Here is a 56225-nt window from a genome sequence, read left to right on the forward strand (position 1 = left end):
TGCGACGGTGGAGACCAGCGACATCACGGCGCTGCTGCCCTGGCTGGACTGGGCCTTTGCGCAGGTGGCCGCTGACCACGACAAGGCGGCCGCGTGATGTCGGCGCCGAAGGTCCTGATCAGCGACAAGCTCTCGCCCGCCTCCATCGCCATCTTCAAGGCGCGGGGCATCGAGGTCTATTTCAAGCCCGGCCTGAAGCCCGCAGAACTGCGGGAGATCATCGGGCAGTACGATGGCTTAGCGGTGCGCAGCGCGACGAAGGTGACGCGGGAGGTGCTGGACGCCGCGCCGCGCCTCAAGGTCGTGGGCCGCGCGGGCATCGGCGTGGACAATGTCGATGTGTCGAGCGCGACCGCGCGCGGCGTCGTCGTGATGAACACGCCCTATGGCAACGCCATCACGACGGCGGAGCACGCGATCGCGATGATGTTCGCCCTCGCGCGGCAGATTCCCGAGGCGAGCACGAGCACCAAGGCCGGGAAGTGGGAGAAGAACCGCTTCATGGGCGTGGAGCTGACGGGCAAGACGCTCGGCCTGATCGGCGCCGGCAATATCGGCTCCATCGTCGCCAGCCGCGCCAACGGGCTGCAGATGAAGGTCATCGCCTTCGACCCCTTCCTCAGCGAGAAGCGCGCGCTGGAGATCGGGGTGGAGAAGGTGGACCTCGATGCGCTGGTCGCGCGCGCGGACATCGTCACCATCCACGCGCCCTATACCGAGCAGACGAAGAACATCCTGTCGCGGGAACGCATCTTCGCGCTGAAGAAGGGCGCGCGGATCATCAACTGCGCCCGCGGCGGGCTGCTGGACGAGGCGGCACTGTATGACGCGCTGAAGGAAGGGCACCTGGCGGGCGCCGCGCTCGATGTGTTCGAGACGGAGCCGGCGACCGATTCGCCCCTCTTCACGCTGGAGAATGTGGTCTGCACGCCGCATCTCGGCGCCGCGACGGCGGAGGCGCAGGAGAATGTGGCGCTGCAGGTGGCGGAGCAGATGAGCGACTTCCTGCTCTCCGGCGCCGTCTCCAACGCCATCAACATGCCGAGCGTCACGGCCGAGGAAGCGCCGCGGCTGCGGCCCTACATGGAACTCGCGCGGCAGCTCGGCGCGCTGGCCGGGCAGCTCACCGCCAATGTGGGCGATGAGGTGAAGGCCATCCGCGTGGAATACGAGGGCGCGGCGGCGGAGCTGAACCAGAAGCCGTTGACGGCGGCCGCGCTGGCGGGCGTGCTGGCGCCGATGATGGGCGCGGTGAACATGGTGAACGCGCCGGCGCTGGCGAAGGAGCGCGGGATCGAGGTGGCGGAGACGGTGCTGGAGCGCAGCGGCGACTACGCCACCCTGCTGCGCGTCACGCTGGTGACGGATGAGTGGACCCGCAGCGTCGCGGGCACGCTGGTCGGCACGGGCAAGCCGCGCCTGGTGGAGGTGAAGGGCATCGCGGTGGAGGCCGATTTCGCGCCGCACATGCTCTACGTCACGAACCAGGACCGCCCCGGCTTCATCGGCCGCTTCGGCACCACGCTGGCGGAGGCCGGGATCAACATCGCCACCTTCCACCTCGGCCGTGACCGGCCGGGGGGCGATGCGATCTGCCTGGTCGGGCTGGACGCGCCGCTGCCGGAGGCCGTGCTGGCCACCGTGCGCGGGCTGCCGCTGGTGGTGCGGGCGGTGCCGCTGGCCTTCTGAGGCTACCCCCGCCGGCCGAAGCCGTCCCGGCGCCGCACCTCCTGCCAGGCGGCGCCGGCGGCCTCGGCCACGCGGGGCAGGTAGGGCAGGCGGTTGAGGCGCGCGAGCGTCGCGGCCGCGCCGGCGGGATAGGCGGGGCTGGAAAGGGCGGCTTCCGCCCGCGCCGGGCTGCCGGCATCCAGCGCCGCCGCGGCGTCCCGCAGCGTGTCGATCACCAGCTCCGCCGGCGCATCGGGGGCGATGCCGATGGCGCGGCGGAATTCGTCGCGGCCCTGCGCCGTGGCGTGCTGCACGCTGATCGAGGCGTCGTGGCTGTAGAGCGGGTTGCGGCCGAAGCCCTGGGCCAGGATCTCCATCTGCACGGCGGCGCGGGCGGCGCGGGCGGGCTGGCCGGCCAGCAGCGCGGTATCGCCCAGCATGAAGGGCGCATGCAGCGCGGCGCCGCGGACCGAATCCCCGAAGCCGCCGAGATGCTCGGCCGCGGGGTCCGCGCAGGCGCCGAGGGCGAGCAGGGCGAGGATCGGCAGGCTTCGCAGGGTGGTGCGCGGCATGGCGGGGTCTCCGTCTGTCGCCCGGGAGATTGGCGGCTCGCGATGCCCGCGCCAAGGCCCAATCCGGACACGCTTCGTCACTGGTCTTCAATCCCTGGAGGGCCCTATGCGCCCGGCAACAACCGGGAACGATGCCGCCATGACTATCCTGCTCCGCCGCCGCCTGATCCTGGCCGGACCCGCCCTGCTGGCGGCGCCCGCCCTGGCGGGCCGGCCCGCCGCCGCCCAGGCGCCGCGCACGCCCGCCCAGATGGAGGGGCCCTACTACCCCCGCGCCATCCCCGACGATGCGGATGCGGACCTGCTGCGCGTGGCCGGCCAGCCGGCGCCGGCCCGCGGCGTGCCGCTGTTCCTGGAAGGCGTGGTGCGCGCGGCGGATGGATCGGCGCTGCCCGGGGCGCGGGTTGAGATCTGGCAGGCCGACGACCAGGGCATCTACCTGCATCCCGGCGATGCCCGCCTGGCGCAGCGCGACCCGGGCTTCCAGGGCTTCGGCCGGGCGGTGGCGGATGGGGCGGGGCGCTATGCCTTCCGCACCATCCGCCCCGGCCTCTACCCCGGCCGGACGCGGCACATCCACCTGCGGGCGCAGCCGGCGGCGGGGGGCGGCGCGCTGACCACGCAGGTCTATTTCCCGGACGAGCCGCGCAACGAGGGCGACATGCTGCTGCGCCGCCTGGCGCCGGACCAGCGCGCGGCCCTGACGGCGCGGGTCACGCCGGCGGATGGCGGGTTGCGGGCGGGGTTCGACATCGTCCTCGCGTAGCGGCGGGGGCAAACATGCGCGGGGCAGGGGTTGCGGCGGCGCGGCCCCCCTGCCACACACGCGCCGCCCGTCCACACCCCCCGAAGCATGACCGACGACCCGCCCAACCCCGCCCTTCTGCCCGCCGGCCTGTCCGACGTGCTGCCGCCCGAGGCGGAGCGCGAGGCGATGCTGGTCGAGGTGCTGGCGGAGGTCTTCGCGCGGCACGGCTATGAACGGGTGAAGCCGCCGCTGCTGGAATTCGAGGACAGTCTGCTGGCCGGCTCCGGCGCCGCGGTGGCGGACCAGACCTTCCGGCTGATGGACCCGGTGAGCCACCGCATGATGGGGCTGCGGGCGGACACCACGCCGCAGGTGGCGCGCATCGCGGCGACGCGCCTGGCCCGCGTGGCGCGGCCGCTGCGGCTTTCCTATGCCGGGCAGGTGCTGCGGGTGCATGGCACGCAGCTCGCCCCCGCGCGACAGCTTCCCCAATCCGGCATCGAGCTGATCGGCGCCGACAGCGCGGAGGCTGATGCGGAGGTGGCGGCGGTGGCGGCGGAGGCGCTGGCGGCGGTCGGCATCACCGGGGCCTCGCTGGACATCACCCTGCCGCGCCTCGCCCCCGCGCTGCTGGACGACGCGGGGGTGGAGGGCGAGGACCGGCGGCGCCTGGCCCGCGCGCTGGACCGCAAGGACATGGCCGCCGTGACGGCGCGGGCGGAGGCCGGCGGCGGGGCCGCGCTCCTGCTGCCGGCGCTGATGGCCGCGGCGGGGCCGGTGGATGGCGCGCTGGCGGCGCTGGCAGCGGCCGACCTGCCGCCGGCGGCGCGGGCGATCGCGGACAATGCGGCGGCGATCGTGGTGGCGCTGCGCGCCCGCGTGCCGGGGCTGCGCATCACGCTGGACCCGGTGGAGTTCCGGGGCCTTCGCTACCACAGCGGCGTCGCCTTCACGATCTTCGGCGAGGGCCTGACCGGGGAGCTGGCGCGGGGCGGCCGCTACCTCTCGGGCGAGGAGCCGGCGACGGGCATGACCCTCTACCCCGATGCCATGCTGCGCGCGGTGGCGCCGGCGGAGCCGCGCAGGCGCGTCTTCATCCCCGCGGGGGCCGATCGCGCGGCGGCGGCGGCGCTGCGGGCGCGGGGCTATGCCACGGTGGCGCAGCTCTCGGCCGAGGACTCGCCGGGCAGCCTGCGCTGCACCCATGTCCTGAACGAAGCGGGCGACGCGGTCCCCGCCTGACGGTTTCATCTCACGACGCAGCGGCCAGCGGGCCGCCCAGGGAGACAGCGCGATGGCGAATGTTGCCGTGATCGGCGCCCAGTGGGGCGACGAGGGCAAGGGCAAGGTGGTGGACTGGCTGGCGAGCCGGGCCGACATCGTCGTGCGGTTCCAGGGCGGCCACAATGCGGGCCATACGCTCGTCGTCGGCGGCAATGTCTACAAGCTGTCGCTGCTGCCCTCCGGCGTCGTGCGCGGCAAGCTCGGCATCATCGGTAATGGCGTGGTGCTGGACCCGGAGCACCTGCTGACGGAGGTGGCGAAGGTCAACGCGCAGGGGCTGAATGTCGGCCCGCACAACCTCCGCATCGCGGAGAACGTGCCCCTGATCCTGCCGCTGCACCCCGCCATCGACAAGGCGCGGGAAGTGGCGCGCGGGGCCAATGCCATCGGCACGACGGGGCGCGGCATCGGCCCGGCCTATGAGGACAAGGTGGCGCGGCGCGCCATCCGGCTGAGCGACCTGGCGGAGCCCGCCGTGCTGTCGCACAAGCTGGATGAGCTGCTGCTGCACCACAACACGCTGCTGCGCGGCCTGGGCGCCGCGACCTTCGAGAAGCAGGCGCTGCTCGACCGGCTGCTGGAACTGGCGCCGCTTCTGCTGCCCTATGCCGCGCCGGTCTGGTCGCTGCTGGAGGATGCCCACCACGAGGGCAAGCGCGTGCTGTTCGAGGGCGCGCAGGCCGTGATGCTGGATGTGGACCACGGCACCTATCCCTTCGTCACCTCCTCCAACACCGTCGCCGGCAATGCGGCGGCTGGGGCGGGGATCGGGCCGAAGCAGATCGGCTATGTGCTGGGCATCGCCAAGGCCTACACCACCCGCGTCGGCGCCGGGCCCTTCCCGACGGAGCTGCATGACGCGACCGGCAAGCTGCTGGGCGAGCGGGGGCGGGAATTCGGCACCGTGACGGGCCGGCCGCGCCGATGCGGCTGGTTCGATGCCTGCATGGTGCGCCAGGCCGTGAAGGTCGGCGGCGTGGAGGGGCTGGTGCTGACCAAGCTCGACGTGCTGGACGGGCTGCCGGAGCTGCGGATCTGCACGGGCTACAGGATCGATGGCGAGGTGGTGCGCCGCCTGCCGGCCTCCATCGCGGCGCAGGAGCGGGCGGAGCCGGTGTGGGAGGTGATGGCGGGCTGGTCGGGCAGCACCGCCGGCGCCCGCAGCTATGCCGAGCTGCCGGCCGAGGCGGTGAAGTATGTCCGCCGGATCGAGGAGCTGGTGGAGGCGCCGGTGGTGCTGCTGTCCACCAGCCCGGACCGCGACGACACCATCATGCTGCGCGATCCCTTCGCGGGGTGATCGCGCCGGCGGCCGGCCCCGGGCGGGGCCGGCCTGATGGCCTTGAATTCATCTAGACATCCGGTTGGCAGACCAATGCTTGTCTGACATCGTATGGTCATGATGACGATCCGCGATAGCCGGGATGCCGATGTGCCCGTCCTGGCCTCGATCTACGGCCACTGGGTCACGCATGGCCTGGCCAGTTTCGAACTGGATCCGCCGGATCCGGCGGAGATGGCGCGGCGGCGCCAGGCGGTGCTGGCGGGCGGCTATCCCTACCTGGTGGCGGAGGGCGCGGATGGCCGGGTGCTGGGCTATGCCTATGCCAGCGCCTACCGCACCCGCCCGGCCTATCGCTTCGCGGTGGAGAACAGCATCTATGTCGCGCCCGATGCCGGGCGGGGCGGCGTCGGATCGGCGCTGCTGGCGGCGCTGGTCGAGGCCTGCACGGCGCGCGGCTTCCGGCTGATGGTGGCGGTGATCGGGGATAGCGGGAACGCGGCCTCGATCGGGCTGCATGCCCGCGCCGGCTTCGCCCATGCCGGGATGCTGCCGGCGGTGGGCTGGAAGCATGGGCGCTGGGTGGACAGCGTGCTGATGACGCGGCCGCTGGGGGAGGGGGCGGGCACCGCGCCCGCGCCATGACGCGGGAGGAGGCCGACCGCGCATCCCGCGATGCGTCGCTGGTGCTGGCGATGACGCTGCCCGGCGACACGGTGCTGTACCTGCTGCTGCCGCTGCACGCGGCGGTCTTCGGCGTCTCCCTGGCGGAGGCCGGGCTGCTGCTGGCGGCGAACCGGCTGGTGCGCATCCTCGGCTATGGCTGGGTGGCGCGGGGGTATGAGGTGTTCGGGCCGCGCCGCGCCTGCCTGGTGGCGGTGCTGGCGGCGGCCTGCGCCACCACCGGCTATGCGCTGCTGCCCGGCGTCTGGTGGCTGCTGCCGGCGCGGCTGCTCTGGGGCCTGGCCTTCGCCGCCATGAACATCGCCACCCAGGCGCTGGCGACGGCGGAGCCGAGCGGGGCCTCCCGCCGGTCGGGCGCGTCCCGCGGCATCATCGCGGCGGGGCCGATGATCGGGCTGCTGGCCGGCGCGGCGCTGGCGGAGGTGGCGGGGCCGCGCATCGTGTTCCTGTGCCTCGGCGCGGTGTCGCTGGTCGGCCTGGTCTTCGCCTGGCGGCTGCCAAGGGGCGAAAACCAGGGGGAGGCGGTGAAGCTCCGCGCCGGCGGGCCGCGCTTCGCGCTGCCGCGGTCGCTGGATGTCTGGTCCTTCGTGCAGGGCTTCGCGCTGGATGGGCTCTTCGTGCTGGGCCTCGCCTTCCTGGCGGCGCAGGCCATGCCGGAAGGCGCGGCGCTGGCCGCCGGCGGCGCCCTGGCCGCGCGCTACCTGGCGGAGGTGCTGCTGGGCCCGCCCGCCGGGCGGCTGGCGGAGCGCTTCGGCGCGGCGCGGGTGCTGCTGGTGGTGACGCTCGCCTCCGCCGCCGGGCTGGCGGTGATCGGGGTGGGGTGGCTCTGGGTGGGAAGCCTGATGGTGGTGGGGTTGCGCGGGCTGCTGCAGCCGCTGCCCGCCCCGGTGGCGGCCAGCCGCGCGCCGCCGGAGGAACGCGTGGCGGCGCTGGCGCGGATGGCGACCTGGCGGGATATCGGCGCGGGGGTCGGGCCGCTGGCCGCCGGGGTGCTGCTGCCGCTGGTACCCGCGGTGGTGCTGTATCTCGGCGCGGCGGCGGTGCTGGTGGCGTCCTCGGTGCACGCGCTCAGGCGGTGAGGGACGGGGCCTCCGCCCGCGCCAGCCGGACGAGGAGGGAGAGCGCCGCGTCGTAATAGTACTGCGCGGCGGCGACGGGCTTCACCTTCGCCTTCGCCGGATCGCCCGCGACGGCGGCGGCGGCCAGGCTGGCGATGGCTTCGATGCCGATATTGCCGGGGTAGCGTTCCGGCGCATCGGGGAAGCCATGCAGGCTGGCGGCGCCCTGCTTCCGCCAGAAGGCCGCGGCGGCGGTGACGCCGGGCTGCGCGAGGAGCCCGCCCCAGACCAGGTTGAGCGGCACGCGCACCGCATCGAAGCGGAAGCCGGTGCGGTCCCCCGGGTTCAGCGCCAGCGGCACGGGCCGGGGGGCGGCCGGCGTCATCACCGCCCAGTCCGCCGGCAGGCCGTAGCGCCCGCCCACGGCGTCCTGCACCAGTTGCAGGCCGTGCATCAGCACGATGTCCCAGCCCGCCGCCGGCTGATGCGCATGCAGGGCGCGAAGGGCCGGGACGATCAGGTAGCTCGGGTTGATGACGATTCGGTCGGGTTGGTAGCCCCAGGGGCCGGGCAGCAGGGTGAGCCTGTCGCCGTTGCCGCAGACCAGGTGCTGGCGGATGTCGGCGGCGATGTCGGTCGCTTCCTGCCGCCAGGCGGCTTCCTTCCACCGCGCCGCGGCGCGGAGCAGCGCCCAGGCGATCATCAGGTCGCCATCCGTGGCGGGGTTCATGTCCTCCGGCGGCGTCGCCTGGCCCGGGCGCCAGCGCCAGGCGTGCAGATGGTCCTGGCGGATGCGGAGGTTGGCGCGCGTCCAGCCGAGGATGGCGACGAAGGCCGGCCGGTCCGCCATCGCCTCGGCCAGCAGCAGCCCGTAGCCCTGGCTTTCGCTGCTGGTCCAGCGGTTGAAGGTGTCCACCACCCGGCCTTCGGCGGTGACGAAGCGCTGGCGGAAGGCCGCCCATTCCTTCCTGTCCGCATCGGTCAGCATGGCGCGCCCCCACCCCGGCATCCGTTGCCGACGTGTAGCATTCCGCCTCGCCGCCGGAAGCGGCCCGGCGGTGGCGGTTCAGCCCGCTTCCGCCAGCAGCGCCCGCAGGTCCAGCCGCTTCGTCACCATGGCGAGCTTGCCCTGGGCGTCGAAGGGCCATTCCGCGCGGTCGCGGTCCCGGTACAGCTCCACGCCATTGCCATCGGGGTCGCGCAGGTAGATCGCCTCCGACACGCCGTGGTCGGAGGCGCCTTCCAGCGGCCAGCCGGCCTGCACCAGGGACTTCAGCGCGCGCGCCAGGGCGGGGCGGTCGGGGTAGAGCAGCGCCACGTGGTAGAGCCCCGTGGTGCCGAAGCCGGGCGGGCTGCCGCCGGCGCTTTCCCAGGTGTTCAGCGCGATGTGGTGGTGGTAGCCGCCGGCCGAGAGGAACACCGCATGGTCCCCCATGCGCTGCATCACCTGCAGGCCGATGATGTCCCGCCAGAAGGCGAGGCCGCGCTCCAGATCGGCGACCTTCAGATGGACATGGCCGATCTTCAGGCCGGGATCGGCGGCATAGGGGGCGACGGGCTTCTCCAGCGTGCTGGCGGACATGGGATCGTTCCTTCTCGACGGCACCGAGGATGGGCGCTGCCGGGCGCCGGGTCCAATCGGGGGGCGCGATACGGTCCATCCATCCCGGTGATGGCGGGCGGCGCCGCCATCCCGTCCCGCAATGATCAGCCGGCGGGGCCGCCCCCATCCAGGGCGCGGCGGATGCGGCGGGCCAGCTCCGCCCGGCGATAGGGCTTCTGCATCACCGGGAAGCCGTGCGGGCGGATGCCCTCGGCCGCCGCTTCCTCGCGCGGGTCGATGAAGCCGGTGGAGAGCAGCACCTTCAGGCCGGGGCTGCGGCGCCGCGCTTCCGTCGCCAGGGTGATGCCGTTCATGCCGCCGGGCATCACCACGTCGCTGAACAGCAGGTCGTAGCGGCTGCCGGGGGCATCCAGCGCCGCGAGGGCGGAGCGCGCATCCCCCGCCGTCGCCACCTGGTAGCCGAGGTCGGTCAGCACGCTTTCCGCCAGTTCCAGCACTTCCGCATTGTCGTCCACGATCAGGATGCTCTCTCCGCCGCCGCGGGGTTCCGCCTGGCGCGGCCGGTCGCCGGCGCGGCCGGGCTGGGCGGCCGCATCGGGCTGCAGGGCGGGGAAGCGCAGCCGCACGGTGGTGCCGCGGCCGGGCTGGCTTTCGATCCGCAGATGGCCGCCGGATTGCCGGGCGAAGCCATAGACCTGCGCGAGGCCGAGGCCGGAGCCCTGGCCGACATCCTTGGTGGTGAAGAAGGGCTCCGTCACCCGGTCCAGGATCTCCGGCGCGATGCCGGTGCCGGCATCCTGCACGGCGAGTTCGATGAAGCCGTGGGGGGCGCGCGTCTCCTCATCCGGCCCGGCATCGGCCAGGGCCTCGGCCTCGCCGATCCGCCGCGTGGCGATCACCACCTCGCCCCGCGCGGGCATGGCGTCCCGCGCGTTGAAGAGCAGGTTGAGCAGCGCGGCTTCGAGTTGCCCGGCATCGACATGCGCCTGCCCCACCTCCGCCGCCAGGTCGAGGCGGAGGGCGAGGCCGGGGCCGAGGGCGCGGCCCAGCAGGTCCGTCTGGCCCTGCAGCGTGGCGTTGATGTCGGTCGGGCGGCCTTCCAGGCGCTGGCGCCGGGCGAAGGCGAGCAGCTGGCGCGTCAGCGCCGCGCCGCGGCGGGCGGCTTCCAGCGCGCCTTCGTGGCGCCGGCGGAAGCGGGGGTTGTCGGAGGCCTCGACCAGCGGGCGCATCATCTCCAGCGACCCCACCACGACCTGCAGCAGGTTGTTGAAGTCATGCGCGACGCCGCCGGTGAGCTGGCCGAGCGCTTCCAGCCGCTGGGCGCGGCGGGCCGCGGCCTCGGCCTCCCGCCGCCGGGTCACGTCGAGCTGGCTGCCGAAGAAGTAGAGCAGCTTGCCGTCGGCGCCGAAGACCGGGCTGACGAAGAGGGCGTTCCAGAAGGGCCGGCCATCCTTGCGGTAGTTCAGCACCTCCATCGAGACGTCGGTGCGCCCGGCGATGGCGTCGCGGATGGCGGCGACGCTGTCGCGGTCCGTGCCCTCGCCCTGCATGAAGCGGCAGTTGCGGCCGATGACTTCATCCGCCGCATAGCCCGTCATCTGCTGGAAGGCCTGGTTGGCGAAGACGATGGGGTTGTCCGGCTGGTTGGGGTCCGTGACGATCATCGGCATGCGCGTCATCTCGACCGCGGCGAAGAAGATGTCGTCGCGGCCGGGGACGGTGGCGCCGGCGGGTGCGCGCGGCGGGTCGAACCGGCGCCCTTCATTGGCGGTGGCGGCGGGCGCGTCGGCGGGGTCGGGTGGGGAGGAGGGTTTCTGATCCACGGGACGGGCAAAAAGCATGACGCCCGGCGGGGGTTCCGCCGGGCGTCATACCTTTGTCGCGAGAGATGCGCGGCGGGAATGGCGGGGGCCCGAAAAACCCGACCCCCGGCGTCAACTGACCGCGAGGCGCCGCCTCAGCCGGCCGCGAGCCGCTGCCTCAGCCGGCCGCGAGCCGCTGCCTCAGCTGACCGCGAGCCTCTGCTCGACGATCTGCGTCTTCATGCTCTTCTGCAGCTTCTCGAAGGCGCGGACCTCGATCTGGCGGACGCGTTCGCGGCTGATGTTGTACTGCTGCGACAGCTCCTCCAGCGTCGTCGGCTCGTCCTTCAGGCGCCGCTCGATCAGGATGTGGCGTTCCCGGTCGTTCAGCGTCTTCAGCGCCTCGCCCAGCAGCTGGCGGCGGTTCGACATGTCCTGCCGGTCCGCGAGCTCCGTCTCCTGGCTCTCGCTGTCATCGACCAGCCAGTCCTGCCATTCGCCGTCCGAATCCGCGCGGACCGGGGCGTTGAGGCTGTTGTCCGGGGAGGCCAGGCGGCGGTTCATGGAGACCACGTCCTGCTCCGGCACCTGGAGCACGCGGGCGATCTTCTCGACCTGCTCGGGCTTCAGGTCGCCATCCTCCAGCGCCGCCATCTGGCCCTTCAGCCGGCGGAGGTTGAAGAACAGCTTCTTCTGCGCGGCCGTCGTCCCCATCTTCACCAGCGACCAGCTGTGGAGGATGTATTCCTGGATGGCGGCGCGGATCCACCACATGGCGTAGGTCGCCAGGCGGAAGCCGCGATCCGGGTCGAAGCGCTTGACGGCCTGCATCATGCCGACATTGCCTTCCGAGATCAGCTCACCCACCGGCAGGCCGTAGCCGCGGTAGCCCATGGCGATCTTGGCGACGAGGCGGAGATGCGAGGTGACGAGGCGATGGGCGGATTGTTCGTCGCCCTCGTCCTTCCAACGCTTGGAGAGGGCGTATTCCTCGTCCGGCGTCAGCATCGGGAACTTGCGGATCTCCTGCAGGTAGCGGGAGAGGTTGCCCTCTGGGGCGATGGGGATCGACAGGGAAGCCATGGGAGAACTGCCTCCTATGCCACCGCTGCCCCCCGTGACGGCGGGGCCCGCTGTGGCTGTGCTGTTCCGCCAACGCCGGTCGGGCCCTCCCTTTCCGCCGACCCCCCGGTCACGACGGGGAGAGGCGCGGTGGGGTGCTCCTGCCTTCCAGGACCCGTCCGCACCATCTGTCGGCACGACGATCCCTGGATTCCGGGGCAGGGCACGAAGCGGCACCCACCCGAAGCTGGCGGAGACTGTGTAGCCCCTTGCCGCGGGGCGGGCAAGAAAAACCGACCTGTAAGGTAGGTTTACGGATGGTAACGCGCCGGTAACAGGGTTCAGGGGGCGTTAACCCCTTGATCGGCCGCGCTAACCGTCGCCCAGCGCGTCCAGCAGCGCCTGCATGTCGGGCGGCACGGGCGCGGAGAATGTCAGGGACTCGCCCGTCACGGGGTGCCTGAAGCCGAGCGTCGCGGCGTGCAGCGCCTGGCGCGGGAAGGCCAGCAGCAGGTCCCGCGTGGCCGCGGGCAGGCCCCTGGCGCTGGCGGGCGTGCGCTTCAGATAGACCGGGTCGCCCACGATGGGGTGGCCGATATGCGCCAGGTGGACGCGGATCTGGTGCGTCCTTCCCGTGGCCAGGCGGCAGCGCAGCAGCGCGCAGCCGGTGCCGAAGCCGCGTTCCGTCCGGTAGCGCGTCAGCGCGTGCTTGCCCTGGCGCTCCACCACCGCCATCCGCTTGCGGTCGATCGGGTGGCGGCCGATGGGCGCATCGACCTCGCCGCTCGTCGGCGCGGGCAGGCCCCAGCAGAGCGCCAGGTATTCCCGGTCCAGGTCGCGCGTCGCGAAGGCTTCCGACAGCGCCGTGTGGGCGCGCTCCGACTTGGCGACGACCATGACGCCGGAGGTGTCCTTGTCCAGCCGATGGACGATGCCGGGCCGCTTCTCCCCCCCGATGCCGGTAAGGTCCTCCGCCGCATGGGCCAGGACGGCGTTGACCAGCGTGCCGTCCTGGTTGCCGGGGGCGGGGTGCACCACCAGCCCCGCGGGCTTGTCGATGACGATGAGGTGCCGGTCCTCGAACAGGATGGTGAGGGGGATGGGCTGGGGCTGCGGCGTCGCTGGTTCCGGCGGCGGCAGGCGGAGCGTGTAGGTGGCGCCGGCGCGGATCGCCTCCGACGGGTCGCGCATCACGGCGCCATCCCGCGTGACCTGCCCGGCTTCCATCAGCGCCTTGACCCGGGACCGCGAGAGACCGCCTATCGCGGCGCCAAGGGCATCCGTGATGAATCGGTCGGCACGGGTGCCGGCGGCCTCGGCGGGCGCGACGACGCGATGCGTCTCGCCGGTTTCGGGATCGGGCTTCAGGGGGGATTGGGTCGTGGCACTGCTCAAGGCGCTGGTGATCGGGATGGGGGTGCTCATCGTCGCGGGCACCGTGACGCTGGTTGCGCTGATCGTCCAGCGCGCCGGCGGCGATTCCGGCACGATGCCGCCGCGCGCGCTGGGCCAGCCGGCAGGGACGCGGATCGTCTCCGTCGCCGGGGCGGAGGGGCGCCTGGCCGTGCTGGTGGCGCGGCCGGACGGGTCGGAACGGGTGCTGCTGGTGGATGGCCGCAGCGGCCGCGTCGTCGGCGAATTGCGCGCGGCGGAGTGACCGGCGATGGCCCATCGCAAGCCCAGCCTGCCGGAGAAGACCTGCGCCGCCTGCGGCCGGCCCTTCGCCTGGCGGAAGAAATGGGCGCGGGACTGGGACCAGGTGCGCTTCTGCTCCGACGCCTGCCGGACGGGGCGCTACGAGGCCGCGAAACAGCGCGGCGGAAAAAGCCGGGGGGCGGCTTGATCGCCCCCGGCCGGGACGCTAGAGAGCGTTCACCGCGGCGCCACGGCGCCTGACGGTTTGTCTGGGTCCCCTTCGTCTAGAGGCCTAGGACACCGCCCTCTCACGGCGGTAACAGGGGTTCGAATCCCCTAGGGGACGCCACACGGCCGCACCGGCCGGCAGCACCGCTACCGCCTCGGGCACCCGGCCTTCGACCAGCCCGCCGCATCCATCGCCCGCCCCACATCATGCCCATGGGCCAGCACCGTCGCGACCACACGGTTGTGGCTGGCGTGATGCGACAGGATGACCAGCGCGGCGGATTCGGTCCTGCGGCGCAGTTCGAGCCGCGCGGCACTCCACCCGGCCTCGCCCCGCTCCACCGTATCCACGCCGCGCAGCCGCACGCGGACCAGCTCGGGCTGGCCGGCGCAATCGGCCGTCAGCGTGTCGCCATCCGCCCAACGGACGGCGCTGCAGGACCAGGCCAGGCCGGCGGGATAGGTGGCGGGCGGTTCCCGCCACCGGCAGGCATCGGCCAGCGCGGGCGGCGCGATGAGCAGGAAGAGGGCAAGGCTGCGGAGGCTGATCATGGGTGCAGCGTGACAACGCAGCGATGAAGCCTTCGTTAAGGCGGCGCGCGGGCGCCTGCGGAATCGATGCGCGCCGCGCACCGCCCGTTGCCGGAACCGCAACGCGCCGTCGCCGGAAGGTGGTGACTTCGAAACAGCGTTGTGCCGGGTTCACGCGGCCATCGCTGCCTGCTTTCGTTGCAGCGCATCCGGCATCGGCGCGATGCCGATCGTCGTTGATGCCAGCGGCCACCTTGCGAAGCGGCGTCCAGCGTCCCGCTGGCACGGGCCTTGCTGTTTCGCCTTCTGCGCGGGTGCCATCGCCCGCTGCAGGGGAAGGGTTCCGCATGGCGCCTCGCATGCACCTCGCGCTCGACCTGTCGATGACGCATCTCGACGGCCGATGGCGCAGCGCCGGGTCCTGGGTGAACAGCCTCTATCCCGATCCCGCGGTGTTCGAGGAGATCGCGCGTATTGCGGAGCGCGGCTGCATCGACATGCTGTTCTTCGGCGACGGCACCGGCATTCCCAGCACCTGGAAGGGGTCGGAGGAGGATGCGGTGCGCTGGGGCATCGGCTGGCCGCGCCAGGACATGTCCCCCTATATCGCGCTGATGGCCCGCGCCACGAAGCATATCGGCTTCGGCCTCACCTACGCCTCCACCTTCATGCATCCCTTCTACGTCGCGCGGCTGCTGAATTCGCTGGACCACGTCACGGGCGGGCGCATCGCCTTCAACGTCATCACCTCCACCCGCCGGGCCGATGCCGCCAATTACGGCTTCGATGAGCTGATGGAGCACAATGCCCGCTATGAGCGGATGGAAGAGGTCATCGATGTCTGCAAGGGTTTGTGGCGCAGCATCGATGCGGACGCCTTCCAGTGGGACCGCGAGAGCGGCGTGGTGGCGGACCCCGCGAAGGTGCGGCCGATCCATCACGATGGCCGCTTCTTCAAGGTGCGCGGGCCGCTTTCCGTGGTGCCTTCGCCGCAGATCGAGCCGGTGCTGATCCAGGCCGGCGGGTCGCCGCGCGGCATCCAGGCCAGCGCCTATTTCGCCGAGCATGTCTTCGCCGCGGGCCCGCCACTGCCGCAGAAGCAGAAGCATCGCGCGGCGCTGGATGCGGCGCTGGTGAAGCAGGGCCGGGATCCGTCCAAGGTCGGCATCCTGTTCTCCACGCCGCTGATCGTCGCGGAGACGGAGAGCGAGGCGCGCGCGCGGAAGGAGAAGCTGCTGGCGATGATCCCGCCGGAGGGGGTGGGCGCCTATCTCTCCCACAACATCGGCTACGATTTCTCGAAGCTGCCAGCACGCTTCAAGCCGGCGGAGCTGAACAAGGCGATCGCGGCGACCGGCGCCTCGCCCATGGGCCTGCTGCACCAGCTGGTGCTGGCCCATGGCGAGGACCTGGAGATGACGCCCGAGGAGTTCTTCCAGCACGGGTTGCGCAGCGCGACGGGCTATGACCGCACCTTCGCCGGCGATGCCCGCCAGGTCGCGGATTACCTGGAAGGTGAGTTCGACGGCGCCGGCCAGCGCGGCGGCTTCATGGTCTCCCACCCCCAGGCGACGCCGCGGGACACGCTGAACCTGGTGGATTTCCTGGTGCCGGAGTTGCAGCGCCGCGGGCGGCTGCGCAGGCGCTACGAGGGCAAGACGCTGCGCGACAACCTGCTGGCCTGAAGGACGGACATGATGACCGAGCTCCGCTTCCCCCGCCGCGCGGCCCTGCTGGGTGGTGCCGCGCTGGCCTATCACGGCGGCCCGGCCGCCGCGCAGGAAACGCCGCGGCGCGGCGGCACCGTGACGGTGCAGGTCGCCGGCGATCCGCGCTTCCTGATGCCCGCGCTGCGCGGCAGCTTCAACATCACCAACCTCGCCGCCAAGGTGGTGGAGCCGCTGGTGGACCTGGACGGCGAGGGCCAGCCGCAGGGACGGCTCGCCACCGCGTGGGAGAGCACGCCCGATGGCCTGGCCATCACCTTCCGGCTGCGGGATGGCGTGAAGTGGCATGACGGAAAGCCCTTCACCTCGGCCGATGTGCAGTTCAGCGCCATGGAGATGTGGCGCCGCGTGCAGAACTACGGGACCATCGTCTTCCGCAACCTGGTCGCGGTGGACACGCCCGATGCGCTGACGGCGATCTTCCGGTTCAGCAAGCCGATGCCGCTTCGGCTGATGCTCTATGCCGGGACGGAGCTGTCCTATGTCGCGCCGCGGCACCTCTACGAAGGCACGGATTTCTTCGCCAACCCCGTGAACACCGCGCCCATCGGCACCGGGCCCTTCCGCTTCGTGAACTACACGGCCGGCCAGCATGTGATCGTGGAGCGCAACCCCGATTACTGGGACGCAGGAAAACCCTATATCGACCGCATCATCACGCGCTTCATCGCGGACCCCGCGGCGGCGACGGCGGCGGTGGAATCCGGCGCGGTGGACCTCAGCCTCTTCTCCGGCCTGCCGCGCACGGATCTGGTGCGGCTGTCGCGGGAAGCGCGGTTCCGCGTCTCCCAGAAGGGGAACGAGGCGAATTCCATCGGCAACACGCTCTGCTTCAACCACCGCAAGCCGGAATTGCAGGATGTGCGGGTGCGGCGCGCCTTCGCGCATGCCATCGACGTCAATTTCTACGTCCGCAGCTTCCTGCTCGGCCTCGGCAGGCGGGGGCTCGGGCTACAGCCCAGCTTCTCCGCCTTCTATTTCGGCGACCTGACGGATTATCCCTTCGATGCGCGGCGCGCGGAGGCGTTGCTGGACGAGGCCGGGTACCGCCGCGGCCAGGGCGGCATCCGCATGACGCTGCGCATGACCAGCACGAATGGCGACGATGCCGTGCGCTTCGCGACGTTCGTGCAGCAATCGCTGGCCCGCATCGGCGTGCGCATCACCATCACCACCTATGACAGCGCGGGCTACCTCGCCAACGTCATGCGCGACTGGAACTTCGACCTGACGGGGGAGACCATCGGCTTCCGCAACGACCCGCAGATCAGCACCACCGTCTTCCTGCGATCCGGCCAGCCGCGCGGCGTGCCCTGGAGCAACCAGTGGGGCTGGGAATCCCCGGCCATGGACGCGCTGATCGATGCGGCGGCGGAGGCGGTGGACCCGGATCGCCGCCGCGCGCTGTATCGCGAGCTGGGGGAAATGGTGATGCAGGAACTGCCGATGTGGCTGGCGATCGAGCAGGTCTATACCTCCGTCGCCGCGGTGAAGCTGCGCAACGACCATAACAACCCGCGCTGGACGGGCAGCCACTGGTCCGACCTCTGGATCGCGGCCTGAGATGCGCCTTCTCCGGCTGGTGCTGCGCCGGCTGTCGCTGAGCATCCCCTGCCTCGGCATCATCCTGGCGGTGCTGTTCTTCCTGCTGCAGCTGGCGCCGGGCGATGCGGTGGATGCGCTGATCGGGCAGATGGGCACCAGCGACGATACGCTGAGCAAGCTGCTGCGCAGCCATTACGGGCTGGATGGCAGCGTGGCCGCGCAGTTCACGGGCTATGTCGGGCGGCTGGTCACGCTCGATCTCGGTCTCTCCATCGCCTATGGCAAGCCGGTCATCGACCTCATCCTGGAACGCCTGCCGGTGACGGTGGTGCTGATGGTGGCGTCGATGGCCATGGCCTTCACGGCGGGCTGCGTCGTCGGCGTGATCGCCGCGCGCTACGTGCATCGATGGCCGGATACGATCATCTCGGTGCTCGGCATGCTGGTCTATTCCATGCCGAGCTTCTGGTTCGGGCTGATGGCCATCGTGCTCTTCGCCGTCACGCTGGGCTGGCTGCCGGCGGGCGGCATCTCCGACCTCCGCGCCGGGCATACGGGGCTCGCGCTGATGCTCGACATGGCGCGGCACCTGGTGATGCCGGCGCTCACCCTCGGGCTGATCTTCTTCGCGGTCTATCTGCGGGTGATGCGCACCGCGATGCTGGAGGTGATGACGCTGGACTTCATGCGCACCGCCCGCGCCAAGGGGTTGCAGGAACGCGCCGTGCTGTTCCGCCATGCGCTGCGCAACGCGTTGCTGCCCATGGTGACCATTGCGGGGCTGCAGGCTTCCTCCATGCTCGGCGGCGCGGTGGTGGTGGAGAGCGTCTTCTCCCTGCCCGGGCTCGGTCGCCTGGCGCAGGAAGCGGTGGTGCAGCGGGACCTCAACATGCTGCTCGGCATCACCGTCATGTCCTCCGTCCTCGTCATCGTCGTGAACCTGGTGATCGACATCATCTACGCGAAGCTCGACCCGCGCATCGATGTGGGGGGCTGAGGGCATGGGCGCGCTGCGTCGCTACGCCTCCTCCGCCGCCGCCGTCATCGGGCTGGTGCTGCTGCTGCTGGTCATCGGCATGGCGGTCAGCGCGGGGTGGCTGTTCCCGGATGATCCGCTCTCGCTGGCCGGCGCGCCGCTGACGCCGCCCTTCACGGAGGAGGGGCTGCCGCTCGGCACCGATTCCGTCGGGCGCGACATCGCGGCGCAGATCTTCCATGGCGCGCGCGTCTCGCTGCTGGTGGGCGTCGTGGCCACGGGCATCGCCATCGGCATCGGCATCCTGGTCGGCGCCGTCTCCGGCTATTTCGGCGGCGCCACGGATGCCGCGCTGATGCGGCTGACGGAAGCCTTCCAGACGGTGCCGAGCTTCATCCTGCTGCTGATGCTCGTCGTCATCTTCGGGTCGGAGGTGACGACGCTGGCGCTGATCATCGGCGCCGTCTCCTGGACCGCGCCGGCGCGCCTCACGCGGGCGGAGTTCCTGACCTTGCGGTCGCGTGACTTCGTGCTGAGCTGCCGCACGCTCGGCATGCCGCATGCGCGCATCATCTTCCTGGAGATCCTGCCCAGCGCCCTGCCGCCCGTCATCGTCTATGTCAGCGTGGTGATGGCGCTGGCCATCCTGCAGGAAAGCGCGCTGGCCTTCCTCGGCCTCTCCGATCCCAACATCGCCTCCTGGGGCAACCTGATCGGCGATGGGCGGCGGGTGCTGCGCAGCGCCTGGTATGTGGCGGCGCTGCCGGGGCTCGCCATCATCGTCACGGTGCTCGCCATCTCCCTGGTCGGGCAGGGGGTGAATGACCTGCTGAACCCGAGGCTCGGCCGGCGATGACCGCGCTGCTGTCCGTCGAGAACCTGTCCATCGCCCTGCCGAGGGGCGCGGACCGCGCGCTGGCGGCCAGCGATGTTTCCTTCAGCATCGATCGCGGGGAGGTCTTCTGCGTGGTGGGGGAGAGCGGGTCCGGCAAGTCGCTGACCGCCGCCGCCATCCTCGGCCTGCTGCCGCCGGGCGTGCGGGCCAGCGCCGGGCGCATCCTGTTCGAGGGGCAGGACCTGCTGACGCTCTCGCTGCCCGAACTCCGCCGCATCAGCGGCAAGCGCATCGGGATGGTGTTCCAGGACCCGATGACGGCGCTGAACCCGCTGCACACCGTGGGGTCCCAGGTCGCGGAGGTGTTCCGCATCCACACCACGCTGTCCCGGACGGAGATCGCGGACCGCGTGCTGGACCTGCTGGAGACGATGCGCCTGCCGGAGCCGCGGCAGATCGCGCGCGCCTATCCGCATGAGCTCTCCGGCGGGCAGCGGCAGCGCTGCGTGATCGCCATGGCGATGGCGCTGGAGCCCGCGCTGCTGATCGCGGATGAGCCGACAACGGCGCTGGATGTGACGACGCAGGCGCAGATCCTGGCGCTGATCCGCGACCTGCAGGCGCGGCGCGGCATGGGGGTGATGTTCATCACCCATGATTGCGGCGTGGTGGCGGAAGTGGCGACGCGCATCGCGGTGATGCGGCAGGGGGAGGTGGTGGAACAGGGGGAGGCCGCCGCCATCCTCGACCGGCCGCGCCACCCCTACAGCCAGGCGCTGATCGCCGCCATGCCGGCGCTGCGGCCGCCGCCCTACCAGCCCAGCGGCGCGGCGCCGGTGCTGCGGGTGGAGGGCGTGCACAAGACCTATCGCCGCCGTGGCCGCACGGTGGCGGCGCTGAAGGACGTGTCGATCACGCTGCGCCGTGGCACGACGCTCGGCGTGGTGGGGGAGAGCGGGTCGGGCAAGTCCACGCTGGCGCGCTGCCTGGTGAAGCTGGTGGAGCCCGAGCAGGGCGCGATCCGCGTGCTGGACACGGATATCACGAAGCTCAGCGGCAGCGCCTGGCGCGCGCAGACGGGCCGCATCCAGATGGTGTTCCAGGACCCCTTCACCTCGCTCAACCCGCGCCGGCGGGTCGGCGACCTGGTGACGCAGGGCATCGCCATGCGCGGCATCCGCGGGCTGGACCTGAAGGACCGCGCGCGGGACCTGTTCCGCCTGGTGGGGCTGGACCCCGCCGCGATCGACCGCTTCCCGCATGAATTCAGCGGCGGGCAGCGGCAGCGCATCGGCCTCGCCCGCGCCCTGGCGCTGGAGCCGGATGTGCTGGTGGCGGATGAGCCGGTCTCGGCGCTCGACCTCTCCGTGCAGGCGCAGGTGCTGGACCTGCTGGCGGGGCTGCGGCGGAAGCTCGGCCTGTCCATGGTCTTCATCACGCATGATTTGCGCGTGGCCGCCCAGGTCTGCGACCGCGTCGCCATCATGCAGCGGGGGGAGGTGGTGGAGGAGGGCCCGGCGGAGACGCTGCTGACCGCGCCCGCGCATCCCTATTCGCGCGAATTGCTGGCCGCCGTGCCGGGGCGGGGCTGGGCCGGCGGGCGGTAGCGCCCGGCTGGGTGCCGACAAGGAAACGTGATAGGCAGCCGGCGGCAGGGGCACCGGCGGTCGGAGCCCCCCCATCGTCCGGTCATCGCCCGCCCGCCCATGCAGCGCCCCGTTCCCCGGCCGAAGCCCTCGCCCGCCACGCCGGACCCGCAGGCGGCGGAGGCCGCGCTGAGGGCCCGGCTGCGCGACCAGCCCGGCAATGCCATGGCCTGGCAGCAGCTGGCGGCGCTGCTGTCCCAGTGGAACCGGCATGCGGAGGCGGTGGAGGCCTATGCCCGCGCCATCGAGGCCGGTGCCTCCGCCCAGGCGCTCTGCACGCCCCAGGCGCTGGCGCTGAGCGCGCTCGGCCGGCATGCGGAGGCGGTGGCGGTGGTGGCGCCGGTGCAGGCGCGCAAGCCGCGGGATTTCGCGCTGGCCAACCTGCTCGGCGTGCTGCTGAAGCGCGCGGGGCGGCTGGATGAGGCGCTGGCGGCGCTGGAGGCGGCGCGCAGGCTGGAGCCGCGCAACCTCTCCCCCTGGCAGAACATCGGCAATACGCTGGAGCTGAAGGGCGACCATGCCGGCGCCGCCGCGGCCTTCGCGGGCGGGCTCCGGATCGAGCCGCGCAACGCGGAACTCTGGCGCCTGCACGGCCGCAACCTTCGGCTGCTCGGCGACCGCGACGGCGCGCGGGCGAGCCTGGAGAAGGCCTGCGCGCTGGACCCGCGGGACCGCGACGCGGCGGCGGCGCTGGTGACGCTGCTGATGGAGGCGGGGGAGGGGGATCGCGCGCTGGCGGTGATCGAGCGCGCGCGCGCCGCCCGCCCCGGGGACCAGGGGACGGAGGTGCTGGCCGCGCGGCTGCAGATGCAGCTGGGCCGCATGGAGGAGGCGAAGGCGGCGCTGGAGCGCAGCATCGCCGCCAACCCCGGCGACCTGGCCGCCAACCTGGCACTCGCCCGGTTGCACGGCGATGGCAACCGCCGCGCGGCGAATGAGGCGCTGCGGCGCGCGGTGGAGGCGAATCCCGGCAGCTGGGAGGCGGCGGAGGCGCTGATGGAAAGCCTCAGCCGCAGCCGCTACGACGACGAGGTCGCGCATCTGGAGGAAGCCTACCGCATCGCCCGCGGGCTGCTGGAACGCCACCCCGACGGCATGGCGCGCCTGGCGCGCGGGCTGCGCACGGTGTTCCAGCGGGTGATGGATGAGGACCGGATGGCCGCCACCGGCCCGCTGCGCGCCCTGCTGCCGCATTGGCTGGCGGAAGGCCGGCATTCCGCGGTGCATTACGAACTCGGCCAGGTGGAGACGCTGCAGGACCGGATCGATATCGTCGAATGGCACCGCGCCTGGGGGCGGCGCGCCTCCGCGAAGATCGCGCCCGTCGCGCTGCCCGCCACGCCCGCGCTGGCCACCGGGCGGAAGCTGCGCATCGGCTTCATGTCGAGCGACCTGCGCAACCATCCGGTCAGCTACTTCGCGCTGCCGCTCATCGAGCTGCATGATCCCGACAAGGTCGAGGTCTTCTGCTATTCCTTCTACGAGGGCGAGCGCGACCGGGTGCAGGAGATCATGGAGCGCCGCGTCGCCGGCTTCCGCTGGTGGCCGCGCAAGCCCGATGCGCAGGTGGCGGAGGGGATCGCGCGGGACGGGCTCGACATCCTGTTCGAGCTCGGCGGCAGCACGGCGATGAACAAGCTGGAGGTGATGGCGCACCGGCCCGCCCGCATCGGCGCCAGCTGGCTGGCCTATCCCCATTCCGCGGGGCTGGAGCAGATCGACTACGTGCTGGTCGATCCCTACATCAAGCCGGAAGACCCGCGGCTGCTGATCGAGCAGCCCTTCGAGATGCCGGAAAGCTGGGTGGTGCTCGGCAGGCTCGGCTTCAACGACCAGCCGATCCATGACGGGCTGCCGGAGGAACGCAACAACTGCATCACCTTCGGCACCGCCAACAATCCGTACAAATTCACCACCGCCTGCCTGGATGCCTGGGCGGCGGTGCTGCGCGCGGTGCCGCGCTCCCGCTTCCTCTTCGTGCGGCCGGAGGCATCGGGCATGGCCTTCATGGACAATGCGCGGCTGGCCTTCGCGCGGCGGGATGTGGATCCCACGCGGCTGGATTTCGTCGGCGTGCGCGGCAAGCACCTGCCCTACTACAACACCATGGACATCGCGCTCGACAGCCTGCCGCATGTCGGCGGCACCACGACCTGCGAGGCGCTGTGGATGGGCGTGCCGACCATCAGCCTGGTCGGCGCCGGCTTCCCGGAACGGCTGGCCTATTCCAACCTCAGCAATGCGGGCGTCGGCGACCTCGCGGCCTTCAGCGTGGAGGATTATGTGGCGAAGGCGGCCGACCTGGCGCGGGACCGGGCGCGGCGGCGGGCGCTGCGTCATGGGCTCCGCCCGATGATCCGGCGCAACCCGCTGGGCCAGGCGCAGCGCTTCGCGGACCTGTTCTACGCGAAGGCGCGGGAGGTCGCGTCGCGATGAAGGCGGTGATCCTGGCGGGCGGCCGCGGCACGCGCCTGGCGGAGGAAACGACGACGCGGCCGAAGCCGATGGTGGAGATCGGCGGGCGGCCGATCCTGTGGCACATCATGCAGATCTACGCCGCGCATGGCGTGACCGACTTCGTCATCTGCCTTGGCTACAAGGGGTGGCAGGTGAAGGAGTTCTTCCTGAACTACCGGCTGCATGCCAGCGACCTCTCGATCGACCTCTCGACCGGCGCGATCGACGTGCTGCGCCCCGCGGAGTTGCCCTGGCGCGTGACGCTGGTGGATACGGGGGAGGAGACGCAGACGGGCGGCCGGCTCAGGCGTGTCGCGCATCTGCTGCGGGACGAGGACGCCTTCTGCATGACCTATGGCGATGGCGTGGGCGACATCGATGTCACCGCGCTGGTCGCCTTCCACCGCGCCCATGGCCGGGACGCGACGGTGACGGCGGTGGTGCCGCCCGGCCGCTTCGGCGCGCTGGAACGGCAGGGGGATCGCGTCACCGCCTTCACGGAAAAGCCGCCCGGCGATGGCGGCCGCATCAATGGCGGCTTCTTCGTGCTGTCGCCCCGCGTGCTGGACCGGATCGAGGGCGATGCCACGCTGTGGGAACAGGAACCGCTGCGCGGCCTGGCGCGGGACGGTGAATTGCGCGCCTTCGACCATCCGGGCTTCTGGCAGCCCATGGACACGCTGCGCGACCGGGACCTGCTGGAACGGCTCTGGGCATCCGGCCAGGCGCCCTGGAGACTCTGGTGAGCGATTTCTGGCGAGGACGGCGCGTGGTCGTCACCGGCCATACGGGCTTCAAGGGGTCCTGGCTGTGCCGCGCGCTGCATGGGCGGGGCGCCAGCGTCACGGGCATCGCGCTGGATCCGCGGCCCGGGCCTTCCGCCTTCGCGGCGATGCGGGTGGCATCCGTGCTGCGGGGCGATCACCGGATCGACATCCGCGATGGCGCGGCGGTGGCGCGCGCGCTGCGGGATGCGCGGCCCGATATCGTGCTGCACCTGGCGGCGCAGGCCTTCGTCGGCGATGGCTACCGGGATCCCGCCGGGACCTTCGCCACCAACCTCGGCGGCACGGTCGCGGTGCTGGAGGCGATGCGCGGGCTGGCGGGGCTGCGCGCCGCGGTCATCGTCACCTCCGACAAGGTCTATGCGAATGACGGCGCCGGCCGCGCCTTCGCGGAGGAGGACCGGCTCGGCGGGCTCGATCCCTACAGCGCCTCCAAGGCCGCGGCGGAGCTGGCGGTCGCGTCCTGGCGCGGCAGCTTCGCGGGGGAATTGCCGCCCATCGCGACGGCGCGGGCGGGCAACGTGATCGGCGGCGGGGATTTCGGCACGGAACGGCTGGTGCCGGACCTGGTGCGCGCCATCATCGCCGGCCAGGCGCTGCGGCTGCGCCGGCCCGATGCGACGCGGCCCTTCCAGCATGTGCTGGACGTGCTGCGCGGCTACCTGATGCTGGCGGAGCGCCTGGCCACGGGCGGCGCGCCGGAAGCGGTCAATCTCGGCCCGCGGGACGGGGCGCTTTCCGTCCGCGGCCTGCTGCAACACTGGGAAACGGCGACGGGCATGCGCGTGGAGTGGCAGGCGGTGGAAGGCCCCGTGATGGCGGAATCGAAGCGCCTCGCGCTGGATTCATCGCTGGCGGAACGCGCGCTGGGCTGGGCGCCGCGGCTGGATACGCCGCGCGCCATCGCGGAGACGGCTGGCTGGTACGCCGCCTGGCAGCGGGGCGAGGACATGGTGGCCGCGTCCGATGCCGCCATCCGCGCGGTGATGGCATGAGCGCCGACGCCACGCGCATCACCGCCTGCCGCGCCTGCGGCGCGCGGCTCGGCGCGGTGTTCTGCGACCTCGGCACCATGGCGGTGGCCAATTCCTACCTGCCGCCGGAACGGGCCGCGGCGCCGGAGCCGGTCTTCCCGCTGCGCGCCATGGTGTGCGAGGGCTGCCGCCTCGTGCAGCTCGACACCATCGTCGATGCCGTCGGCATCTTCTCCGACTATGCCTATTTCTCCTCCGCCTCCTCCTCCTGGCTCGACCACGCCGCGCGCTTCTGCGCGGCGATGACGGAAAGGCTGTCGCTGGGGCCGGGCAGCTTCGTGGTGGAGGTGGCGAGCAATGATGGCTACCTGCTGCGCAACTTCGTCGCCGCCGGCATCCCCTGCCTGGGCGTGGAGCCCGCCGCCAATGTCGCCGCCATCGCCAATGCGGCGGGGGTGCCGACGGAAATCTTCTTCTTCGGCGCGGAGAGCGCGCGCGGCCTGGTGGCGCGGCGTGGCCATGCCGACCTGATCGTCGCCAACAACGTGCTGGCGCATGTGCCGGATGTGAACGACTTCGTCGCGGGCATGGCGATCCTGGCGGGGCCGCGCGGCATGGTCTCCATCGAATGCCCGCACCTGGTCACGCTGGTCGATGGCGTGCAGTTCGACACCATCTACCACGAGCACTATGCCTACTGGTCGCTGCTGAGCATGGAGGCGCTGCTGGCGCGGCACGGGCTGGCGGTGGTGGATGTACAGCGCCTGCCGACGCATGGCGGTTCGCTGCGCGTCATGGCGCGCCAGGCGCCGGCCGCGGCGGCCGAGGCCGTGCTGGCGCTGCGGGCGGAGGAGCGGGCGAGGGGCCTCGACGGCGATGCCTTCTACCAGGGCTTCGACATCCGCGTGCGCGCGGTGCTGGACGGGCTGCGCGCCTGGCTGGCGGCGGGCGAGGGGCGGCGCATCGGCGCCTATGGCGCGGCGGCCAAGGGCAACACGCTGCTGAACGCGGCGGGGGTGAAGGCGCCCGCCATCCTGGCCGTCGCGGATCGCAGCACCGCCAAGCAGGGCAGGCTGCTGCCGGGCAGCCACATCCCGGTGGTGACGCCGGAGGCGCTGCTGGCGATGCGGCTCGACGACATCCTCGTCCTGCCCTGGAACATCGCGCCGGAGATCGCGGCGGGGCTGCGCCGGGGGGGCTTCACCGGCCGCCTCGTCACCGCCGTGCCGCGCATCACCGAACTGCCGTGAGGTTCCGCGCCACCGCCATCCCCGGCGTGGTGGAGGTGCTGGCGGAGCGCGCCCGCGACGCGCGCGGCGCCTTCCTGCGCAGCTGGTGCGCGGCGCGCTTCGCGGAAGCGGGGCTCCACTTCACGCCGACCCAGGCGAGCCTGTCGGAGAACCCGCACCGCCACACGCTGCGCGGCATGCATTGGCAGGACGCGCCGGCGGCGGAACAGAAGCTGGTGCGCTGCGTGCGCGGCGCGGTCTTCGACGTGGCGCTGGACCTGCGTGCCGGGGGCGGGCTGCGGCATGCGGCGGTGGTGCTCTCCGCGGAGGAGGGCCATGCGCTGTTCATCCCGCGCGGCTGCGCACATGGCTTCCTGACGCTGACCGATGATGCGGTGGTCGAATACCTGATCGACGCGCCCTACACGCCGGCCCTTGCGCGTGGCGCGCGCTGGGACGACCCCGCCTTCGCCATCCCCTGGCCCGCCACCCCGGCGGTGATCGGCGACCGCGACCGGGCCTGGCCGCCGCATGGCTGAGCGGCTGCTGCTGACCGGCGCCGGCGGCTTCGTCGGCCGCGCGCTGGCCGCGCCGCTCGCCGCGCGGGGCTTCGCGGTGCATGCGGTCGCGGGGCGGCTTCGCGCCAATCTCCTCGACGAGTCCGACCAGGCCGCGCTGCTGCGGGAGGTGAAGCCGGCGGTGATCGTCCACGCCGCCTGGTATGTCGTGCATGGCCGCTTCTGGACGGCGCCGGAGAACGCGGATTGGCTGGAGGCCTCCACCGCGCTGGCGCGGCGCTTCGCCGAGGGCGGCGGGCGGCGCTTCATCGGGATCGGCAGCTGCGCGGAATACGCGACGGAGCCCGAGGCGGCGCGGTGGCCCGAAAGCCGCGCCATCGCGCCGGCCACGCCCTACGGCATCGCCAAGGCGGCGCTGGCGGCCCGGCTGGCGGCGCTGGAGGGCCTCTCCACCGCCTGGGCGCGGCTGTTCCACCTGTTCGGCCCTGGCGAGCATCCGGACCGGCTGGTGCCCGCCGTGATCGCGGCGCTGCGGGAGGGGCGGGAGGCCCGCTGCGCCTCCGGCCGTCCGATCCGCGACTTCGCCAGCACCGGCTTCGCGGCGCGGGGGATCGCGGCGCTGGCGGCCAGCGCCGTCACCGGCCCGGTGAACATCGGCGCGGGGGAGGGACGGTCCATCCGCGACCTGGTGGAGACGCTGGCGCGCCTGGCCGGCCGGCCGGACCTGCCCCGCTTCGGCGCCCTGCCGGACCGGCCGGGGGAGGTGCCGGTGATGGTGGCGGACACCACGCGGCTGCGGCGGGAGGTGGGCTTCACCGAGGCCGCCGGGACGGATGCGGCCCTGGCCTGCGCCTGGCGCGGGGACTGAGGGCGGGATCGGCCTTGCGGCGCGTTGAGATTGCGAATAAGTCGCAAAATCATCCCGACGCCGCCTTCCGCAAGGAGCCCTCCCCATGGCGCCCACCCGCCGGCACCTGCTCTCCGCCGCCGCCCTTCTGCTGGCGGCGCCCGCCGTCGCGCAGGGCAATGCCCGGCTGGTCCGCCACGCGCAGGGGGAGACGGCGGTGCCGGCCGACCCGCAGCGCATCGCGGTGTTCGACATCGCGGCGCTGGACATCCTGGATGCCCTCGGCGTGGAGCGCATCCTGGGGGTGGCCGGCACCACCTTCCCGCCCTTCCTCTCCCGCTATGCGGAGGCGCGCTATGCCCGGCTCGGCACGCTGTTCGAGCCGAACTACGAGGCGGTGAATGCCGCGCGGCCGGACCTCATCGTCATCGGCGGGCGGTCGGCGGCGAAATACGGGGATCTGTCGCGCATCGCGCCCACCATCGTGCTGCATGGCGGCACCGGCGGCACCATCGACCGGGTGGAGCAGAATGCGCTGATGCTGGCGGGCATCGCGGGGAAGGAAGCCGCGGCGCGCGCGGCCGTCGCGGCGCTGCGGGATGCGGTGGCCGCCGCGCGGGCCCGCGCGGCGGGGCAGGGCAAGGCGCTGGTGGTGCTGACGACGGGCACGCGGATGAGCGCCTATGGCCCCGGCTCCCGCTTCGGCCTGGTGCATGACGAACTCGGCGTGGCCGCGGCGGTGCCGGACCTGGCCGTCTCCTCCCACGGCCAGGCGGTGGGCTCGGAGTTCATCCTGGCCGCCAATCCGGACCGGCTTTTCGTCGTGGATCGCGATGCCGCCATCGGCCGCGCCGGCGCCGCGCGGCGGCTGCTGGACAATCCGCTGGTGCGGCAGACCGCGGCCTGGCGGCAGGGGCGGGTGTACTACCTCGACCCAGTCACCTGGTATGTCGCGCCGGGCGGGCTGCAGGGCACGACCCTGATGGTGCGGGAGGTCGCGGCCGCGCTCGGCGCCTGAGCGTGGGGGCGCGGCTGATCTTCGCCGTCCTGCTGCTGGTGATGCTGGCGGGGGCGAGCCTGTTCGTCAGCGTCGGCGCGGTGACGCCGGCTCGGCTGCTGGCGGAGGGGCCGGAGGGCCCCGCGATGCAGCTGCTGCTGGTCAGCCGCCTGCCGCGCACCATCGCGGTGCTGCTGGCGGGCATGGCGATCGGCGTGGCGGGGCTGCTGATGCAGCTGCTGGCGCGCAACCGCTTCGTGGAGCCCTCCACCGCCGGCACGGCAGAATCCGCCAGCCTCGGCCTGCTGGCGGTGATGGTGCTGGCGCCGGAGGCACCGATTTTCATGAAGATGCTGGTGGCCGCGGGCTTCGCGCTGGCGGGCACGGCGCTGTTCCTGGCCATCCTGCGGCAGGTGCCGCTGCGATCCGTGCTGATGGTGCCGCTGCTGGGCCTGATGCTGGGCGGCGTGATCGAGGCCGTGACCACCTTCCTCGCCTATCGGATGGACCTGCTGCAATCCGTGAATGCCTGGACGGCCGGCGACTTCTCCGGCGTGCTGGAAGGGCGCTACGAGCTGCTCTGGGTCGCCTTCGCGCTGACGGTGCTGGCCTGGTTCGCGGCGGACCGCTTCACCGTGGCGGGGATGGGGGAGGATGTGGCGACCAGCCTCGGGCTCGATCATCGCCGCGTGCTGGCGATGGGGCTGTTCATCGTCGCCATGGTGACGGCGACGGTGGTGGTGACGGTGGGCATGGTGCCCTTCTTCGGCCTGGTCATCCCGAACCTGGTGGCGATGGCGATGGGCGACCATGCGCGGCGCGCCATTCCCTGGATCGCGGTGCTGGGTGGCATGCTGCTGCTGGCCTGCGACATGCTGGGACGGGTGATCCGCTTCCCCTACGAGATCCCCGTCGGCACCATCGTGGGCGTGGTGGGGGCGGCGCTGTTCCTGGCGCTGCTGTTCCGCCGCCAGGCGCGGCTGGCGTGACGGCGGCGCGCGATCCGCGGCTGGTGCTGGCGATGCTGGGCGTGCTCGCGCTGGCCAGCGCGGCGCTGTTCATGACCTGGGGCGTGAATGGCGCCTGGGGCTTCGCGCTGCCCTTCCGCGCCGCCAAGCTGGCGACGATGCTGCTGGTGGCGCATGCCGTCGCCGTTTCCACCGTGCTGTTCCAGACCGCGACGGGCAACCGCATCCTGACCCCCGCGGTGATGGGCTTCGACCAGCTCTATGTGCTGGTGCAGACCGTGCTGGTCTTCGCCCTCGGCGCCAGCGCCTTCGCGGGCCTGGATCGCCGGCTGCTCTTCGCCGGGGAGGTCGCGGCGATGATCGCCTTCTCCTTCCTGCTTTACGCCGCGCTGTTCGGGGGCGCGCGGCGCAGCCTGCACCTGCTGGTGCTGGGTGGCGTGGTGCTGGGCGTGCTGTTCCGCAGCCTCGCCGGCTTCCTCCAGCGCGTCATCGATCCCAATGAATTCGCCTTCCTGCAGGACCGCTTCTTCGCCAGCTTCAACAGCCCGCATCACGGGCTGCTGGCCATCGCCGCGCTGATGGCGCTGGCGGCCAGCCTGCTGGGCTGGCGGGCGCTGCGGCGATGGGATGTGCTGGCGCTGGGGCGGGAGGTGTCCATCACCCTCGGCCTGGATCACCGGCGGGAAGTCACGCGCATCCTGGTGATGGTGGCGATGCTCGTCTCCGTCTCCACCGCGCTGGTCGGGCCGGTGACCTTCCTCGGCCTGCTGGTCGCGAACCTGGCGCATGCCGTCATGCCGTCCTTCCGCCATGCGCATCTGCTGCCGGCGGCCTTCCTGCTGGCCGTCATCTGCCTGGCGGGCGGGCAGGCCGTGCTGGAACACGGCTTCGGCTTCGACACCAGCCTGCGCGTCATCATCGATTTCCTGGGCGGCATCCTGTTCATCGCCCTGCTGGTCCGGGGGAAGGTGCGATGATCGAGGCCATCGGCGTCAGCAAGCGCTACGGCGAAACCGTCGTGGTGGATGGTGTCACGCTGCGCCTGCCGAAGGGCGGCGTCACCGCCATCATCGGGCCGAATGGCGCGGGCAAGTCGAGCCTGCTGTCCATGATCGCGCGGCTGCTGCCGATCTCGGCGGGGCAGGTGCGGGTGGATGGGCTGGACGTCACGCGCACGCCCGGCGCCGTGCTGGCGAAGCGCCTGTCCATCCTTCGGCAGGACAACCATCTGCCGGCGCGGCTGACGGTCAGGGACCTGGTCGCCTTCGGGCGCTACCCGCATTCCGGCGGACGCCCGACGCGGGAGGATGCGGCGCATGTGGAGCGCGCGCTGCGCTACCTCGCGCTGGAGGAGCTGGCGGAGCGATTCCTGGATGAGCTCTCGGGCGGCCAGCGGCAGCGCGCCTTCGTCGCCATGGTGCTGGCGCAGGACACGGACTACGTCCTGCTGGACGAGCCGCTGAACAGCCTCGACATGCAGCATGCCGTGGCGATGATGCGGCTCGTGCGTCGCGCGGCGGAGGAGCTGGGCAAGACGGTGGTGCTGGTGCTGCACGACCTCAACTTCGCCTCCTGCCATGCGGACCACATCGTGGCGATGCGCGACGGCCGGGTGCTGATGCAGGGCAGCCCGGCCGTGATCATGACGCCGGAGGCGATCGCCGCGATCTATGACGTCGAGGCGACGGTGCATGAGATCGGCGGCAGGCTGATCGCCGCCTATTTCGCGTAGCTATCCCCGGACAGGCGGGGCGGCGACCACGCCCGCGCGTTCCAGCGCGGCGGCGACGCGGAACAGCACATCCTCCCGCCACGGCGCGGCGATGAGCTGCACGCCGATGGGCAATCCGCCCGGCGTTCCCGCCGCGCTGGGATCGGCCAGCGGCACCGCCAGCACGGGCAGGCCGATGCAGGAGATGGGCTGGGTGAAGACGCCGAGATTGGGGCGGATCGGCACGAGTTCGCCATCCAGCTCGATATTCGCCTGGCCGATCGGCGTCGCGGAGAAGGGTGTCGCGGGGGCGATCAGGATGTCCGTCTCCGCGAAGAGCTTCAGGACGGAGGCGCGGTAATCCGCGCGCAGCCGCTGCGCCTGCGTCACCCAATGCGCGGGCAGCATGGCGCCGGCCAGGAAGCGGTCGCGCGTGCCGGGATCGAAATCCTGCGCCCGCGTCCGAAGGTCCGGCATGTGGAGGTTGCCGCCCTCCGCCATGGTGATGAGGAAGGCGGCCGCGCGGCCGCGCGCGGCATCCGGCACCACCATCCGCCGCGTGGCGCCCAGCACGCGGGCGATCGCCTCCACCGCCGCGAAGGCTTCCGGGTGGCCGTTGCGGGCGAAATGGCCATCGGCGACGGCGAAGCGCAGGCCCTCGATCCCCGCGGAAAGGCGCGGCGTGACGGGTTCCAGCGGCTGGCGGGTCTGGGCGGGATCATCCGGATCGAAGCCCTGCAGCACGTCATAGGCCAGGGCGAGGTCCGTGACATCGCCGGCGAAGGGGCCGAGATGGTCGAGCGAGGCGACGAAAGGGTAGCTGCCCGCGCGGGACAGGCGGCCATAGGTCGGCTTCAGCCCGAAGATGCCGCAGAGGGAGGAGGGGACGCGGATCGATCCGTTGGTGTCGCTGCCGAGCGTGACCGGCACCAGCCCCGCCGCGACGGCGGCCGCGGAACCGCCGGAGGAGCCGCCGGCGATGCGCGTCAGGTCATGCGGGTTGCGGCAGGGCCCGTCATGCGCGTTCTCCGTCGTGAAGCCATAGGCGTATTCATCCATGTTCAGCGCGCCGGTGCAGACCGCGCCGGCGGCGGCCATCCGGCGCACCAGGAAGCCATCGCGCGCGGCGGGCTTCGCGGTCCGTTCGATCTTCGAACCGGCCAGCGTCGCGATGCCCTCGAGGTCGAAGAGGTTCTTGACGGCATAGGGCACGCCGGCCAGCGGGCCGGGGTCGCGGCCCTGCGCGACGGCCTGGTCCACGGCCAGCGCCTCCGCCCGCGCGCGGGCGGCGGTGACCTCGGTGAAGGAATTGTAGCGGCCGTCGCGCGCGGCGATGTCGGCCAGGGCGGCTTCGGTGACGTCGATGGCGCGGCGCTGGCCGCGGCGCACGGCCTGCGCGATGGCGGCGGCCTTCACGGGCGATACACCGGCGCGGGCTCCTGGTGCACCGTCAGCGCCTTGCCCTCCACCAGCGCGGCCATGCGCGCGGCGAGGCGGAGATTGGCGATGACGCCGGGGCGATGCGCGGGGTCCACGGGCAGGGCCAGTGCCGCCGCGGCGGCGTTCAGCAGGGCCTCGGCCTGGTCTTCCGTCATGGCGCATCCTCCGCAAGGTGGCAGGCGGCTTCGCGGCCGCCGGCGAAGCGGCGCAGCGCGGGCATTTCGGTGCCGCAGCGATCATGCCCCACCGGGCAGCGCCCATGGAAGCGGCACGCATGGGGGTCGGGGTCGATCGGGCTGCGCGGATCGCCCGCCAGGCGCAGCGCGCCATCCCGCACGCCATCGAGCCGCGGCACGGCCGCGACCAGCCCGCGCGTGTAGGGATGCAGCGGAGCCTCGAAGACCTGCGCGGCCGGGCCGGTTTCCACGATGCGGCCGAGATACATGACGATGACGCGGTCGCAGAGCAGGCGCACCACGTTCAGGTCGTGGCTGACGAAGACGTAGGACATGCCCAGCGTCTCCCGCAACGTGACCAGCAGCTGCAGGATGGTGACCTGGACGGAGACGTCGAGCGCGGCCGTCGGCTCGTCCAGCACCAGCAGGTCGGGGCGCGTGGCGATGGCGCGGGCGATGCCGACGCGGGCGCGCTGGCCGCCGGAAAGCTGGTGCGGGAAGCGGTCCAGCAATTCGACCGGCAGGCCGCAGAGCGTCGCCGCTTCCTCGACCTTCGCCTTGAGCTCGGCGCCGGTGATGCCCTTCAGCGTGCGCAACGCATCGGCAATGGCGTCGGCGGCGGTGAAGCGGGGGTTGATGCTCTCCCCCGCATCCTGGAAGACGATCTGGATGCGCGCGCGGTCCGCATCCCGCGCGAAGCGCCTGGCGGGCAGGTCCGCCAGCTCTCGCGCCCCGAAGCGGATGGAGCCGCTGGTCGGGTCCGTCAGGCGCGTCAGCAGGCGGACGAGCGTCGATTTCCCGCAGCCGGATTCGCCGACCAGGCCCAGCGTTTCCCCGCGCGCGAGGGTGAAGGAGACGTCGTCCACCGCATGGACGAGCGAGGGCCGGCCGCCGCCGAGCCAGCCCTTCCGGCGCAGCGGGAAGCGCTTGGTGAGTTCCGCCACGTCGAGCAGCGTCGTGCCCTCCGGGCCCGGCGGCGTGGGGTCGTTGCCGATCATGCGGGGTTCCCGCAGGCGATGCGGTGCGCGGGCGCGACATCCCGCCAGACCAGCGCGGCGTCGCAGGCCGGCAGGCGGCGGTCGCAGCGGGCGGCGAAGCGGCAGGGCGGCAGGTCGTCCCGCCGGAGGTCGGGCAGGTTGCCGGGGATGGAGCGCAGCGCGGAAAGGCTGCCCGCCGCGGTCGGCGTCGCGGCCAGCAGGCGGCGCGTATAGGGGTGGCGCGGGTTGGCCAGCAGCGTGGCGGTGGGCGCATCCTCCACGATATGGCCGGCATGCATCACCGCGATGCGCGCGCTGCGCTCCGCGGCCAGCGCCAGGTCATGCGTGATGAGGATGGTGGCCATCCCCGTCTCGGCGGCCAGCCTGGCGACGATATCCATCACCACGGCCTGGGTCGTGACGTCGAGGCCCGTGGTGGGTTCGTCCGCGATCAGCAAAGCGGGGCGCGTCGCGACGGCGACGGCGATCATCACGCGCTGGCACATGCCGCCCGAGAGTTCGAAGGGATAGGCGGAGGCGCGGCGGGCGGGGTCGGGGATGCCGACCTGGCGCAGCATGTCGATGGCGCCGGCCATCGCGTCGCGCTTCGACAGGCCGGCATGGCGGCGCAGCACATCGGCGATCTGCTGGCCGATGGGGCGGATCGGGTTCAGCGCGGCGCGCGGGTTCTGGAAGATCATCGCCGCGCGGCGGCCCCTGATCTTCGCGAGGTCGGACGGCGAGGCGGCGGTGAGGTCCACACCCTCCAACACCGCGCGGCCCCTGGTGATCCGCCCCGCCGCGTCCAGCAGGCCGAGGAGCGCATAGGCGGTGACGGATTTGCCGGAGCCGGATTCGCCGACCAGGGCCATCGTCTCCCCGCGCCCCACGCTGAAGGCGACGCGGTCCAGCGCGCGGACGATGCCCGAGCGCGTGCGGAATTCGACGGAGAAGTCGGAGACGTCGAGGACGGCGCTCATGTCCTCCTCCTGGGGTCCACGATGTCCCGCACGCCATCGCCCAGCAGGTTGAAGCAGAACACCGCGGTCATCAGCGTGGCCCCTGGGAAGAGTGCGACCCACCATTCGCCGGAGACGATGAAGGCCGCGCCTTCCGCCACCATGATCCCCCATTCCGGCGTCGGCGCCCGCACGCCGAGGCCGATGAAGGAGAGGCCCGCGGCGTTGAGGATGGCGTAGCCCATGGTGAGCGACATCTGCACCACCATGATCGGCATGATGTTCGGCCCGACCTGGCGCAGCAGCACGCCCATGTCCCGGTGTCCTGCGATGCGCGCGGCGTCCACGAAGCCCGCTTCCCGCCGCTGCACCGTCTCCGCCCGCGCGACGCGGACATAGAGGGGAAAATTGATGATGGCGGTGGCCAGGACGATGTTCGGCACGGTGTTGCCCAGCGCCGCGACGATGGCCATGGCGAGCACGAAGAGCGGAAAGGCCATGATGGTGTCGGCGATGCGCCCCACCAGCATGTCCACCCATCCCCCGAAGAAGCCGGAGGCGAGGCCCGCGAAGCCACCCATGGCGAAGACGAGTGCGACGGAAGCGGCGGCGATGCCGAGGTCGAGCCGCGCCGCCACCAGCACGCGGGAGAAGATGTCCCGCCCGATCTGGTCCGTGCCGAACCAGTGCAGCGCGGAGGGGGGCTGCAGCGCGCGCATGGTGTTGCTCGCCAGCGGGTCATAGGGGGCGAGCGACGGGCCGAGGATGGCGGCGCCGACGAAGAAGGCGAAGAGCAGCAGCGCCAGGCCCGTGACGGGATTCTCGCTGACGACATGCTTCGCGTGGCGAAGGGTCGAGCTGCTCATGAATGCCGCGCCCGCGGGTCCAGCGCCCGGTTCACCAGGTCGATGGTCAGGTTCAGCACGACGTAGAGGATCGCCATGGTCAGGACGAAGCCCTGCACCGGCGCGCCGTCGCTCGCGATCAGCGCCTCCACCGCGTAGCTGCCGATGCCGGGCCAGGCGAAGACCTTCTCGACCAGCACATTGGCGCCGAGGAGGAAGGAGAAGACCATGCCGAGCGTCGTCACCACCGGCAGCAGCGCGTTGCGCAGCGCGTAGGTCAGGATGATGGTGCGCGACGAAAGACCCGAAGCGCGGGCCGTCCGGATGAACTCCGCCCCCAGCACCGCGAGCATCGAGGCGCGGGTGATGCGCGCGATCGGTGCCAACGCGAAGAGGCCCAGCGTGCAGGCCGGCAGGATGATCTGCGCGGCGGCGCTCTGCCAGGTCTCCCAGTCCCGCGCCATGGCGGCGTCGATCAGGTAGAAGCCCGTGACGAAGGCGGGTGCGGAGGCGAAGGCATCCAGCCGCCCGACCGGCGCCGGCGCCCAGCCGAGCAGGTAGTAGAAGACATAGACCAGCAGCAGCCCCGTGAAGAAGACGGGCAGCGAGACGCCGGCCGTGACGATGACGCGGCAGAGATGGTCCGCCAGTGACCCCTGCTTCACCGCCGCCAGCACGCCGAGCGGGATGGCGATGCCCATGGCGATCAGCAGCCCGACCAAGGTCAGCTCCGCCGAGGCCGGCAGCCGGTTGACCAGGTCCACCAGCACGGGCTGCCCCGTGGTCAGCGACATGCCGAGATCGCCGCGGGCGAGCGCCTGGATGTAGCTCCAGAACTGCTCAGGCAGCGGGCGGTCGAGCCCGAGCGCCGCGCGGATCTGCGCGATGGATTCCGCGCTCGCCGTCGGCCCGGCGAAATAGGTCGCGGTATCGCCGGGCAGCACGCGCGTCAGCACGAAGGTGACGACGATGACGGCGATAAGGGCCGGGAGCGACCCCGCCAGCCGCCACAGGATGCCTCTCATATCCATGCTCGCGGATCGAAGCCGATCCGCGCCTCAAGCGCCGGCGCTTCGCTTGGCTCGCCGCACTGGCGGCGGGCCGCATTCGCGGCCTCGGCCGGCGTCGCCGGCCGCAGGTTGCGCGTGATGACTTCCCTCATCCCTTGGTCAGGTAGCGGAAGTCGGGCTCCCGGCACGGCCAGAACTGGTAGCCGCCGATGGTCCGCTGCATCGCCACATCGTGGAAGGGCTGGGCGATGGGGATGAAGGGCACGTCGTGCATGCCGAGCTCCAGGAAGCCGCGGACATTCTGCGCATAGACCGCGGGGTCCTGCGTGAAGCGCGCGGCATCGATCAGCCGGTCCATCGCCGGGTTCTGGTAGCTCGGGATGTTGAAGATCGAGTTGTTGCCGTGATAGTTCCAGAAGAAGAAGTAGTCCGGCCAGTCCAGCCAGCCGCCGAAGCGGTTGATCGCCATGGGCGCGGTCTTCTTGTTTAGCTCGCCACGGAAGTTCGCGCCGGGGATCTTGTTCAGCTCCACCGTGATGCCGAGCGGCGCCAGCGCCTCCTTCACCAGCACGGCCATCGGTTCCGCGATGGTGCCCGATCCCGCATCGAACAGCAGGGAGGTGGTGAAGGGCCCGATGCCGGCTTCGGCCATCAGCGCGCGGGCGCGGGCGATGTTGGCGCTGTAGGGGAAGGGCACCGGCCAGGTGAGGCGCGCGGGCGTGGAAGGCCCGCCATACATCGGCACGCCGCGCCCGAAGAGGGAGGCCTGCATGATCTGCTCATAGGGCAGGGCCCAGGCCACGGCCTGGCGCAGCTTCACGTTGTTGAAGGGCGGGTTCGCGCTGTTCAGCGCGACATACCAGATGGCGTTCGGCACCGGCACGGCGGAGACGCGGATGCGGCTGCCCGCGGCGAGGTCGGCGAAATCCTTGGGCGGCAGGCCGTAGCTGATATCCGCGTCGCCCCGCTCCAGCAGCGCGCGGCGGGTGGAGGGGGAGGGGATGTCGCGCGCGATGACGCGGCGGAGCCTCGGCAGCGGGCCGGACTTCCAGTCATCGTTCCGGACATAGATGGTCTCGGTGCCCGGCCGCCAGGCCTCCACCTTGAAGGCGCCGCCGCCGGCGATGTTGTTCTTCAGGTATTCCTTCGCCCAGGGGTCGCCGCCGCTGTTGCGGATGGCGAGTTCGCTGTCGAAGACGAAGGGGATGGTGACCGCCAGGTTCGGCATGGTCAGCTTGTCCCGCCGCAGGAAGTCGATGCGGAAGGTCTTGTCGTCCACCGCGACGAACTGCTCCGGCTTCTCCAGGCTGCCGGCGTTCATCTGCGTGGTCGCGAAGCCGCCGATGGAGACGGCGCGGTCGAGCGACCACTTCACGTCGCGTGCCGTCACGGATCGTCCGCTGTGGAAGCGGGCATCGGCGCGCAGCTTGAAGGTCACGCTCATGCCGTCGCTGGCTTCCTGCCAGCTCTCGGCCAGCTCCGGCTCCAGCGCGTTGATGTCGAAGCTGGTGGTGATGTCGTCCACCCGCTGGCGCTTGAAGCTGACCAGGCGGTCGTAGCAGTTCAGCGCCACGCCGTTCACGGGCTGGGAGGAGCCGAGCCCCTGCATGTCCAGGCTGTTCGGCCCGTATTCCTGCACCAGCAGCAGGGTCTCGTTCCGCGTCGGCGCCTGGGCCTTCGCCTCCCGGATCGCGGGCGTGGCCACCGCGGCGGCCGCGGCCGGCAGGGCCTTGAGGAAGTCTCGGCGATCCATCGCAACTCTCCGATCCGGCATGTCTGCCATCGAAACGGAGCAAGGGTTACGCCACTGACAGGTTCAGGGCCCGGGGAACCAGCCGGCGATCGCCGCGCGCAGTGCGTGCGTCGCGCCGTCCCACCCCGGGGCGGCCGCGCCTTCCGCCGCCGCGGCCGCGGAAAGCCGCGCCAGGCGGCCCGGATCGGTGGCGAGGTCACGCAGCAGCGGCAGCACCGCCGCCTCCTCCGCCAGCAGGCCACCGCCGGCTTCCACCAGCCCCGCGGCCGGGCTGCCGGGCGGCAGCACGGGCACGCAGCCCAGAAGCTGGGCATCCCGCACGGCGAGTGCCGTCGCTTCCGCCGCTTCCGGCAGCAGCAGCAGGTCCGCCCCCGCCACCGCATCGGCCAGCGTCTCCGCCATGCCGACGCCGAGCGGGGCGAAGCGCCGGCGCAGCCGCGCATCCAGCGCTTCCCCCACCGCCAGCCAGTCGATCGGCAGGCCGGCCTGGCGCGTCGCCGCCACCAGGCGCAGCCGCGCCTCCCGCAGCGCGGGGCTGGCGGAGGGGCCGAGCAGCAGCGCCACGCGCAGCATCCCCGGCCGGCGGCTGCGCCGGGCGGTGATCAGGCGGTCCCGCTCCTCCGCGCCCACGGCCAGCGTCGCGGCGGGGGGCAGCAGGCAGAGCTTCGCCTCCGGCACCCCCGCGCCGCGCAGCCAGTCCACCAGCGCGGCGGAGGGTGCCAGCAGCAGGTCGTGCACATGCTCGAAGGCCAAGGCGAGGTAGGGCTGGCCGGTGCCGCGGCCGAGCGCGGAGCGTTCCAGCGCATGCAGGTGGCCCACCACCTTCACGCCCTGCCGGCGCAGGTCGCCCAGCACGGCGGAAAGCGCGGGCACATGGCTGCAGACCAGCACGTCCAGCTCCGTCAGCAGGCCGAGCAGCGCGGGTTCCGCCCCCTCCAGATCCCCGGCGAGGGCGATGCGCTGGCCGAGGAAGTCGTGCGGGCCTTCCGCCGGCAGCGCGCGGCCGAGGAAGGAGACGCTGTCGAAGGCGTCCCGCAGCCCGTCGCCGAGCGCGACGGCGGTGGCGCCCAGCACGAAGAGATGCGTGGCGAAGCCTTCCCGCTTCAGCGCCGCGGCCAGCGCGGCGGCGACGCGGCCGACGCCATCGGCGATGCCGCCCGGCACGGCGAAGCCCACATGGCGGCGCTGGAAGCCGGCCCGCGCCCGGGGCATGACGTGGTCCGCGCCGATGGCGGCGGCCAGGTAGTCCGCATAGCTGCGGATGGCGGGGGTGGCGCCGGCCTTGCGCCAGATCCAGCGGCGCCGCCGGGCCGGGTCATGGTCCTGCCGCAGCCGGGCGGCGGTGGCCACGGGGGTGGGCGCCTGGGCGCCGACCAGCAGCGCCTCCTCCGCGCAGGGGAAGCGCAGCACCAGGCGCGCCAGCTCCGCGCTGTCCGCATCCTCCGCCACCGCCTCCAGCCAGCCGCCGGGCGCTTCCGCGGCCAGCGCCTCCCGCAGCGCGGCCTGGCCGGCGGCGAAGCCGATGGGGGCGGAAGCCGGCGCGGCGGCGCCCAGTTCCAGCGCGATGGCGCGCGGGTCGGCCTCCAGGTGGATGGCGACGGCGCGATGCGCGGCGCAGAGCCGCTGCAGGTGCCAGAGCAGGTTGGCGAAGAGCCCGGCCTGCCGCAGCGCGGCCACGGCGGGTTCCGGCAGCCAGACGGCATAGGGCGGCGTGCCCAGCGTCTCCGGCTCCACCTCCTCCGCCGCGAAGGATTCCGCGTGCTGGTCCAGCGTCATGCGGCGGGGCGGCGCGGCCACGTCGCTGAACCACAGCACGTCGCCGGAGGCGGCGGTGAAGAGCGCGAAGCGCGGCGCTTCCTCATGCTCCCACGCCAGCAGGTTGCGCAGCGAGAAGAGGTCGCGATGCTTCTCCCGCATATAGGCCAGGATGCCGGCGCGCTGGCGGTTGCTGTCGCGCAGCATGGATTCGGCGCGCTGGCGGTATTCCAGGCCGAAGCTCGGGTGGCAGCGGCCGCGGAAGCCGCGCGCCAGCGCCTGCATCCAGAACTCCCAATCCTCGTAGCCCGCCTTCATCGTCTCGTCGAAGCGGATCCCGGCCTCGAAGACGCGGCGATGCACCAGGCTGCCGGCCTCGCAGATGTTGTCGAAGGTGACATGGGCGAGGCGCGAGTAGGGCGCCTGGTAGTTGCCCGACCATTCGATCCCGAACTTGTCGATGCTGGGATAGACCCAGTCCACGCCCGCCTGGCGCAGCAGGCCGAGGGCATTGGCCATGGCGGTCGGCGTCAGGCGGTTGTCGGCATCGAGGAAGTAGATCGCCTCCAGCCCCGGCCAGGCGCGCAGCGCGTAGTCGATGCCGAAGTTGCGGGCGGAGGAGAGGCCGCCATTGCGCTTGCGGAGGTAGGTGACGCGCTCCTCCGCCATGGCATAGGCGGCGGCGATGGTGCGCGTCTCCTCGAAGGGGCAGCCGTCATCGACGATGACGATGGCGACGGAAACGCCGCCCCGCTGCGCCAGCGCGGCATCCAGCGCTTCCGGCAGCAGGCCGGGATGCTTGAAGACCGGGACGATGATGGCGATGGCAGGCGGGGTCATGCCGTCCCTGTGCAGCGGCTGGACGGTGGCGCCTGGATGCGGCGAATGCAAGCGCCCTTCAGGCGGAGATGCGCAGCCCCGTGCAGGCGAGGGAGAGCACGCGGCTGTCCCCGGGCGGCTGGTGCGCGCGGCCGAAGGCGATGTCCAGCACCACTGCGCGGTCCCGCCGCCGCGCGGCCTGGGGCAGGGGGATCAGCGCGGTCAGCCCGGCCTCCCCCGCCCCGGCGGTGGTGGCGAAGTTGGCGCGGGTCGGCACGCCGTTCACGGAACAGCGGATGGCGCCTTCGGTCAGCCCGGGCGCGGTGGCGGCGATCAGCACCTCGATCCGCGTGGCGTGGCGGGAGACGTTGTCGAGCTTCAGCACCACCTCCGCCCCCAGCCAGCGCCAGGTGCGGTCCCCGCCGCCTTCCAGTGCGTGGAAGCCGGTGCCGCGGAAATCCCGCGCGGCGACGAAGCTCTCCGCGACCTCGGTCTCATCCGCCTCCGCGACCAGGGGCGCGAGGGTGGAGGGCAGGGGCGGCTGGTCCGGCGTCTTGCCGGCCTGCGCCGCGGCGACGGTGGCGCGCAGGCCGCCGAGCCGGGCGCGGGGCGGCGTGCCGACCGCCCCCGCCATGCGGCGCGTCAGCACGAAGAGGTCCCGCGCCGGCGCGCCTTCCGCCTGGAACAGGCGGAGCGGCGCCAGCCCGTCCTCATCGGCCATGACCCAGCCGGACCAGCCGATGGCGGGCGTCGGCTGGCCGGCCAGGCCGAGCGCCTCCGCCGCCGTGGCGGCGGTGGCGAGGGCGAATTCCACCGCCTCCTCCCCCCCGCCCAGGACGCGGCCGGTGGCCTGCGCCACCAGCGTGCCGGCGGGCAGGGCGCCGGCCATGCGGCCCAGGGTGAGGCCGGCGCGGGCGGGGTCGCAGGGCAGGCTGTCATCATCCAGCGCGCGGCGCAGGGCGGTGGCGCCGTCGCGCGACAGCTCGATCGCCTCCGGCAGGATGGGCACTTCCTCCCACCCCTGGCCGAGGTCGTCGGCCCCCTCCGCATGGTCGATGCCGGTGACGGGGGGCATCACGCCGGGCAGGCCGGTCCAGACGCGGAAGGCCAGGCTGCGGGGCGCCAGCGCCGCGCCATCCTCCCCGCTCACGCGGAAGGCGGGCAGGGGCTGGTTGCCGCCGAGGGAGAGGGCCAGCGTGCCCTCCGGCACCTCCACCGAAAGGCGGAGCGTGCGGGACAGGCCGGTCAGCGCGCGTTCCAGCCCCAGCACCTGCCAGCCGGCGGAAAGCCGCGCGGCGGGCAGCCGCCAGGCGGCGCGGTCCTGCCCATCCTCCAGGCTGGTCAGCCGCACCACCAGCACGGCATCGGGCGCGGCCGGCGCGGCTTCCAGGTGCAGCGCGATGGCGCTGACGCCCCGGCTGGCGATGGGCAGCAGCTGCGTCAGCGCGCCGAGATTGGCGCCGCGGCCGAGCCGGATGGCCGCATCCTCGTCCCCCGCCGGTTCCTCGGCGAAGACCTGGTCGAAATCCTGCCGGTTGTCGCGCGCGACATAGGCTTCGAGCTGCGCGAGGCGGCCCTGGTGGTCGTCATGCGCGGCGCGCAGCTGGCCGAGGCTGCGCAGCGAGCCCGCCAGCAGCGCCGCCTGCCGCCGCAGCACCGCGGTGGTGCCGGAGACGACGGCGGTGGCGAGGCCCATCGCATCCCCGGGCTGCATGCGCGTGACGGGGGGCACGGCATCGCCGCCCGCGGCCTGTTCGATGGCCAGGCGCAGCGCCGCCTCCCCCTCCTCCGTGAAGGCCAGCGCGGCGACGCAGAGCGGCGGCATGGCGGGCAGGGGGAAGCGGCCACCCTCGGCATGGACGACGAGCCCCGTCGCCGCGTCATGCTCGATGGCCAGGACCGGGACGGGCACGGCCAGCACGTCCCGCGCCAGGTTGAACTCGACGGCGGCGATCAGCAGCACCGGCTCCCGCATCGCGGCGACGAGGGAGGGCGGGAGCGCGGGCGGGCGCAGGGGGGCCGCGCCAGCCTCCGAGGAGGCGAGCAGGGCCTGGTCGCCTGTCCGCGGGTGCTGCGCGATCAACATGGGTTTCTGACAAACTCGTGACAGCCGGTGGCACGCTACGCACTATGTTTTATTGTGAAAAGTTTTTTTATTGAGACTAACCGAGGCCCGGCACGGGGTGGGCGTCGATGTCAATCCCATGACATGACCCGCCCCGGGGCCTTGGCAAGCCCCAGGGGCAGGACAGGGCTGGCAGGCACTTGTTAACCTGTTGTGAATGCTTGCCTTGCGATCCGCGGCCTCGTGCGCCGCCGGCCGATGACCCGGGCGGGCAGACCCGACCTCGCGACGAAGTGATCCACAAATCTTATTTTCGAGACGATTGATTCAGCGCCCGCGACTCTCCGGCGGCAGGAAGCCATCGGCGCCGAGTTGCACCGACAGGCCTTCCTGCCCGAAGGCCCCGGCGCTTTCCGCGACCATGGCGGCGTAGCGCTTGTATTCGGCCGCGCCGTTGTAGTGCTGGCCGCGGCTGATCTCCTCCAGGATCTTCCGGCGGAAGCCGGCATGGTATTTGAAGTGCGCGAAGACCGCGGGCTGGCGGGACAGGCGCACATTGGCGGCGCTGTGGATCCCCTCGCTGACGCGGATCCAGGGCTGGTAGCGGAACAGCGCCACCTTCTCCGCCACGAAGCCGTTCGGTTCGCTGTCCGGCAGCAGGCGGTGGCGCAGGGCGGAGACCTGCTGGCAGCGGTTGCTGTAGAAGCAGCTGGTCAGGCGGAAGGCGTGCACCGGTTCGCGGTCCAGCCAGGTCGCGGCCTCGAAGGGCGGGCGGGCGGCGAAATCCGCCTCCTCCAGCGGCCCGGCCGGGTACATGTCCACCATCCAGAGCGGCACGGCATTGGCGCGCTCGGCCTCCACCGCCGCGATCAGCTCCATCAGGCCGCGGTTGCGCCAGCCGGGGTAGATCAGGAATTCATCCGCATCCGCCACCACCGCCCAGCGGCTGACGAAATGATGCGCCAGCACCGTCTGCTGCCAGGTGACGCCGTAATGGGAGGTGCGGTACTCGCCCGCCGCGGAATAGACGACGACGTCGGGCTGGGCGAGCAGCCATTCGCGCGACCCGTCGTCGGAGGCATTGTCCACCGCGTAGAAGGCCCGCACGCCGATCGAGCGGTAATGGTCCAGCAGGTGCGGCAGCATCGTCATCTCGTTGCGCGCCGCCAGCACCACGCCGACCGGTTCCGCCTGCGCGCGGGCCAGCACCTCCCCGTCGCTCAGCAGTTCCAGCTGGTGGTGGGTGTGGTCCGTGCCGACGGAGGCGAAGCTCGGCCAGAGCTTCTTCGGGCTGAGGTCGAGCTGCCCGCGCAGCGCATGCGCGCGCGCCTGGTCGCGGTCGAGGTCGAGATGCGCCACCCGCGCGGGGCCCAGCGCGCTCGGGAAGAAGGTGTTCTCGTAGATGCCGATGGGATGCGCGGTGCCGAAGGTGCGGCGGCGCTGGTAGCTTTCGTAGTCGGTGTTGTCGGGGAAGATCTCCTCCATGGCCAGCAGGTCGCCGACCAGCTTGTCCTCCATGAAGGACCGGGCGACGAGGCGCTGGCCCTCCCGCCGCGCGGCGGCCGCGACCAGCCTGCCCATGGCGAAGCGGGAGAGGCAGTAGACGCCGCCGCCATCGCAGTAGCGCGACGGCTCCGGCGACCGGTCGATGCTGCGCGCCCGGTCGCTGCTGGACTTCAGGTGGTGCCAGGCGCGGTCCGTGCCGCCGATGGCGCGTTCCAGCACCCGGCCATGGTAGTGGTGCGCGCGGTAGTCCAGCGTGCCGAAGTAGTTCTCCGTGCTCAGGTAGCAATCGTCGTCGATCTTGATGAGGTATTGCGCATCGGTGTTGGCGTGCACCCATTCCACCATGCGCAGCGTCTTCTGCGGCAGGTCCTCGTAGCTGTCGGACACCGCCAGGCGCAGCACGTCCCCATCCAGCCGGTCGTCGCCATCGCCCACGATGACGATGCAGCGCGCGCCGATGGCGGCCAGGTCCTGCATCCAGGTCTCCCGGATCGCGGCGACGCGGCTGTCCAGGTACTTGTTGCAGGAATAGACGCAGACCAGCACGTCGCCCGCCAGCGCGGCGGGGTCGAAGGCGATGGCGGGGCGCGCCACCGGCGTCAGCGCCTCGTCATGCAGGTGGCGGAAGCGCAGGTGGATGGCGTCCTTCAGCGCCTGCAGCGCCGTCACCGCCTCCGCCATCTCCGGCAGGCGCTGGCCTTCCAGCACATGCAGCAGGCGCGATAGGCCGGCCAGCAGCGGCGCGGGCAGGTGCGGCGCGCCGCCTTCCTCCACCGCCCGCGTCATCGCCGCGGCGAAGCGGCGCACCAGCGCCCGGCCGATGGGCGCGGCGCCGGGGTGCTGCACCGCCGCCTGGCGCACGGCCATCAGGCTCAGCATGTCGGCGCCCACCTGCTGGTAGCGCGGATCGGCCAGCATGCCCGCCAGCTCCCGCGCCTCCGCCGCCGCCGGCGGCATCTCGGGCGCCGTCAGCAGGCGGCAGAGCGCGCGCTGCGCGTGGTCCGTCATGCCGCGGGGCTGGGGTCGCATTTCCCGCAGCAGGTCCCGCACCCCCTCCGCCGCGATGCCGAGGCCCGCGAGCCCGCCCGGCGCCGCCAGGCCCGGCATGGCGGCGATCCGCACCGCATCCCGCTGGTCGATGGTGACGAGGTCCGCCAGCAGCCGGCCGAGCGTGCCGGGGTTGGCGGTGCTGCCGGGGCGCAGCCCATGCGCCGCCAGCTCGCGCTGCCAGATGACGGCTTCCGGGTTGCCATGCCCGCGGAAGAACTGCAGCGCGGCGTGCAGGGTGCCGAGCCGCTGGTCCACCCGCGCGGGATCGCCGAGCGCCGCTTCCAGCTGCCGGAAGCGCCGGTGCGCGACGGCCAGCAGCGTGTCCGGCCCCGCTTCCCGCCGGGCCGGCCCGCCCTGCCAGCGCGACCAGAAGGCGGGGGACAGGCCGTAATGCCGCAGCGCCGCGCGCACCATGTCCTGCGCCAGGTAGTCCGGCATCAGGCGCCGCCGGTCCATCAGCAGGACCAGCGCCTCCACCAGGTGCCGGTCATGCAGGCGGGAGAACCATTCGCCCTTGAAGGCGTCGAGCAGCGCGAGGAAGGCGTAGCGGAACCGCTCCAGCTCCGCCTCCGCCAGCAGGCCTTCCGCCGCGCGGCCTTCCAGGTGGCGCAGGGCGAAGCCGATGCAGGCGGTGTTGATCCAGCCCTGCATGCTGCCCGCCAGCTTGTAGAGCGCATCGGTCGCGCGCCGCGCCTCCCCGGCCGCGGCCAGCAGCGCGATGACGGAGCTGAGCGCCCAGCCATCCGGCCGTTCCTCATGGTGGAACCAGGTGGCGAGCGGGACGGCGCGGCCGAGCAGGGGCAGTTCGTCGGTGACGCAGAGCGTCGGCACCAGGCCGAACCAGAAATGCTCCCGCGCCTCGCCCTCCAGCCGCTCCGCCGCCTCCACCAGCCTCGCATGGTAGAAGATGGGCTCGCCCTCGGCGGTCAGCCGGGCATTCACCGCGCGCAGCGCGCGCCAGACGGCGATGCGCTGGCTGTCCTCTGCCGTCGGGTCCGGGGCGGCCTGGCCCGGCGCGGCGGGGCCGGGCTGGGCCGGGGCCTGGCGGGCCAGGAAGGCGTCCAGCTTCATCCGGCGGACGAAATCGCGGTGGAAGCGCGCGGCTTCCGCCGGCAGGTCCGGCAGGAAGCGGCCGAAGGCCAGGTGTTCCGCCGCCAGCAGCGCGTTGCACTGCGCCGCCGGGCTGGCATCCCCGGCCTGCGCCGCGCGCAGCAGCGCATGCTGCGCCATGCCGCGGGTGAAGAGCAGGCGGCCCGGGTCGATCACCCGGCCATCCACCGTCACCTCCAGCGTCACGTCGCGCGCCACCGCGCCTTCCGTCCGGGCGGCGTCGGTCCAGATCGTGCCGGGCAGCTCGATCTCGAAGCCATGGCGGGCCTGGCTGCCGCCGCCGGCGCGCAGGCCGGGCAGGGGCTGTTCCGCCCAGACCACGCTCGCCACCTCCCGCGCCCGGCCGCCGACCATCAGGCCGAGCCGGGGCGTCCGCCCGGCGGGCGTGCCCACCACCTCGCCCCGCAGGACGAAGCCATCCACCTCCGTCACCGCGCTGCCCCAGGCGGGCGGCAGGCTGAGCGGCCGGCCATCCAGCGACAGCCGGGCCAGGCGCGCATGGCGGCCGAGCCGCCCGCGCAGCGCCTCCGGCAGCGGGGCCTCGAACCCCAGCCGCGCGCCGGGCCGGCCGAGCCGCGCCGCCAGCCCCGGCAGCTCCACCCAGCGCGGCGCGATGCGCACCGGCCCTTCGCCGATGTCGATCTCCAGCATCGCCTCCGGCGGCGCATCGGCGGCCCAGCCCATCACGGCGTCGCGCAGGATGCGGTCCACCGCGCCGCAGGGCGGCACGGGCCAGGGCGGCGGCGGGGCGGTGCGCGGGGCGGCGCGGGCGAAGCGCTGGTGCGGGCCGCGCACGGTCAGTTCCTCGCTGCCCAGCAGCTCGCTCGTCACCGCGCCCCAGGGCTGGTGGTTGACCGCGATGATGCAGCGCCCGGCGCCGATCTCCACATCCACCAGCAGGCGGTACCAGGAGGAGGGGAGGCGGCCCAGCACCGTCTCCGACCCCCATTCCCCGGCGGTGCAATGGTTGGTGACGATCCAGTTCTCCGCCGCGCGGTAGCGGAGGTGCAGCGGGATGTCGCCATTCGGCGCGACGAGGTCGAGCCAGACATCCTCGCCGCTCGCCGGCGGGACATCCATGCGCAGCACCTGCACCGCGCCGCCCCGCTGGCCGGAGGCGACGGTCTCCTCCACCGCCTCGGGCGCGGGGGGCGCGGCGGCGGCCGCTTCCGCCGCCGGCGCCCGCGCGCCGAAGGCCAGGCTGCCGCCGACCAGCTTGGCGCCGTCGCCCATCACCTGCAGCGTGGCGCCGCTGGCGCGGGCGCGGGCCAGCACCTCCGCCGGCACATCGATGGTGAAGGCGCTGCGGCGTTCCGGCGCATAGCCATCGCCGCCGCCATCGCGCGCGCGGGGCGCGCCGAGCAGCGAATCCCGCGGGAAGCGCGGCTCCGCCCCCAGCGCGACCTGCGCCTGCACCGGCACGCCATCCAGCAGCAGGTCGAGCCGCGGCGCGGCGCCGCGGGCGCGCACCCAGCCCGTGATCCGCCCCTCCGCGACGCCTTCGACCACGCCGGGCGGGTTCACCCAGCCCTCCGCCATGATGGGGGCGGCCGGGTCGCGGCTGAAATCGATCGTCACCCGGGTGGCGAGGCGCGCATGCGCTTCCGCCTGCGCCAGCGCATCCCGCGCCGCGGGGTCCAGCGGCACGACGAAGCCCGCGGGCAGGCCGGGGGCGGAGGGCGCGGGCATGGCCTGGGCGGTGAAGCGTTCCGCGCCGATGGTGATGGCGACCGGCCCGCCCTGCCAGCCCGGCGCCGCCACGAAGCCGCGCAGCGCCTCGGCGCCGATACCCTCCCCGGGCAGCCAGCCGGGGCGCGCGGCGGCCCCGGGCGCATCGGCGGCCCCGGCGAAGGGCGGGAAGGGCGGCGTGGCGAACCAGGCCATGCTGCTGCGGACGCTGACCTGCCGGCCTTCCGGCCACTGCACCGCGACGGTGGCCCGCACCTCGCCGGCGACGAGGAGGTGGATATGCGCGGGCGTGCAGATCACGACCAGCGGCAGCACCTCGGTGGCCGAGAGGTCCACGGGCACCGTGCGTTCCAGGCCCCAGGCGCCGTCCACGAGTTCGTTGACCACGATCTGCCGGCGGTCCGGGCGCACCGAGACGTGGAAGAGGATGTTCTTCTCGTCGAGGTCGAGGTTGAGGCTGTCCCAGGTACCGGTCCGCGGGTAGCAGACGCAGCGGTAGATCATCATCATCAACCCGCTACCCCGGCCCGGCCGCCACCGGCGAAACCCCGGCTCCTTGCCGCCATCGTCACCCCTCGGGAGGCTTCCCGCGCACCATCGGTGCACGGCGCCATGGGCCATGCCTTCTAGGGGCGGTTTGGCGGGGCGTAAAGACTATGTCACATTCTCGCGAGTTCGGTTCAACGAACGCGCCCTGGCATGGCAGGAGCGCCGGGATGGAACGCTACCGCATGCCGCGTGATGCTTCGCCGCCAGCCTGTCCCGGCGCGGCGCCGACCGGGGGACGATGACAAGGGTGGCCGAGCGGATGGAGGATGCGCTGACGGAGGCGTGGGCCCTGCTGCAGGCGGGCGACCGTGCCGCCGCGGCGGCGCGGCTGGCGCCTGTGCTGGGGCGCCCGCCGGAAGCCTGCCTGCCCGAGACCTGCCTGGACGATGCCGCGCCCCTGCTGGCGGTGGCGGAGGCGCTGCCCGCGGCATCCCGCTGGCAGGAGGCGAAGCTGGCCTATGCGCTGCTGGTGGAAGCCGGGCACCGGCGCCATGGCTGGCTGGTCGAGGCGATGGCGGAGCGCGCCATCCTGCAGGACGCCTTCATCGCGCGGTTCGAGGCGACGCCGGTGATGGAACGGCTCGGCGCCTTCCTGGGCGCGCGCATCGGGCGGGCGGTGGCGGGGCTGGCCACCACGCGGATGCGGCCGGGGCTGATCGGCATGGCGCTGTTCCGCCACGACATCACCTTCGCCGATGGCGGGCCCCCGCTTTCGGTCGTCGAGAAGGTGATGCGGACGGAGAAGCGCGACCTGCGCCGCGTGCGGGCGGAGCATCTCCTTTTCGCCCATGTCGAGGCGGAACGGCTGATGGCGCCGCGGCATTTCGGCACGCTGGAGGCCGAGCCCTTCGTCTCCATCTTCCAGGCCTTCTTCGACGGCGCGCCGCTGCCGATCGAGCGCTGGATGGCGACGCATGACGAGCTGCTCTACCGCTACTGGGCGCTGGTGCCGCCGGCGGGCCTGGCCAAGGCGCCGAGCCTGGTGCCGGTCTTTCTTGACCGGCTGAAGCAGCTGGCCGCCCGCAGCCTGCCATCGGGGGTGGAGCCGCATCTGCGCGCCTATTCGGTGGATGATGTCGCGCTGATCCTGACGCGCCGCTTCGACCAGATCGTCGCGGTGCTGCACGCCATGCCGCTCTTCGTGTTCCACGACGACATGCATTGCGGGAACATCCTGGTGGATGCCGAAGGCAGCATGACCATCATCGACTGGGACCACTGGGCGCTGGCGCCGATCGGCACGGGCTGGCGCTTCTACGTGACGGATGAATCGCTGCCCGAGCCGGAGGTGGACCGCATCGAATGGGCCCGCGCGCTGCCGCCGGAGGCGACGGGCCGCAACCTGATGCTGATGGCCTCGCTCTGGGGCTGGCACAAGGCGCTGCGGGACCACAAGCTGGAACTGGCCGCGCGGTGGCTGGAGAAGCTGGTGCGCCACGCCTGAACGCGTCGCCTGAACGTGTCGCCTGGGCGCCGGCGGGGGATGCAGCGCGCGAGGGCGTGACCACCCTGGCGTGTCGCCGCCGCAGTTATGGGTTGCGGTGGCGGGCGGAAGGGACCATAGTGTTCCCGTCAGCCTTGTTTGGTTCGGCCTGCTCTCCTTGCTCGTGATCGAGCGCCGAGCCCGGGTTTCGTTTCCCCTCAAAGCTCGATCCGGCGTGTGGCGTTCATGCGTCGGGACACAGACATGAAGGGGATATCCTCATGGCGACCGGTACCGTTAAGTGGTTCAACGCGACAAAGGGCTACGGCTTCATTCAGCCGGATGACGGCTCCAAGGACGTGTTCCTGCACATCTCCGACGTCCAGCGCTCCGGCCTGCAGGAGCCGCGCGAGGGCGACAAGCTCTCCTACGAGATCCAGCAGGGCCGCGAGGGCAAGACCTCCGCGACCAACCTGCGCGCGGCCTGAGGCCGGTTCCGGGGCGGGGCAACCCGCTTCGGATCCTGCTTCGAGCAGTGGCTTCGAGGCGGCGGGCGCGACGAGCGCCCGCCGTTTCGCTTTGCGGGATGCCGTGCATCCCGGGCTGAGCTTCGACGAAGGATCGTCTGGCGCGCGGACCGCCAGCCCTTCCGCCCCCGCCTGACCCGGGGCTGCGCGCTCCGCGAGGACAGCCCATGGCACGCCACAGCTTCGCGGTCGGCCAGACCATCGAATTCGTGCCGGGCCGCTATGATGGCTCCGCGCCCGCGGGCACCTACACCATCGTGCGGCAATTGCCGAACGACCAGGTGGACCGCGAATACCGCGTGAAGCATTCGCGCGACGGGCATGAACGCATCGTGCGCGAAAGCCAGATGCGTGGCCGCGCGAGCGGCCCCTTCGGCTGACGGCCGCGCCAGCGGCTCCTTGGGCTGAAGATCGCGCCAGCGGCCCCTTCGGCTGACCCTCGCGCGCTACCGCGATAGCTGGATCGGCAGCGCGGCCGCGATGGCGTGCCACGCTGTCTCCGCATCCCCCGCGAAGCGCAGCAGCGCCAGCTCGCCGGGCGCGATCATGCCCGCTTCCTCCAGCGCCTCCCACCGGATCAGGCCGCGCCAGTAGCCTTCATCCACCAGGATGATCGGCACGGGGCCGAGGCGTCCCGTCTGGCGCAGCGTCAGCAGCTCGAACAGCTCGTCCAGCGTGCCGAAGCCGCCGGGGAAGACCACCAGCGCCCGCGCCCGCATCGCCAGGTGCAGCTTGCGGATGGCGAAGTAGTGGAACTGGAAGGTCAGCGCCGGCGTGGTGTAGGGATTCGGCGCCTGTTCCTGCGGCAGGCGGATGTTGAAGCCGATGGCCGGCGCGCCGACGTCATGCGCGCCGCGACACGCCGCCTCCATGATCCCCGGGCCGCCGCCCGTCGCGATCACATGGTCCCGCACGCCCGCCACCGGCTGCAGCGCGCCGCCGCGTTCGCTGGCGATGCGGCCGAAGGCGCGGGCTTCCGCATACCAGCGCGGCTGGTCGCCCGGCCCATCCTCCCGCACCCTCGAGCCGCCGAAGACGACGATGGTGGATCGCACGCCCCAGGCGCGCAGCGCCTCATCCGCCTTGGCGCATTCCACCTGCAGCCGCACGCCGCGCATGGCGGGGCTCAGCAGGAATTCGCGGTCGAACAGCGCCAGGCGATAGGCGGCGTCCTGATTCGTCACGCCGCGCCGCGGCCGCCTGCCCATCGGTTGCCTCCCCCGTGATGCAGCGCCCATGATGCGCGCCAGCAAGCCGCCGGGAAACACGCGGCGCGGAGGATGCGATGCCTGTCTCGCTCACCGTCTGCGGTGCCGCCCGCACCGTTACCGGCTCCTGCCTGCTCTTCGACTCGGACGGCACGCGCTTCCTGGTGGATTGCGGCATGTTCCAGGGGCCGAAGACGCTGAAGGCGCTGAACCACGAGCCCTTCCCCTTCGATCCGCGTGGCATCGACTTCGTGCTGCTGACGCATGCGCATATCGACCATGCGGGGCTGCTGCCGAAGCTGGTGAAGCAGGGCTTCCGCGGCCGCATCCACGCGACGCCCGCCACCACCGACCTCTGTTCCGTCATGCTGCCCGACAGCGGCCATATCCAGGAGACGGAGGTGGAGCAGCTGAACCGCCGCAACCGGCGCCGCGGGCGCGACGGGATGCTGGCGCCGATCTACACCGCCGCCGATGCGGAACGCGCCATGGGCGCCTTCAGCCCGATCGAGCCCGGCGCCTGGCTGAAACCGGGGAAGGGCATCCGCGCGCGCTGGTGGCCGGCGGGGCACATGCTGGGCGCCGCCTCCATCGAGATCGAGGTCGCGGGCCCGCCCGCGCTGCGGCTGCTCGTCTCCGGCGATATCGGCCCCGATGCGGGCGGCCTGCAGCAGGGGCCGGAGGCGCCGGCGAGCCTCGACCATGTGATCTGCGAGAGCACCTATGGCGACGAGGATCGGCCCGCCGTGACGCCGGAGGCGCGCCGCGCGGAACTCGCGAAGCTGGTGCGCTGGGCGGCGGAGCGGCAGGGCACGATGCTGATCCCGAGCTTCGCCGTGGAGCGCGCGCAGGAAGTCGTCTTCGACCTGGTGCGGCTGATGCAGGAAGGGCTGGCGCCGCGCGCGCTGATCCATATCGACAGCCCGCTGGCCAGCCGCGCCACGCGCATCTTCACGCGCCATGCGGACACGATGCCGGAAGGGGCGGCGATGCGCGATGCGCTGGCCTCGCCCCTGGTGCGGCATGTGCAGGACGCCAATGAAAGCCGCGAGCTCGCGCGCGCGGAGGGCTTCGGCATCGTGCTGGCGGGCAGCGGCATGTGCGATGCCGGGCGCATCCGCCACCACCTGAAGCAGCACCTGCACGAGGCCAATGCGCTGGTCACGCTGGTGGGCTACCAGGCCAGCGGCACGCTCGGCCGGCTGTTGCAGGATGGCGCGCGGCGCGTGCGCATCCAGGGCGAGACCTTCGGCGTCGCCGCGCGCATCGCCATGATGCAGGGCTATTCCGGCCATGCGGATGGGCCGGAACTCGGCCGCTGGATCGCGGCGCGCGGGCCCATCGCCGGCAGCGTCTTCCTGGTGCATGGGGAGGAGGAGGCGATCGAGGGCCTGGCGAAGCGCGTGGAGGGCAGGGGCATCGTGCCCGCCGACCGCATCCTGCGGCCCGTGCTGGACCAGTCCTACACCCTGGCGCCCGGCGCCGCGCCGGTGGCGATCGCCGCACCCGGAAGGCGGGGCGATGCCGCTTCGGTCGGCCGCCCCGACTGGCACAATGCCCGCGCGGCGCTGCTGCTGGGCATCGAGGATGCGATCGAGCGCGCGCCCGACGAGGCTTCCCGCAACGCGCTGCTGGAGCGGCTGCGCCAGGCGCTTCAGTAGCGCACCACCGCCTTCACCGCCGCGTTGGTCTGGGGGAGGGAGGCGATCTCCGCCACCGTCACCGGCTTGAAGGGCGGGCGCAGGCGATAGGTGCCGGCCTGTTCCGGCGTGATGACGCGCGCCTGCGCCACCAGCTCCGTCACCGTCAGGTTGCAGAGCCTGCCCTGGCACGGCCCCATGCCGCAGCGGAGGAAGGCCTTGAGCTGATTCGGCCCGGTGGCGCCGCCGGCCACGGCCTCCCGCAGCTGGCCGGCCGTGATCTCCTCGCAGCGGCAGACGATGGTGCTGTCCTCCGCCGGGATGCGGTCCGCGGTGGCGGGGCGGTAGAGCGCGTCGAGGAAGCCGCGGCCGCGGCCGAGCTTCTCCAGCGCCGCGCGGATGGGGGCGGCGCGGCGGTCACGCTCCGCCGCGTCGATGCGGCCCAGGCGATGCGCGGCGCCGAGGGCGGCGAGCGTGCCCGACTCCGCCGCGCATTCCGCCCCCGCGATGCCGCCGCCATCGCCGGCGATGGCGACATCCGCGACGCTGCTGAGGAGCCACTCGTCGCGCTTCGGCACCCAGCAGAGCTGCGCCTCGTCCCAGTGATGCGCGCAGCCGATGGCGTTGGAGATGACAGTGTTCGGCACCACGCCCTGGTGCAGCAGCAGCACATCGGCCTCGATGCGCTGCGCGGCGCCGCCGGCGGTGAAGGTGACGGCGCGGAGCCGGTCATCGCCTTCCGCCTTCAGCCCCGTGACGCCCGCGATGCGCCGCGGCCCGCCGCGCGCCTTGGCCAGCAGCGCCAGGCCTTTCCCGAGATAGGGGGAGCGCAGGAAGCCGAGTGCATGGCGCAGCGCGCCGGCGCGGTTGGCGCCGGGCGTCGTATCCAGCACCGCCGCGATGGTGGCGCCCGCGGCGCGGAGCTGCGCGGCCACCAGCAGCAGCAGCGGCCCCGTGCCGGCCAGCACCACGCGGCCCTGCGGCACCAGCCCATGCGCCTTCAGCGCGATCTGCGCCGCGCCCGCCGTCAGCACGCCGGGCAGCGTCCAGCCGGGGATGGGGAAGGGGCGTTCCATGGCACCCGTCGCGACGATGACCTGGCCCGCGAAGACCGGCCGCGCCTGACCGGCGATGGAAACGCCGAGCTCGATCTCCGCATGGCGGCCGGGCTCGTCGCCCGAAGGCAGCAGGCTGAACAGCTTGGCGCCGGGGGCGTAGTCCACGGCGGCGGCCAGGAAGCGCTGTGCGATGGGCAGGCCGCGCCAGTAATCCTCCCCCAGCACGGCGCGGTCGGTCACCGGCGTGGTGGTGATGCCGCGATGGATCTGGCCGCCGGGGGCCATGTTCTCATCCACCACCAGCGTCGCGATGCCGAGGCCCGCGGCGGCGATGGCGGCGGACTGTCCCGCGGGGCCGGCGCCGATGATGACGAGGTCGTAGCGCGCGTCGAGCTGCGCCGCTTCGGTGATGCGATTCATGGCGCGACCGCCTTTCGCGCGCCGGCCTGGGTTTCGACGCGCATGCCCTCCTCCAGCGCCACCAGGCAGCCCTGGCGGTTGCCGGTGCCGTCGATGGTGACCAGGCATTCGAAGCAGACGCCCATCAGGCAATAGGGCCCGCGCGGCGTGCCCTTGGCCGGCGTCGCGCGGCAGGTGGCGATGCCGTTGGCGAGCAGCGCGGCGGCCACCGTATCGCCGCGCCGCGCCGTCAGCGGTGCGCCATCGAAGGTGAAGCGAAGCGTCTCCGCGGGGGAGTCAGGCAGCCTGCGGAACATGGAACCTCGTGCCGCTGAAACAGGAAAGCTCATCCGCCAGCGCGCCGGCCTGGATCTGCGGCGCCAGCGTCAGCGCATGCGCGGCCGCCAGCGTGACGCCGGAATGGCAGGTGACGACGAAGGCGCCGGGGGCCGACTTCGACTGCGCATAGATCGGGAAGCCGTCCGGCGACATGACGCGGGATGCCGACCAGGTGCGCACGACATTGAGGTCACGCAGCAGCGGAAAGCCGCGCATGGCGCGTTCCGCCATGACGGAGATGACGGGGTTCGTCACGACCGTGTCGAAGCCCGCATCCTCCTGGCTGTCGCCCATCATCACGCCGCCCTCGTCGGTCTGGCGGATGGTGCCCATGGGGTAGTGGAGGAAGGGCGCGACCTTCTCCGTCACCAGCACCTGGCCCTTGGAGGGAATGACCGGCGCATGGAGGCCGACCATCGGCGCAAGCCTGGCATTGCCGAGGCCCGCCGCCAGCACCACGCGCGCGCTGCGCGCCTCGCCCCAGGCGCCGGTGATGCGGAAGCCGCCATCGCGGACCTCGATCGAGTCGACGACGCTCTCGGGGCGATAGGTCACGCCGCGCTTGCCGTTCGCGACATGCAGCGCGCGGAAGAGC

At 72.4% G+C, this 56225-nt stretch carries 49 protein-coding genes and 1 tRNA gene (2 of these 50 cut by a window edge); 29 read left to right on the forward strand and 21 right to left on the reverse strand.

Annotation, left to right across the window (positions count from 1 at the left end):
* Positions 1-97: the end of a phosphoserine transaminase gene (locus JJI54_RS24650; RefSeq protein WP_203076069.1), read on the forward strand. Its footprint begins 1076 nt before the window's first position; only the last 97 of its 1173 coding nucleotides appear in the window; its start codon lies off the left edge, out of view; the stop codon is at positions 95-97.
* Positions 97-1689, forward strand: coding sequence for a phosphoglycerate dehydrogenase (gene serA / locus JJI54_RS24655; protein WP_203076070.1), 1593 nt, complete (start codon positions 97-99; stop codon positions 1687-1689). Before JJI54_RS24650 ends, serA begins: the two co-directional genes overlap by 1 nt.
* A gap of 2 nt (positions 1690-1691) precedes the next feature.
* Here the strand turns inward: serA and JJI54_RS24660 are convergent, their stop codons facing one another.
* Positions 1692-2240 (reverse strand): hypothetical protein, encoded by a 549-nt coding sequence (locus JJI54_RS24660; protein WP_203076071.1) that lies wholly within the window; start codon positions 2238-2240, stop codon positions 1692-1694.
* Between the two features lie 139 nt (positions 2241-2379).
* On the opposite strand from JJI54_RS24660, the gene JJI54_RS24665 reads away from it, so the two are divergent.
* From JJI54_RS24665 to JJI54_RS24685, 5 genes are all read left to right on the forward strand, one after another.
* Entirely contained in the window at positions 2380-3006 is a 627-nt protein-coding gene (locus JJI54_RS24665) for a dioxygenase family protein (RefSeq protein WP_203076072.1), read from the forward strand.
* 87 nt (positions 3007-3093) lie between these two features.
* A complete protein-coding gene (locus JJI54_RS24670) occupies positions 3094-4230 on the forward strand; it encodes an ATP phosphoribosyltransferase regulatory subunit (RefSeq protein ID WP_203076073.1) in 1137 nt (378 codons plus the stop codon).
* A 52-nt stretch (positions 4231-4282) separates the two neighbouring features.
* Positions 4283-5572, forward strand: coding sequence for an adenylosuccinate synthase (locus JJI54_RS24675; protein WP_203076074.1), 1290 nt, complete (start codon positions 4283-4285; stop codon positions 5570-5572).
* A gap of 102 nt (positions 5573-5674) precedes the next feature.
* Positions 5675-6199, forward strand: coding sequence for a GNAT family N-acetyltransferase (locus tag JJI54_RS24680; RefSeq protein ID WP_203076075.1), 525 nt, complete (start codon positions 5675-5677; stop codon positions 6197-6199).
* Positions 6196-7317: an MFS transporter gene (locus JJI54_RS24685; protein ID WP_203076076.1), complete on the forward strand. Its 1122-nt coding sequence runs from the start codon at positions 6196-6198 to the stop codon at positions 7315-7317. Before JJI54_RS24680 ends, JJI54_RS24685 begins: the two co-directional genes overlap by 4 nt.
* Here JJI54_RS24685 and JJI54_RS24690 read toward each other — a convergent pair.
* The 5 genes from JJI54_RS24690 to JJI54_RS24710 all read right to left on the reverse strand — a co-directional run bounded on the left by JJI54_RS24690 (position 7307) and on the right by JJI54_RS24710 (position 13119).
* Positions 7307-8284, reverse strand: coding sequence for a glycosyl hydrolase family 8 (locus JJI54_RS24690; RefSeq protein ID WP_203076077.1), 978 nt, complete (start codon positions 8282-8284; stop codon positions 7307-7309). The genes JJI54_RS24685 and JJI54_RS24690 overlap by 11 nt on opposite strands.
* A 78-nt stretch (positions 8285-8362) precedes the next feature.
* The gene (locus JJI54_RS24695; protein WP_203076078.1) at positions 8363-8878 is read right to left on the reverse strand and encodes a VOC family protein; all 516 of its coding nucleotides are present in this window, start codon (positions 8876-8878) and stop codon (positions 8363-8365) included.
* Positions 8879-9003: 125 nt separating this feature from the next.
* A complete protein-coding gene (locus JJI54_RS24700; protein ID WP_203076079.1) occupies positions 9004-10701 on the reverse strand; it encodes a histidine kinase famiy protein in 1698 nt (565 codons plus the stop codon).
* 162 nt (positions 10702-10863) lie between these two features.
* Complete coding sequence (gene rpoH / locus JJI54_RS24705; protein WP_203076080.1) at positions 10864-11745, reverse strand: RNA polymerase sigma factor RpoH; 882 nt, start codon at positions 11743-11745, stop codon at positions 10864-10866.
* Between the two features lie 351 nt (positions 11746-12096).
* Positions 12097-13119: an RluA family pseudouridine synthase gene (locus tag JJI54_RS24710; RefSeq protein WP_404817630.1), complete on the reverse strand. Its 1023-nt coding sequence runs from the start codon at positions 13117-13119 to the stop codon at positions 12097-12099.
* On the opposite strand from JJI54_RS24710, the gene JJI54_RS24715 reads away from it, so the two are divergent.
* The 3 genes from JJI54_RS24715 to JJI54_RS24725 all read left to right on the forward strand — a co-directional run bounded on the left by JJI54_RS24715 (position 13106) and on the right by JJI54_RS24725 (position 13708).
* Entirely contained in the window at positions 13106-13381 is a 276-nt protein-coding gene (locus tag JJI54_RS24715; protein WP_318987572.1) for a DUF6476 family protein, read from the forward strand. The two genes, JJI54_RS24710 and JJI54_RS24715, sit on opposite strands and share 14 nt — an antisense overlap.
* Positions 13382-13387: 6 nt before the next feature.
* The gene (locus JJI54_RS24720; RefSeq protein ID WP_203076082.1) at positions 13388-13567 is read left to right on the forward strand and encodes a DUF2256 domain-containing protein; all 180 of its coding nucleotides are present in this window, start codon (positions 13388-13390) and stop codon (positions 13565-13567) included.
* Between the two features lie 65 nt (positions 13568-13632).
* Positions 13633-13708, forward strand: a tRNA-Glu gene (locus JJI54_RS24725).
* A 26-nt stretch (positions 13709-13734) separates the two neighbouring features.
* On the opposite strand, the gene JJI54_RS24730 is transcribed toward JJI54_RS24725, so the two are convergent.
* Positions 13735-14139, reverse strand: coding sequence for a thermonuclease family protein (locus JJI54_RS24730; protein ID WP_203076083.1), 405 nt, complete (start codon positions 14137-14139; stop codon positions 13735-13737).
* Positions 14140-14465: 326 nt separating this feature from the next.
* Between JJI54_RS24730 and JJI54_RS24735 the strand changes: the two genes are divergently transcribed.
* The 15 genes from JJI54_RS24735 (at position 14466) to JJI54_RS24805 (ending at position 31354) form a co-directional block, all read left to right on the forward strand.
* Complete coding sequence (locus tag JJI54_RS24735; RefSeq protein WP_203076084.1) at positions 14466-15803, forward strand: NtaA/DmoA family FMN-dependent monooxygenase; 1338 nt, start codon at positions 14466-14468, stop codon at positions 15801-15803.
* A 9-nt stretch (positions 15804-15812) separates the two neighbouring features.
* Positions 15813-17408, forward strand: a complete 1596-nt coding sequence (locus JJI54_RS24740; protein ID WP_226382071.1) for an ABC transporter substrate-binding protein — start codon at positions 15813-15815, stop codon at positions 17406-17408.
* A gap of 1 nt (position 17409) precedes the next feature.
* Entirely contained in the window at positions 17410-18387 is a 978-nt protein-coding gene (locus JJI54_RS24745; RefSeq protein ID WP_203076085.1) for an ABC transporter permease, read from the forward strand.
* A gap of 4 nt (positions 18388-18391) precedes the next feature.
* On the forward strand, positions 18392-19222 hold the full coding sequence (locus JJI54_RS24750; RefSeq protein ID WP_203076086.1) for an ABC transporter permease: 831 nt from the start codon (positions 18392-18394) through the stop codon (positions 19220-19222).
* Positions 19219-20808, forward strand: a complete 1590-nt coding sequence (locus JJI54_RS24755; protein ID WP_203076087.1) for an ABC transporter ATP-binding protein — start codon at positions 19219-19221, stop codon at positions 20806-20808. The genes JJI54_RS24750 and JJI54_RS24755 overlap by 4 nt, the downstream gene beginning before the upstream one ends.
* Before the next feature lie 99 nt (positions 20809-20907).
* Positions 20908-23283, forward strand: coding sequence for a tetratricopeptide repeat protein (locus tag JJI54_RS24760; RefSeq protein WP_203076088.1), 2376 nt, complete (start codon positions 20908-20910; stop codon positions 23281-23283).
* Positions 23280-24050, forward strand: a complete 771-nt coding sequence (gene rfbF / locus JJI54_RS24765; RefSeq protein WP_203076089.1) for a glucose-1-phosphate cytidylyltransferase — start codon at positions 23280-23282, stop codon at positions 24048-24050. Before JJI54_RS24760 ends, rfbF begins: the two co-directional genes overlap by 4 nt.
* Positions 24047-25084 (forward strand): CDP-glucose 4,6-dehydratase, encoded by a 1038-nt coding sequence (rfbG, locus tag JJI54_RS24770; protein ID WP_318987573.1) that lies wholly within the window; start codon positions 24047-24049, stop codon positions 25082-25084. Before rfbF ends, rfbG begins: the two co-directional genes overlap by 4 nt.
* On the forward strand, positions 25081-26313 hold the full coding sequence (locus tag JJI54_RS24775; protein WP_203076090.1) for a class I SAM-dependent methyltransferase: 1233 nt from the start codon (positions 25081-25083) through the stop codon (positions 26311-26313). The genes rfbG and JJI54_RS24775 overlap by 4 nt, the downstream gene beginning before the upstream one ends.
* A complete protein-coding gene (locus JJI54_RS24780; RefSeq protein WP_203076091.1) occupies positions 26310-26831 on the forward strand; it encodes a dTDP-4-dehydrorhamnose 3,5-epimerase family protein in 522 nt (173 codons plus the stop codon). The genes JJI54_RS24775 and JJI54_RS24780 overlap by 4 nt, the downstream gene beginning before the upstream one ends.
* Complete coding sequence (locus JJI54_RS24785) at positions 26824-27678, forward strand: NAD-dependent epimerase/dehydratase family protein (RefSeq protein WP_203076092.1); 855 nt, start codon at positions 26824-26826, stop codon at positions 27676-27678. The genes JJI54_RS24780 and JJI54_RS24785 overlap by 8 nt, the downstream gene beginning before the upstream one ends.
* Before the next feature lie 85 nt (positions 27679-27763).
* Positions 27764-28675: a siderophore ABC transporter substrate-binding protein gene (locus JJI54_RS24790; protein ID WP_203076093.1), complete on the forward strand. Its 912-nt coding sequence runs from the start codon at positions 27764-27766 to the stop codon at positions 28673-28675.
* Between the two features lie 2 nt (positions 28676-28677).
* A complete protein-coding gene (locus tag JJI54_RS24795) occupies positions 28678-29643 on the forward strand; it encodes an ABC transporter permease (protein WP_318987574.1) in 966 nt (321 codons plus the stop codon).
* A complete protein-coding gene (locus tag JJI54_RS24800) occupies positions 29640-30599 on the forward strand; it encodes an iron chelate uptake ABC transporter family permease subunit (protein WP_318987575.1) in 960 nt (319 codons plus the stop codon). Before JJI54_RS24795 ends, JJI54_RS24800 begins: the two co-directional genes overlap by 4 nt.
* On the forward strand, positions 30596-31354 hold the full coding sequence (locus JJI54_RS24805) for an iron ABC transporter ATP-binding protein (RefSeq protein WP_203076094.1): 759 nt from the start codon (positions 30596-30598) through the stop codon (positions 31352-31354). Before JJI54_RS24800 ends, JJI54_RS24805 begins: the two co-directional genes overlap by 4 nt.
* Here JJI54_RS24805 and JJI54_RS24810 read toward each other — a convergent pair whose 3' ends face one another.
* The 10 genes from JJI54_RS24810 to JJI54_RS32850 form a co-directional block, all read right to left on the reverse strand.
* A complete protein-coding gene (locus JJI54_RS24810; RefSeq protein ID WP_318987576.1) occupies positions 31355-32749 on the reverse strand; it encodes an AtzE family amidohydrolase in 1395 nt (464 codons plus the stop codon).
* Complete coding sequence (locus JJI54_RS32425) at positions 32746-32928, reverse strand: DUF4089 domain-containing protein (protein ID WP_226382072.1); 183 nt, start codon at positions 32926-32928, stop codon at positions 32746-32748. Before JJI54_RS32425 ends, JJI54_RS24810 begins: the two co-directional genes overlap by 4 nt.
* Positions 32925-33947, reverse strand: a complete 1023-nt coding sequence (locus JJI54_RS24815; RefSeq protein WP_203076096.1) for an ABC transporter ATP-binding protein — start codon at positions 33945-33947, stop codon at positions 32925-32927. The genes JJI54_RS32425 and JJI54_RS24815 overlap by 4 nt, the downstream gene beginning before the upstream one ends.
* A complete protein-coding gene (locus JJI54_RS24820; RefSeq protein WP_203076097.1) occupies positions 33944-34906 on the reverse strand; it encodes an ABC transporter ATP-binding protein in 963 nt (320 codons plus the stop codon). The genes JJI54_RS24815 and JJI54_RS24820 overlap by 4 nt, the downstream gene beginning before the upstream one ends.
* Positions 34903-35751: an ABC transporter permease gene (locus JJI54_RS24825; protein ID WP_203076098.1), complete on the reverse strand. Its 849-nt coding sequence runs from the start codon at positions 35749-35751 to the stop codon at positions 34903-34905. The genes JJI54_RS24820 and JJI54_RS24825 overlap by 4 nt, the downstream gene beginning before the upstream one ends.
* Positions 35748-36755 carry an ABC transporter permease gene (locus tag JJI54_RS24830; RefSeq protein WP_203076099.1) on the reverse strand — a complete coding sequence of 336 codons (1008 nt, stop codon included), beginning with the start codon at positions 36753-36755 and terminating at the stop codon, positions 35748-35750. Before JJI54_RS24830 ends, JJI54_RS24825 begins: the two co-directional genes overlap by 4 nt.
* A 133-nt stretch (positions 36756-36888) precedes the next feature.
* Positions 36889-38493 carry an ABC transporter substrate-binding protein gene (locus JJI54_RS24835; RefSeq protein ID WP_203076100.1) on the reverse strand — a complete coding sequence of 535 codons (1605 nt, stop codon included), beginning with the start codon at positions 38491-38493 and terminating at the stop codon, positions 36889-36891.
* Between the two features lie 63 nt (positions 38494-38556).
* Positions 38557-41088 carry a glycosyltransferase gene (locus JJI54_RS24840; RefSeq protein WP_203076101.1) on the reverse strand — a complete coding sequence of 844 codons (2532 nt, stop codon included), beginning with the start codon at positions 41086-41088 and terminating at the stop codon, positions 38557-38559.
* Positions 41089-41146: 58 nt separating this feature from the next.
* Positions 41147-43153 (reverse strand): DUF6212 domain-containing protein, encoded by a 2007-nt coding sequence (locus JJI54_RS24845; RefSeq protein ID WP_203076102.1) that lies wholly within the window; start codon positions 43151-43153, stop codon positions 41147-41149.
* Positions 43154-43459: 306 nt separating this feature from the next.
* Positions 43460-48997, reverse strand: a complete 5538-nt coding sequence (locus tag JJI54_RS32850) for a glycosyltransferase family 2 protein (RefSeq protein ID WP_203076103.1) — start codon at positions 48995-48997, stop codon at positions 43460-43462.
* 286 nt (positions 48998-49283) lie between these two features.
* On the opposite strand from JJI54_RS32850, the gene JJI54_RS24855 reads away from it, so the two are divergent.
* The 3 genes from JJI54_RS24855 to JJI54_RS24865 all read left to right on the forward strand — a co-directional run bounded on the left by JJI54_RS24855 (position 49284) and on the right by JJI54_RS24865 (position 51366).
* Positions 49284-50480: a protein kinase family protein gene (locus tag JJI54_RS24855; protein ID WP_203076104.1), complete on the forward strand. Its 1197-nt coding sequence runs from the start codon at positions 49284-49286 to the stop codon at positions 50478-50480.
* 260 nt (positions 50481-50740) lie between these two features.
* Entirely contained in the window at positions 50741-50947 is a 207-nt protein-coding gene (locus tag JJI54_RS24860) for a cold-shock protein (RefSeq protein WP_092962228.1), read from the forward strand.
* A gap of 206 nt (positions 50948-51153) precedes the next feature.
* On the forward strand, positions 51154-51366 hold the full coding sequence (locus JJI54_RS24865) for a hypothetical protein (RefSeq protein ID WP_203076105.1): 213 nt from the start codon (positions 51154-51156) through the stop codon (positions 51364-51366).
* A 66-nt stretch (positions 51367-51432) separates the two neighbouring features.
* Here the strand turns inward: JJI54_RS24865 and JJI54_RS24870 are convergent, their stop codons facing one another.
* On the reverse strand, positions 51433-52170 hold the full coding sequence (locus tag JJI54_RS24870; RefSeq protein ID WP_318987577.1) for an LOG family protein: 738 nt from the start codon (positions 52168-52170) through the stop codon (positions 51433-51435).
* Positions 52171-52271: 101 nt separating this feature from the next.
* Between JJI54_RS24870 and JJI54_RS24875 the strand changes: the two genes are divergently transcribed.
* Positions 52272-53855: an MBL fold metallo-hydrolase gene (locus JJI54_RS24875; RefSeq protein WP_203076107.1), complete on the forward strand. Its 1584-nt coding sequence runs from the start codon at positions 52272-52274 to the stop codon at positions 53853-53855.
* On the opposite strand, the gene JJI54_RS24880 is transcribed toward JJI54_RS24875, so the two are convergent.
* The 3 genes in view from JJI54_RS24880 to JJI54_RS24890 are tightly spaced (each overlapping or abutting the next) and all read right to left on the reverse strand, a layout consistent with a single transcriptional unit that may run on beyond the window.
* On the reverse strand, positions 53849-55312 hold the full coding sequence (locus JJI54_RS24880; protein ID WP_203076108.1) for an FAD-dependent oxidoreductase: 1464 nt from the start codon (positions 55310-55312) through the stop codon (positions 53849-53851). The two genes, JJI54_RS24875 and JJI54_RS24880, sit on opposite strands and share 7 nt — an antisense overlap.
* Positions 55309-55608 carry a (2Fe-2S)-binding protein gene (locus JJI54_RS24885; RefSeq protein WP_203076109.1) on the reverse strand — a complete coding sequence of 100 codons (300 nt, stop codon included), beginning with the start codon at positions 55606-55608 and terminating at the stop codon, positions 55309-55311. The genes JJI54_RS24880 and JJI54_RS24885 overlap by 4 nt, the downstream gene beginning before the upstream one ends.
* On the reverse strand, positions 55589-56225 hold the 3' portion of the coding sequence (locus JJI54_RS24890; RefSeq protein ID WP_226382073.1) for an NAD(P)/FAD-dependent oxidoreductase. Its footprint extends 476 nt past the window's final position; 637 of the gene's 1113 nt are visible here — the last part of the coding sequence; its start codon lies beyond the right edge, outside the window — the gene reads right to left on this strand; it ends in the stop codon at positions 55589-55591. The genes JJI54_RS24885 and JJI54_RS24890 overlap by 20 nt, the downstream gene beginning before the upstream one ends.

Origin of the sequence: Falsiroseomonas ponticola (assembly GCF_016805305.1) — a bacterium.
In the GTDB taxonomy this organism is placed as follows: domain Bacteria; phylum Pseudomonadota; class Alphaproteobacteria; order Acetobacterales; family Acetobacteraceae; genus Falsiroseomonas; species Falsiroseomonas ponticola.

What these genes read in the sequence shown, in the direction of transcription:
- serA (WP_203076070.1), top strand. Translation starts at nt 97, where the DNA reads ATGTCGGCGCCGAAGGTCCTGATCAGCGACAAGCTCTCGCCCGCCTCC.
- JJI54_RS24660 (WP_203076071.1), bottom strand. Translation starts at nt 2,240, where the DNA reads ATGCCGCGCACCACCCTGCGAAGCCTGCCGATCCTCGCCCTGCTCGCC.
- JJI54_RS24665 (WP_203076072.1), top strand. Translation starts at nt 2,380, where the DNA reads ATGACTATCCTGCTCCGCCGCCGCCTGATCCTGGCCGGACCCGCCCTG.
- JJI54_RS24670 (WP_203076073.1), top strand. Translation starts at nt 3,094, where the DNA reads ATGACCGACGACCCGCCCAACCCCGCCCTTCTGCCCGCCGGCCTGTCC.
- JJI54_RS24675 (WP_203076074.1), top strand. Translation starts at nt 4,283, where the DNA reads ATGGCGAATGTTGCCGTGATCGGCGCCCAGTGGGGCGACGAGGGCAAG.
- JJI54_RS24680 (WP_203076075.1), top strand. Translation starts at nt 5,675, where the DNA reads ATGACGATCCGCGATAGCCGGGATGCCGATGTGCCCGTCCTGGCCTCG.
- JJI54_RS24685 (WP_203076076.1), top strand. Translation starts at nt 6,196, where the DNA reads ATGACGCGGGAGGAGGCCGACCGCGCATCCCGCGATGCGTCGCTGGTG.
- JJI54_RS24690 (WP_203076077.1), bottom strand. Translation starts at nt 8,284, where the DNA reads ATGCTGACCGATGCGGACAGGAAGGAATGGGCGGCCTTCCGCCAGCGC.
- JJI54_RS24695 (WP_203076078.1), bottom strand. Translation starts at nt 8,878, where the DNA reads ATGTCCGCCAGCACGCTGGAGAAGCCCGTCGCCCCCTATGCCGCCGAT.
- JJI54_RS24700 (WP_203076079.1), bottom strand. Translation starts at nt 10,701, where the DNA reads ATGCTTTTTGCCCGTCCCGTGGATCAGAAACCCTCCTCCCCACCCGAC.
- rpoH (WP_203076080.1), bottom strand. Translation starts at nt 11,745, where the DNA reads ATGGCTTCCCTGTCGATCCCCATCGCCCCAGAGGGCAACCTCTCCCGC.
- JJI54_RS24720 (WP_203076082.1), top strand. Translation starts at nt 13,388, where the DNA reads ATGGCCCATCGCAAGCCCAGCCTGCCGGAGAAGACCTGCGCCGCCTGC.
- JJI54_RS24730 (WP_203076083.1), bottom strand. Translation starts at nt 14,139, where the DNA reads ATGATCAGCCTCCGCAGCCTTGCCCTCTTCCTGCTCATCGCGCCGCCC.
- JJI54_RS24735 (WP_203076084.1), top strand. Translation starts at nt 14,466, where the DNA reads ATGGCGCCTCGCATGCACCTCGCGCTCGACCTGTCGATGACGCATCTC.
- JJI54_RS24740 (WP_226382071.1), top strand. Translation starts at nt 15,813, where the DNA reads ATGATGACCGAGCTCCGCTTCCCCCGCCGCGCGGCCCTGCTGGGTGGT.
- JJI54_RS24745 (WP_203076085.1), top strand. Translation starts at nt 17,410, where the DNA reads ATGCGCCTTCTCCGGCTGGTGCTGCGCCGGCTGTCGCTGAGCATCCCC.
- JJI54_RS24750 (WP_203076086.1), top strand. Translation starts at nt 18,392, where the DNA reads ATGGGCGCGCTGCGTCGCTACGCCTCCTCCGCCGCCGCCGTCATCGGG.
- JJI54_RS24755 (WP_203076087.1), top strand. Translation starts at nt 19,219, where the DNA reads ATGACCGCGCTGCTGTCCGTCGAGAACCTGTCCATCGCCCTGCCGAGG.
- JJI54_RS24760 (WP_203076088.1), top strand. Translation starts at nt 20,908, where the DNA reads ATGCAGCGCCCCGTTCCCCGGCCGAAGCCCTCGCCCGCCACGCCGGAC.
- rfbF (WP_203076089.1), top strand. Translation starts at nt 23,280, where the DNA reads ATGAAGGCGGTGATCCTGGCGGGCGGCCGCGGCACGCGCCTGGCGGAG.
- JJI54_RS24775 (WP_203076090.1), top strand. Translation starts at nt 25,081, where the DNA reads ATGAGCGCCGACGCCACGCGCATCACCGCCTGCCGCGCCTGCGGCGCG.
- JJI54_RS24785 (WP_203076092.1), top strand. Translation starts at nt 26,824, where the DNA reads ATGGCTGAGCGGCTGCTGCTGACCGGCGCCGGCGGCTTCGTCGGCCGC.
- JJI54_RS24790 (WP_203076093.1), top strand. Translation starts at nt 27,764, where the DNA reads ATGGCGCCCACCCGCCGGCACCTGCTCTCCGCCGCCGCCCTTCTGCTG.
- JJI54_RS24805 (WP_203076094.1), top strand. Translation starts at nt 30,596, where the DNA reads ATGATCGAGGCCATCGGCGTCAGCAAGCGCTACGGCGAAACCGTCGTG.
- JJI54_RS32425 (WP_226382072.1), bottom strand. Translation starts at nt 32,928, where the DNA reads ATGACGGAAGACCAGGCCGAGGCCCTGCTGAACGCCGCCGCGGCGGCA.
- JJI54_RS24815 (WP_203076096.1), bottom strand. Translation starts at nt 33,947, where the DNA reads ATGATCGGCAACGACCCCACGCCGCCGGGCCCGGAGGGCACGACGCTG.
- JJI54_RS24820 (WP_203076097.1), bottom strand. Translation starts at nt 34,906, where the DNA reads ATGAGCGCCGTCCTCGACGTCTCCGACTTCTCCGTCGAATTCCGCACG.
- JJI54_RS24825 (WP_203076098.1), bottom strand. Translation starts at nt 35,751, where the DNA reads ATGAGCAGCTCGACCCTTCGCCACGCGAAGCATGTCGTCAGCGAGAAT.
- JJI54_RS24830 (WP_203076099.1), bottom strand. Translation starts at nt 36,755, where the DNA reads ATGAGAGGCATCCTGTGGCGGCTGGCGGGGTCGCTCCCGGCCCTTATC.
- JJI54_RS24835 (WP_203076100.1), bottom strand. Translation starts at nt 38,493, where the DNA reads ATGGATCGCCGAGACTTCCTCAAGGCCCTGCCGGCCGCGGCCGCCGCG.
- JJI54_RS24840 (WP_203076101.1), bottom strand. Translation starts at nt 41,088, where the DNA reads ATGACCCCGCCTGCCATCGCCATCATCGTCCCGGTCTTCAAGCATCCC.
- JJI54_RS24845 (WP_203076102.1), bottom strand. Translation starts at nt 43,153, where the DNA reads ATGTTGATCGCGCAGCACCCGCGGACAGGCGACCAGGCCCTGCTCGCC.
- JJI54_RS32850 (WP_203076103.1), bottom strand. Translation starts at nt 48,997, where the DNA reads ATGATGATGATCTACCGCTGCGTCTGCTACCCGCGGACCGGTACCTGG.
- JJI54_RS24860 (WP_092962228.1), top strand. Translation starts at nt 50,741, where the DNA reads ATGGCGACCGGTACCGTTAAGTGGTTCAACGCGACAAAGGGCTACGGC.
- JJI54_RS24865 (WP_203076105.1), top strand. Translation starts at nt 51,154, where the DNA reads ATGGCACGCCACAGCTTCGCGGTCGGCCAGACCATCGAATTCGTGCCG.
- JJI54_RS24875 (WP_203076107.1), top strand. Translation starts at nt 52,272, where the DNA reads ATGCCTGTCTCGCTCACCGTCTGCGGTGCCGCCCGCACCGTTACCGGC.
- JJI54_RS24880 (WP_203076108.1), bottom strand. Translation starts at nt 55,312, where the DNA reads ATGAATCGCATCACCGAAGCGGCGCAGCTCGACGCGCGCTACGACCTC.
- JJI54_RS24885 (WP_203076109.1), bottom strand. Translation starts at nt 55,608, where the DNA reads ATGTTCCGCAGGCTGCCTGACTCCCCCGCGGAGACGCTTCGCTTCACC.